Raw genomic sequence first — 55834 nt, 5'->3', positions numbered from 1 at the left:
CTGCGGGCCCGGTGGCGCAGCGCCGGTCCCCCCGACTGGTCGGCCCAGTTGCAGGTGTCACCGGTCGACGCCGGTGGAGCCACCGTACGACTCGAACTGGAGGCCGATCCGCCGGAGCGGCGGCTGCACGAGATCGCAGACCAGTCACTGGCCAGCCTGGCCCGGGAGGTCGACGACAACCTCACCCCGGGGTGAGCGTGCCGGTGCCCCGGGACGGACGGCAGGCGGCTACAGCGGACGGCATGCGGCGGCGGCGGACGGCAGGCGGAATGCGGAACGAGGCGGGATGAACGTACGGAACAGGGTGGCACGACTCCGGCAGGCGTACGCGCCCGACGAGCACCGGCCGCTCGGCGGCTACCTGGCGGCGATGGGTACCTACGCCGGGGCGGCGCTGGCGCTGGCCGCCGCGGCGAAGACGACCGGGCGGCGGGCTCCGGACCGGCCGAGCACCTTCGACGTCGTACTGCTGTCGGTGGCCACCCACAAGCTCAGCCGGCTGCTCTCCAAGGACGCCGTGACCAGCCCGCTGCGCGCGCCGTTCACCCGGTACGACCGGCCGATCGGCAGCGGCGAAGTGATGGAGCAGGTACGCGACCAGGGCAGTTCGACCAAGCACGCCGTCGGCGAACTGCTCAGTTGTCCGTTCTGCCTGGCTGTCTGGGTCGCCACCGGGCTGACCGGCGGCCTGGTGCTCGCACCCCGGCTGACCCGACTGGTGGCGACGGCCCTCACCGCCGTCGCCGCCTCCGACTTCCTCCAGATGGGCTACGCCGTCGCGCAGCGCGCCGCCTCCCGGCCGTAAGCTGCGTGCGCCTCCACCCAGGCTCAGCGCTGCATGCCGGACCAGCCCCGGGGCGACTCCGGCTCCCGTTCGGTGTCGGTACCGGTGATGATCTCCTCGTCCACCGCCGTCTTGTCGTGTTCGGCGGTGAAGTCGGGGTCGTCCTGCGGCTCGGTGTCGCCGGGTGCCTGGCCGAGCGGAGCCAGGCGGGCCCGCTGCGGCCGGTCATCTTCGGTCATGATTTTCTCTCCTCGCCGTCCGGGGATCAGCCGGCCGTACCGCCGAGCAGGTCGGCGACCTCGTCGACCGCGTACTCGCCCTGCGGGAGCGCGGTGATCCTGGTCAGCAGTTCGGCAGACACCTCGGCGGCGACCGCCCGTCGCTGGATCTCCGACTGGGTGAGCCGCTCCTGACCGGCGTACAGGTCGTCGAGCAGTGCGTCGAGTTCCGGACTGGCCGAGTCGTCCCGGGTCGGTTGGTCGGTCACGGAGATCAGCTACCCGGTGCCGAATCGGCCAAACCCGCCCGAATGGCGGCCGGCCGTCCGATTCGCCGTACGCCCCCGACCGCCGCGGGGCGGTGACCCGTGCTCGGGACAGCCGGGTGACGTGCGTCACGGCAAAGGACGGAACACCGGACCCGGATCCGAGGTTGACTACGACTGTCGGTGTGTCCAGTGTCCCCGGGCCTCACCCAATTGCCTTCGCGGAATACCGTCCGGCTGGAGCCGCGTCGTGCCACTCGCCGAGAGGCGACCTGCACACCGACACCCGCGCCGCCCATGGCCTCGCCATGGGCGGCGTATCCTTTTCGCCCGCCGCCGGTGTCAGCCGCGCCGGCCGCCCGGGACGCCCCCGGAGGTACCGCCCTCGGTCGAGGTCTGACCGCCGCCGGGACCGCCCCGGCCGGGACCGTTCGCCGAGGACTGCCCGTTGCTGACCCGGAGCACCACCACACCGCCGGAAACGGTCCGGCCGTCCGGATCGGTGCCGGCGACCGTACCGTCCGGGCAGTTCGAGGCCACCCGGTTCGGGTCGACCTCCACCGTGAACCCGGCGTCGCGCAGCGCGGCGGTGGCGTCGTCGACCGAGCGGCAGGTGACCGACGGCACCGACTTCTGGTCTCCGTACACCAGCTTCTCGTCCGGCTTGGGGAAGTCCTTCTTCGGCTTCCCCTTCATCGCGTCGGCCAGCGTCTCGTAGACGGCCGGGTTCACGATGTCGTGGTCCATGTTGGTGGTGGTCTCCGGCCAGTCCGGGTTGGCCATGATGCCGGCGACCGAGAGCGTCGTGGTCATGGTCACCAGGGAGGCGGTCCGCTCGCTGTCCGTGGTACCGGTCTTGCCCGCCACCGGGTGGTCCACCACCCGGTACGCGTCCGCCTCCGTCGCGCCACGGCACCTGCCGTACGCGGACTGGTCGCCGACCGGGCACCGCGCCGCGTCGATGGCCGCCCGGGCCACCCCGGGGTCCACCGCCTGGTCACAGCGCGGCGAGGCGATGTCGAGCGCCTTGCCGGCGCGGTCCTTGACCTCCTGCACCGGGATCGGCTCGCAGTGCTTGCCGTCGGCGGCCAGCGTGGCGTACGAGTTGGCCAGGTCCAGCGGGGTGGTCGCCGAGACACCGAGGGTGAACGATCCCCAGCCGTCGGCCTGGGCCGGGTCGTTGGCCACCGCCGCCTCGCCCGGCTGCCGGAACCGGATCCCCATCCGCTGCGCCGCGTCGACGACCTTGGCCGCCCCGACCCGCTCCTCCAGCGGTACGAAGTAGGTGTTGACGGAGCGGCCGAACGCGCTCCACATGTCGTGCATGCCGGCCATGCTCTCGTTGTCGTTGCCCGGGCACCACCGCTCGGTGCCGGCGCAGGCCGAGTCGGTGCCGCGCTCCGCGGAGTACTTCGACGGGTAGCGCTGCGGCGCGTTGTAGGTGTGGCTGAGCGGGTAGCCCTGCTCCAGCGCGGCCACCATGGTGAACATCTTGAACGTCGATCCGGCCTGGTACCCGGCGACGTCACCGCCACCGGTCAGCAGCGGGTTGGTGGTACGCGGATAGGTGGCCCGCATCCCGGCGTCCGCCTGCTTCGGGTTGCTGGAGACCGGGTTCTTCGGCTTCGCCGGGTCGTCCAGCCCGAACGTCCGGTTGGTGGCCAGCGCGCGCACCCGGCCGGTGCCCGGCTCGACGGCCGCCACCATCAGGGCGTCCTTCCGTCCCGTGGGCAGGTACTGCTGCACGTTGGCGTAGGCGGCCTTCTGCACGGCCGGGTCGAGGGTGGTGACGATCCGGTAACCGCCGCCCTTGAGCCGCCGCTCCCGGTCGTACGAGGTGCGGCCGAACGCCTCCTGATCCATCCACCACCGGTAGAAAGAGTCGCAGAAGAAGCCCCAGTCGTTGTGTACCGAGCTGGTGCAGCCGTTGGCCGGCCGCTGCCCCTTGACCTTGAGCGGGGTGGCCAGCGCCGCCGCCTTCTCCTGCTCGGTGATCGCGCCGATCTCCTTCATCTGCCCGATCACCCAGTCGCGGCGGTCCACCGTCCGGTCGTGGCCGGGCCCCGCGCTGTCCAGCGCGTCGTAGTAGCTCGGCGACTTGACCAGGCCGGCGATCATCGCCGCCTCCGGCACGGTCAGGTTCTTCGGCTCCTTGCCGAAGTAGAACCGGCTCGCCGCCGCCACCCCGTACGTCCCGTGGCCGAACGGCGCCATGTTCAGGTAGCGCTCCAGGATCTGGTCCTTGGTCAGCTTGTTCTCCAGCGCCGCCGCCTGGCGCATCTCGCGTACCTTCCGGACGTTGGTGTCCTCGCTGGCCGCCACCACGTCGTTCGGGTCGGTCGCACCGTAGGTGATCGACATCCGGACGAGCTGCATGGTCAGCGTCGAGGCGCCCTGCCGGGAGTTGCCGGTGAAGTTCGAGATCAGGGCCCGCATGAAGCCCTTCACGTCGACCCCGTTGTGCCGGTAGAACGCGTGGTCCTCGGCGGCGATCATCGCGTCCCGCATCGCCGGGGAGATCTCGGCCAACGGGACGTCCTGGCGGTTCTCGTCGTAGAAGGTCGCCATCAGCGTCTTGTTGTCGGCGGCGAAGACCTGGCTCGCCTCCGGCACCTGCGGCACGGTCAGCTCGGTGGGCAGGTCCTGGAACGAGTCGGCGCCGGCCTTCGCCGCGAGCCCGGACATGGCCACCGCCGGGAACGCCGCACCGGCGACCACCACCCCGGCGAGCAGGGCGCAGATGAGCAGCGTGGCAGCCTTCGTCAGGCTACGTCGGCGGAGTTTCGGCATGATCGCGTGAACCTCTGGGTCTGGCGGGCAGGTCGCGGGCGGGCGGCCGGCGCGAGCACAACCGTACGCGCGCTTTTCGCCCTATTGATCCAGACGCCGCACCGAACCGCACGGTTGCGTCGCGGTGGATCTCCCAACTGACTGCTACGTCACACCCGCCAGTCTCGGCGGCGGCCCCGACCGGCCGCCGCCGATCCGGACAGGTCAGCCCAGCGTGGTACCCGCCGGTGCCGCCACCCGCCGGGCCCGGACCGCCGTCGCCAGCTCCGCCAGCACCTCCTCGGTCTCCGGCCAGCCGAGGCAGGCGTCGGTGATCGACTGCCCGTACTCCAGTGGCCGGGTCGGGTCCAGGTCCTGCCGGCCGGGTACCAGGAACGACTCCAGCATCACCCCGACGATGCCGCGCTCGCCGTCGGCCATCTGCCGGGCCACGTCGGCGGCGACCACCGGCTGCCGGCGGTGGTCCTTGCCGCTGTTGTCGTGGCTCGCGTCGATCACCAGCCGCTCGGGCAGCCCGGCCGCCCGGAGCAGCGAGAGCGACGCCGCCACCGACTCGGCGTCGTAGTTGGGCTCGCCCCGGCCGCCGCGCAGCACCAGGTGGCAGTCCGCGTTCCCCCGGGTGTGCATGATCGCCGGGGCCCCGGAGACGTCGATGCCGGGGAAGACGTGCGGCACCCCGGCGGCCCGGATCGCGTCGACCGCCGTACCGACGCTGCCGTCCGGGCGGTTCTTCATCCCGATCGGCATGGAGAGGCCGGACGAGAGCTGGCGGTGCACCTGGCTCTCGACCGTACGGGCTCCGATGGCGCCCCAGGCCACCGTGTCGGCGATGTACTGCGGAGTGATCGGGTCCAGGAACTCGCAGCCGACCGGCAGCCCCAGCCGGAGTACGTCCAGCAGCAGCGCGCGGGCGGCCCGCAGCCCGGCGTTCACGTCGCCGGAACCGTCCAGCCCGGGGTCGTTGATCAGGCCCTTCCAGCCGACGGTGGAGCGGGGTTTCTCGAAGTAGACCCGCATCACCACCAGCAGGTCGTCGGCGTGCTCGGCCGCCGCCACCCGTAGCCGTTGCGCGTAGTCCAGGGCCGCCGCGGGATCGTGCACCGAGCACGGGCCGACGACGACCAGTAGCCGATCGTCCTCCCGGTCGAGCACCCGGGCGACCGATCGTCGGCCGTCGAGTACGGCGCTGGCCAACGGCTCGTCCAGGGGCAGTTCGTGGTGCAGCAGCGCCGGGGTGGTCAGCGGCACGATCCGGTCGATGCGCTGGTCGCTGACCCGACCCATCCCAGTGGTGGTCATCGTCGAGGCTCCCTCTCTGCCGACCGCCACCCCGGGGCCGGCGCCCGGGAGCCGAGCCGGCTGTTTCCACGAAAAAAGCAGGGACGATGTCCCTGCTTCAGCCGGCTCTTGCTGGATGGTGACGTCAGGTCATGGCTGAGTCACCGGCTCCGGAGCCGGCTGACTAAACCATCGATAGGAACGCGCCACGGAGAGAACCATACCCGACGACGGTCCGCGCCGGACCGGGTGTCCAACTCCTGGTACGCGCGGAATTACTGGGTGGCGTGCTGAAGCGGACAGGCAGGGGCAAGACGGTCAGTGAGGGCTTTGCCGGAGTCAGGCGGTCGGTGCCTGCTTCGCGAAGTCGACGAAGGCTCGCCAGGGGGCGGGAGCGAACGTCAGCGTGCCGCCTTCGCGGTCCTTGGTGTCACGGACGAGGACTACGCCGGACAGATTGTCGGCGACCTCCACACACGCGCCACCCGACCCGTTGCTGCGGCTTGACTTGCGCCACTCGGCAGCGGTCTGGTCACTCATCGCGCATCTCCTTGGCGATCATCGCTATCAGGTCGGTCGACCGGGACAGATCGAGTGCCACCTCTTCGAGCGACCTCCATGCCTTAGCGTACGCCGCAACCTCTGTCGGTTTGTCGAGGTAGAGGGCGCCCGTCAGTAGCTCGCTGTAGACCGTGGTGGGCTCGGGAGTCCTGATCCCGAGCGGGGGAAATTCCAGGATGATGAACTGCCCGCCGGTCAGGGCAAAGGTCGGTGCTGCGGATCGCGGCACGACCTGAATGCTCGCCACTCCGTTCGTCACCTGGTTGTGGAGGTGAGCGAGCTGCCGACCCATGCCTGGAGCCTCTCGGCGTAGCACCCCCTCGTCCACGATTACCTCCAGGCGTGGTGGCTCCGGCTTCTTGCGCGTCAGGACTTTCTGGCGCTCCATCCGGACCTCGACCAGCCGTCCGACCTCGCGCGGTGGAAGGTCTGGATGCGACCGCAGCAGGTGTTCGGCGTACTCACGGGTCTGGAGCAGGCCGGGCAGTACGGCGGGTTCCCAGTGCCGGAGGCGGGAGGCTGCGGCTTCCAGGCCGACGTACAGCTCGAACCAGGCCGGCAGGGTGTCGCCATAGGCGTGCCACCATCCCTTCGCCTTGGTCTGGGCGGCGAGCTTCTTCAGCGCCTCGGTCATCTCGCCGGAGATGCCGTAGAGCCGGCACATCGCCTCGACATCACGTGCCTTGACGGCGGCCTGGCCGCCCTCGATCCGGTACATCGTGGAGCGCGACCATTCGAGGTCGGCGCCGGCGGCCTCCAGGGACAGCCCGGCCTGTTCGCGAGCCTGCCTCAGGAACCGGCCCAGTTGCCTGCGCGGTATGGACGATCCCACGTCCGTCATCGCCGGACCCCCTGTCTCAGATTGAAGCAATCAGTCGATCGATTCTGGGACTGTTTCCGGTGGATTGTGAAGAAGGAACGACTAGCGAGCGATGCGTCAGCTTAGACCGTTGCATGTCCCTTGTGGGGGCACCGAGAGTGGCAGCAGCAGGACCGCTCGGTGACCGCAAAGCGCCCGGGTGGAACTCGCACCGGGAGCCGGTCTCAGCTCTCCCACTGAGATCGGCTCCCGCCGACTCCCCGAGGAGGTACGTGATGAGGAAACTCCACCGGTTGCTGACCGACGTCCTGGTCGGCCCTCGGTTGCGGCATCGGCGGGACTGGCGTCGCCTCTGGCGCTACTGCCGGTGCGGCTTCCGCTGGCGGTGCCCGGACTCGATCGGATCGGTCCCGATGCCGTACGCGCCGAAGGTGCCGCCGCTCACTCCGGCCCCGTACCGGGCGGCCGTCCGGGCGGCGGCACCCATGGCCGTCGCGGCGGACAGCCGGTCGGCGTCCGTTCGGCCTCGGACCCGGAATGTCCGCGATTCACACTGGAACTCGCCGTCGAGGGAGCACGAGGGCGGCCGGGTTGGTGCGCTGACGCCCGGACAGGCCAGGCGGGCGCGCCGAGCCGAGGAAGTCCGACCGGCGGCGCCATGATCGGCCGCGAGGAGCGTTGGCGGCGGCACGTGCCGGTGCATCCCTCCTATCGGTGCCGAGCCTGCGGCGCCGACTGGCCGTGTCAGGACGCGCGGCTGGCGCTGCTGATCGGCTTCCGGGGTAACCGGGTGGGCCTGATGGTGTATCTCGGTAGCCACCTCGCCCGCGCACTGCGGGAACTGCCCGACGTACACCCCGCGCCGCTCGCCGACCGGTTCCTCCACTGGGTACCGCGCCGCCGCTGACCGACCCTGGCGTACGCCCGGCCCTGCCGTGGCAGACGCCGTGCCTCGACCTGGACAACAGAGGCGCTACAACTCTCCGGTAGCGCATCTGTTGTCCAGGTCAGTGCTCAGCGGTCTCGCGACGACCGGCCGGCGACACCGCCCTACCGCAGGTAGGCGATGAGTTCCTCACGCCACTGCGCAAATCGTTCGCGCATCCCATGGATGTGAGCGGAGTCGGCGCCGTAGGCGGCGAAACGCCGGTCCGGATAGCGTTCCAACATTCCGAACAGGTCCGCCAGGACGCGTCGGTCGAACCCTGCGTCGGACTGTTCGGCCAACTCGCACAGCCGCATCCGGCTGTAGCGCCCGGTGGTGACGGCCGCGTCGATGTCCAGAAAGTCCCGAGGTTCGGCCCGTGTGTACAGGGCGGACATCTTGCCCGCGACGACATCGTCGGCGTGCAGGACTGGCCCTACATCCATCATCACCGGCGGCAACGCACGCCAGTTGGCTGCCAGTTCGACCTTGTACGGCTGCTCCGGGTGAGCGGGATGCGTTACTGCGAGCCGGGCGAACGTGTCGAACCGCTGCGTCACCTCGACTGAATACCCGCCGTCGCGATAACCGTCGATGACGGCGTCCACGGCAGCGGCGAATTCATCCCGTCGCTCCCACGCCGTGAACAGGTCGATGTCTTCGCTGGGGCGGTCCAGGATGCCGTGGGCTTGTACGGCGAATCCGCCGGCCAACGCAAATCCGTAACGGGCAGCGACCCGCAGCCCGATCTCCGCCAGTCGGAGTTGTGCAGGGTCCACCCCTACCCGGCCATCGACTGGGGCGGCGTGGTCAGTTCGGGAAAGCGTGCCTGCCACAGCGCTCGCAGTCGAGCAGGGAGCCAGAGGCTCGGCCACAGCCGCCGCAACGTCGGACCGTCCAGCCACCGGCACAGGTCCGTGACGGAATTGGCCTGGTTCAGCACCGTCTGGTACATCAGTTGGAGGTCGCCGGGGTCGTCCAGGTCGTACGTGCGGTCGCCAGACCAGTCGAGCGACCGGTCGAGGGTCACCACCGAGCCGACGGGACCGCGCAGGTCGGTGAGGTTCGTGGCGACGACGAAGTGCCGCTGGTCCACGTACCGCGACCCCGGCGGCGCACCATCACCTCGGGCCATTCCTCCACCTCCTGACCTCGATCGTACGTCTGAACCGACGCTGTCATCGACGGACAGGGTTTGCCGCGCCGCGGACGAGGCACGGGTGTGTGCGGGGCCCTTCCTATCCAGAAGATCCGATAGGAAGGGCCCCGCACACCTCGTCAGAGGACCAGCAGCGCCCCGCTGGTCAGGTTGATCTCCTGGGTGGCCAGGCCGGTCCAGTCGGAGGAGAGGAGCAGCCGGTCGCCCTCGGTCAGGGTGACCGCGACGCTGTCCCTACCGCCGAGCGGGCCACGGTCGGTGCCGGTGAGCCGGAGGGTGAGTCCGGTGGCCACCGTGACCGGGCGGCGGGAGTCGGTGACGTCGTACAGGCCGGCTCGGGTGCGCAGGTCGAGGCGGTCGGTACCGCCGCTGGACCGTACGCCGAACGAGTCGAGCCCGACGCCCCGGATCTCGTATTTCCGACCCTCGGAGCGGAAGGAGACGATGGTCGTACCGGTGCCGCCGAGCCGGGTCTGCGCGACCAGGACGGTGAGGTCGACCCGGGACTTCGGATCCACCGGGTACGCCCCGGCCGACCTGGACGGGGTCACCGAGCCGCCGCCGAGCACCACCCGGGTGTCGGACCGGGCCACCTCGACCCGCCCCTTCGTGCTGCCCGCGTAGTTGCCGCCGAGCGTGACGGTCACCTCGTGACCGCCGGTCGGCAGGCTCGCCCGGCAACTCGCCACCGAGCCGAAGCCGTCGGTGCCGAGCGGTGCCGGTACGTCCGCGCAGAGCGTCCGGCCACCGGCGGCGAAGGTCACCGTGGCAGTTGAGACGTCACCCGGCCACGGCTCGGCCCCGGGGTACGGCGAGATCTCCCGCAGGGTGGCCTGGAGCAGCACCTCCGCGTTCGGACCCGAGCCGGACACCAGGGTGTCCCCGGTGTACGCCAGCTCCGCCGACTCCGGCAGCACCCGGATCAGGAACGAGACGGTCCCGGTCAGCCCGTGCTGGTCGGTGACGGTCACCGTCACCGGGTAGTCGCCCGGGGCCGCCCGGTTGTTGCCGACGACGCCCCAGACGGCGGGCTCGCCGTTGCCGTCCGGTTCCTCCGGCGTCTTGGCGCCGAGCAGCAGGCCGGCGGGGAGCCCGGTGGCGGTCGCGGTGAGCTGCCCCGGACCGCCGTCCGGGTCGGTGGCGGTGACCCGCACCTCCGGCAGGATCGGGTCGCTGTACTGGACCGTCACCACCTCACCCGGCCCGCTGAGGGTCACCTTCGGGGTGGCCCGGAGCGCGAAGTCGGCGTCGTTCAGGTCGAAGAAGACGTTGCCGACCGCCTCGATCCTGATCCGGGCCGCCTTGGCGCCGACGTTCGGCAGGGTCACCGTCTCGGCGCCATCGTTGGCGGTCCGCTCCGCGAGGACGTACCCGAAGGTCCTGCCGCCGTCGACGGAGAGCGAGATCTTCACCTCGCTGACCCCGATCGGCGCGGCGTCGGTGCCGGCCACGTCCCAACTCACCGGCAGGGCCGTGCCGCCGGCCAGGGTGTCGGCGGTGGCCTGCGAGGTGACCAGGAACGGCCCGGCGGCCGGGGCCAGGGTCAGCGCGGTGTCGGCGCTGCCGATCCCGCCCGCCCCCGGGTGCCCGTCCCGGGCGGTGAGCCGGAAGTGCAGGGTGCGGTCACCGGTGAAGCCGACCCAGTCGGCGGTGGGCAGGAACTCCGAGTAGCAGTCGACGATCTCCGGCGGCACGTTGCTCGCCCCGCCGCTGACCGGTGGCGGCGGCGCGGCCGGGCAGGTGCCGGTCCTGGCGTTGGTGTTGTTCGCGGCGATCTGCGCCAGGTCCGGGAAGACCCGGGTCGGGTCGGTGGTGACGGCGTTCAGCCCGGGGGAGTGGTATTCCAGGGTGTCGGTCGGGCTGACGATCGCCGCCGTGCCGAACTGCCGGAACAGCGGACCGTTGGTCTTGGTGTTGCTGACCAGCGCGGTCCCGGCGGTGCTGCCGCCGCTGACGCCGCCCCGGTCGTTCTGCTCCCAGAGGTACGTCACCGTGTCGCCGTCCGCGTCGGTGGCGCTGCCGGTCAGCGCGAACGGGGTACGGACCGGAATCGTGTACGCGGCCGGCGCGGTGACCACCGGGGCGGAGTTGCCGGTCTGCTCCACCTGCCAGCCGCCGTTGTCGATCGGGCCACCCTTGACCGTCTCGCCGACGAACCCCTCCGCGCCGGTGGCGTTGGTGACGGCGAGCGCACCGACGTTGACGGCCGCCACCGGGCCACCGGCGAAGGTGACCTGGAACCCGCTGTCGTCCAGCAGGCCGGTGCCGCCGAACGGTGCGACGGCGACGATCGCGCCGGCCGGCCAGCCGGGGATCGCCTCGATCGCCGCCTTGATCCCGGCCGCGCTGTAGTTGCCGCCCCGGACGATCGGCGCCGACTCGGCACCGCCGTAGCGCAGCGTGAACGAGTCGCCGTCGGTGTCGAACTCGCGCAGCGAGACGTTCTGCACCTCGTTGACGGCCGGGCGGGCCGAGCTGACGTACGTGGTGATCTCGGTGTAGCTGCGCTGCGACCAGTACGGGTCGCTGTGCGGTTGCAGGTTGTCCTGCTGGCAGATGCCGGCGTACGCCATGATCGACGAACCGCTGCCCGGCTCGTACGAGTTGGCCGCGCTGCGGTTGCCGCCGGAGCAGTTCCACTGGGTGCCGTTGAAGGTGTGGTTGCCGGCGAACTGGTGGCCGATCTCGTGCGCGACGTAGTCGACCGCGAAGTAGTCGCCGACCGGGGTCGGCAGGCCGGTGCAGCCGCGCGCCTTGTTCGCCCCGCCGACCACGCCCAGGCCGGCGACGCCGCCGCCGTTCACGCCCAGCCCGATGTGCCCGACGTCGTAGTTGGACGCCCCGACGAGCTGGCCGAGCACGATGGTGTTGCGGCTCAGCGTGCCACTGCCGCAGGAGGAGAGCTGTGCCGCCGTGTAACAGGGCGCCGCCCCGCACGGCCCGTTCGGCCCGGTCGCCTCGGCCGGTGTGTTCAGGTTGGTCTTGTCGGTCTCGTCGACCAGCACCAGCCGGATCGCGGTCTCGTCGGAGTAGATCTGGGTCACCCGGTTCACCAGCGTCACCTTGGCGGCCGTCACGTTCGCGGCACCGAAGTAGCTGGCGTAGGACGGGTCGGTGACCAGGGCCAGCCGGTACGTCCGCAGTGTCACGTCGCCGCCGGCCGCGCCCGGGGCCGCCCCGACGTCGTCGGCGAGCGCCTCGGCGGCGTGCGCCACGTCCTCCCGCTCGACGAACGGCCCGTCGGGGTTCGTGGCGTCCTGCACGTAGTAGCTGGCGTACCGGCCCTGGTCCTGCCGGCTGTACGGGTCGACGTACCAGACGCCGCGCTCGGACCGGACGGAGGCGTGGAAGCCCAGCGGGGTGAGGTCGGCCCGGACGGTCGCGGTCGGATCGTCCAGCCCTCTGCCGGCGTACGTGCGGATCTCCGGGTGCCGGGCGGCCAGGCCGGGCGCCATCACCGGCGAGTCGACCAGCGCGAACCGCTGGAACGTGCCGTCCGGCGCGGGCAGCGTCACCACCAGGGACCGGGCCGGGGCGGTGCCGCCGCGCTCCTCGGGCGCCCGGTCCAGTGTGGCCGCGAGGCTCGCCCGGTCCAGGGCGTACCCGGTGAACCGGCTGGCCCGGATGTCGGTGGGCCCGGCGGCCCGGGCGGCGCTGGAGCCGTCGGCGAGCCGGGTCCACGGGTTGGCCGGCTGGTCCGGCGCGGAGCTGGCCGGGGTGGGGGTGGCCAGCATCGGCAGTACCCCGGCGGCGAGGGCGGCCACCGTGAGGGTGGCCAGGCGTCGACGGGGTGCCGCCCGGCCGCGGGTGGCGGTGGGTAACGAGGAGGTCGTCAACTCTGTCTCCTTGGGACTACTCCGGGCGCCGGTCGGTCGCGCGGGCGTTCCTGCCACCCGGCCAGGTCCATCGACCAGTTGCGGGTGATCGCACGATAGGCGCCCGGACCGGCGGTGAACAGCCTCCGGCGGGGTTGTCCGCGCCGGGGCGGGTCGATCGGATAGCGTCGTGCCATGCCCGAGACCGGTTATCCCTGGCCGATCGAGACCACCCGGCTGGACAACGGCCTGCGCGTGGTGGTCAGCGAGGATCGCAGCGCGCCTGTCGTCGCGGTCAACCTCTGGTACGACGTCGGCTCACGGCACGAGCCCGACGGCCAGACCGGCTTCGCCCACCTGTTCGAACACCTGATGTTCGAGGGCTCGGTCAACGTGGCCAAGACCGAGCACATGCAGTTGGTGCAGGGCTCCGGCGGCTCGCTGAACGCGACCACCAACCCGGACCGGACCAACTATTTCGAGACGCTCCCCTCCGAGCACCTGGAACTCGCGCTCTGGCTGGAGGCGGACCGGATGGGCGGCCTGGTGCCGGCGTTGACCCAGGAGACCCTGGACAACCAGCGTGAGGTGGTGAAGAACGAGCGGCGGCAGCGCTACGAGAACGTCCCGTACGGCGACGCCTGGCTGCGCCTGCTGCCGCTGCTCTATCCGCCCGGCCACCCGTACCACCACGCCACCATCGGCTCGATGGCCGACCTGAACGCCGCCGACCTGGCCACCTTCCAGGCGTTCCACACCACCTACTACGCACCGAACAACGCGGTGCTCACGGTGGCCGGGGACGCCTCGGCCGCGGAGGTCTTCGCGCTGGCCGAGCGCTACTTCGGCAAGCTGGTGCCGCAGTCGGACATCCCGCCGGCCCCGGACGGCAGCGTGGTGCCGACCACCGGAGTCCCGGCCCGGGAGACCGTCACCGCGGACGTGCCCGCGCCGCGGGTCTATCTGGCGCACCGGACCCACCCGTTCGGCGGCCCCGGCTACGACACGGTGACCGTGCTGGCCACGCTGCTCGGCAGCGGCCGGGGCAGCCGGCTCTACCAGCGGCTCGCCGACGGGGCCCGGCTCGCCCAGCCGGACAGCGTCGGCGCGTTCGGCGTCGACCTGGCGTACGCGCCGGCTCCGCTGCTCGTCACCGCCACCGCCCGGGACGGGGTGACCGCCGAGGAGTTGGAGGCCGGGCTCGTCGAGGTGCTGGACGGGCTGGCCGACGGGGTGACCGGGGCCGAACTCGACCGGGCCAAGGCGCTGCTCACCACCGGCTGGTGGCGGCAGCTCGCCAGCGTGGACGGCCGGGCCGACATCCTCGGCCGGCATGCCACCCAGCTCGGCGACCCGGCCCGGGCGGCCGACCGGCTGCCGGGCTGGCTCTCGGTCACCGCGGAGCAGGTGAGCGGGCTCGCCGCCGAGCTGCTCCGGCCCGAGGACCGGGCGACCCTGACCTACCTGCCGGAGACCCAGGAAGAGGCGTGATGACCGAGCCGGGACCGATCCTGATCACCGAACGGCCGCCGACCGGCGCCGCCCGGCCGTACGCCTTTCCCCGGGTGGTCCGCAAGGCGGTGGCTGGCGGCAAGGTCGTCGCCGCCCACCTGCCGGGGCACCACCTCGCCGTCGCGGTGCTGCTGCTCGACGGCGGCGCCGGGCGCGAGCCGCTCGGCCGGGAGGGGCTCTCCGGAGTACTCGCGAAGGCGCTGGAGGAGGGGACCACCCGGCGCGACTCCACGGCGTACGCGCTCGCGCTGGAGGGGCTCGGCACCGAGCTGACGATCAGCACCGACTGGGACGCGTTCCAGGTCAGCGTGCAGGTCCCGGTCGAGCGGCTGCCGGCCGCGGTGGAGCTGCTGGCCGAGGCCGTCCGGACGCCGCGGCTCGACCCGGCGGACATCACCCGGGTACGCGACGACGAGGTCACCGCGCTGCGGATGTACTGGGCGAACCCGGGGCCACGGGCCGACGCCGCGCTCCGCGCCGACCTGTTCGGGGCCGACCAGCGGCCCGGCCGCCCGATGGACGGTGACCCCGACTCGGTCGCCGCGGTCACCGTCGACGACGTCACGTCGTTCCACGCCGCCTGGCTGACCCGGTTCGGCACCCTGCTGGTCGTCGGCGACCTCGACCGGATCGACCTCGACGTGCTCGGCACCACCGCGTTCGCCGGTGCGGACGGTGCGGTGCAGCCGGCCGGCCCGCCGCTGGAGGTGCCGGTACGCGACGAGCGGCGGATCATCCTGGTCGACCGGCCCGGCTCGGTCCAGTCCACGCTGCGGCTCGGGCACCCCGCACCGCACCGGGCACACCCGGACTACGTGCCGATGACGCTGGCCGCCACGGTGCTCGGCGGTGCGTTCACCTCCCGGCTGAACCACCTGATCCGGGAGGTACGCGGCTACACGTACGGGATCCGGGCCGAGTTCGGCCACTCGCGGCGGTTCGGGCGGTTCGTGGTCAGCTCCGGGGTGCAGACCGCGGTGACCGGTCCGGCCCTGGTGGACGCGGTGGGCGAGATCACCCGTACCCGGGACTCCGGGGTGACCGAGCCGGAGCTGGCGGTCGCCCGGGCCTGGCGGGCCGGACAGCTCTCGGTGGAGTTGCAGACTCCCCGGGCCATCGCCAGCGCGCTCGCCACCCTGGTCGTGCACGGCCTGCCGGACGACTACCACGCGACGCTGCGCGAGCAGTTGCTGTCGACCGCCGAGCCGGCGGTGTCGGCGGCGGCCGCGACGCACCTGCACCCGCAGGGGCTGACCCTGGTGATCGAGGGTGACGCGGCGCTGATCCGGGACGAGCTGGTCGCCAGCGGGCTCGGCGAGGTGGTCGACGCCGCCGGCTGACGCCCTGTGCCGGACCGCCCTGTGCCGGACCGCCCTGTGCCGGGCGGCTTACGTCACCCGCCGCTGGTGACTCGCCGATGCCCTACCGGCTGGTCGGCCGCACCCGGCCGACCGGATGCTGGGCGGTGCGGTAATCGGCTTGCCGGGCCACCCGAGCGGCTGGGTAGCCTCGCGGTATGAGGATCGGCATTGTGGGGGCCACCGGGCAGGTCGGTGGCGTGATGCGGCGGATACTCGCCGACCGCCAGTTTCCGGTGGACGAGCTGCGGCTGTTCGCCTCGGCCCGGTCGGCGGGGCGCAGCCTGCCCTGGCGGGACGGTGAGGTCACCGTCGAGGACGCGGAGACCGCTGACTACGCGGGGCTGGACATCGCGCTCTTTTCGGCCGGAAAGGGTACGAGCAAGGCGCTCGCCCCCCGGGTCGCCGAGGCCGGCGCGGTGGTGATCGACAACTCGTCGGCCTGGCGGATGGATCCCGAAGTGCCGCTGGTGGTCGCCGAGGTCAACCCGCACGCCGTCGCCGTACGCCCCCGGGGCATCATCGCCAACCCCAACTGCACCACCATGGCGGCGATGCCGGTGCTGCGCCCCCTGCACGCCGAGGCCGGACTGCTCAGCCTGGTGGTGGCGACCTACCAGGCGGTCTCCGGCTCCGGGCTGGCCGGGGTCGCCGAGCTGGACGAGCAGGTCCGCAAGGTCGCCGACGGCGCCGCCGCGCTCGCCTTCGACGGCCGGGCCGTCGAGTTCCCGGCCCCCCGGCAGTACGCCCAGCCGATCGCCTTCAACGTGCTGCCGCTGGCCGGCTCGATCGTCGACGACGGGTCGGCGGAGACCGACGAGGAGCAGAAGCTCCGCAACGAGAGCCGCAAGATCCTGGAAATCCCCGAGCTGAAGGTCTCCGGCACCTGCGTCCGGGTGCCGGTCTTCACCGGGCACTCGTTGCAGGTCAACGCCAGGTTCGCCCGGCCGCTCCGCCCAGAGCGGGCCCGCGAGCTGCTGGCCGGGGCGCCCGGGGTGGCGCTGGCGGACGTACCCACTCCGCTGCTGGCGGCCGGGCAGGACCCGACGTACGTCGGCCGGTTCCGGGTCGACGAGACTGTCGAGCACGGGCTGTCGTTCTTCTGCTCCAACGACAACCTGCGCAAGGGTGCGGCGCTGAACGCCGTACAGATCGCCGAACTGGTGGCCGGCGAGTCACGGTGACGTCCGGCTCCGCCGGCCGAGTAGGGTTGGAGCGATCTTGCTCGGGAGGTGGGCGTGATGGACGGCCGGACGGAACAGGCGCTGCTCGGCATCATCCGGGACGGGTCGCTCGGCGTGCTGGCGACGCTCAAGCGGGACGGCCGGCCGCAACTGTCCAACGTCAACTACACCTTCGACCCGGAACGCCGGCTGATCCGGGTCTCCGTCACCGACGACCGGGCCAAGACCGCCAACCTGCGGCGTGATCCCCGGGCGAGCTTCCAGGTCAGCACCCCGGACGGCTGGGCGTACGCGGTCGCCGAGGGCACCGCCGTGCTGACCCCGGTGGCGGCCGAGCCAACCGACCCGACGGTCGAGGAACTCGTCGACGTCTACCGGGCGGTCCAGGGCGAGCACCCGGACTGGGACGACTACCGCCGGGCGATGGTCGCGGACCGCCGACTGGTGTTGCGACTCCCGGTCGAGCGCGTGTACGGCGCACCGCCGCGCGGCTAGCCGAGCCTGTCCGGCACCGGCCCCGGCACGGCACCGGCGCCCGGGGTCGGCGCTGTCGTCGATCGCACGCTGAGGTCCGGGCCCGGCACGTCGAGGGGAAGTTCGATGAGAGTCTGCGTCACCGGAGCCAGTGGCAAGGCCGGTCGGGCCACCGTGGCACACCTGCTGGCGTACGGCCACCAGGTGGTCGCCACCGACGTCGAGCCGGCGCCGGCCGACCTCGGGGTGCCGCTGCTCCGGGCCGACCTGACCGCCTACGGGCAGGCGGTCGAGGTGCTGCACGGCACCGAGGCGGTGGTGCACCTGGCGAACATCCCCGCCCCGGGGCTGCGGACTCCGGCGCTGACGCTGAGCGCCAACACCACGATGAACTCAAACGTCTTTCTCGGCGCGGCCCAGCTCGGCCTCACCCGGGTGGTCTGGGCGTCCAGCGAGACCACGCTCGGGCTGCCGTTCGACACCCCGCCCCGGTACGCGCCGGTGGACGAGGCGCACTTCCCGGTGCCGACCACGACGTACGCGCTCTCCAAGGTGGTCAGCGAGAGCCTGGCCGAGCACATCGCCGCCTGGTCCGGCATCCCGTTCGTCGGGCTGCGGCTCTCCAACATCTTCCTGCCGGAGGACTACCGGCGGGTGCCGTCGTTCTGGGCCGACCCGCACAGCCGGAAGTGGAACCTCTGGGGCTACATCGACGTACGCGACGTAGCCGAGGCGTGCCGGCTCGGCCTCGAAGCGCCGGTCGCCGGGGCCCGGAACGTGATCATCGCAGCGGCCGACACCATCATGGACCGGCCCTCGGTCGAGCTGCTCGCCGAAGTCTTCCCGGAGGTGCGGCTGAGCCGGGAGGTCGGCGAGTTCGAAACCCTGCTCGCCATCGACGGGGCCCGGGACCTGCTCGGCTTCGCACCGCAGTACTCGTGGCGCGACCACGTCACCGGAGCCGACCGAGCCTGACCGGCATTGCCTCGGTACGGACAAATCGCCTAGACGCGTATCAGGGTCATCCGCCGTACCGATCGGTGTCGGAGATACCTGCCAGGTCCCCCTCTGCGGTGTTACGTCGAGGTCTGCCCGGGTAGACCGGGGCGGCCGACATTGAGAGGGGAGCAGGATGACGACCGTCGGAGAGTTCATGACGACCCGCTTGGTGACCATGGACGGCGGCGACACGCTCACCGCTGCCGCTCAGGAGATGCGGGACAGCGCCATCGGCGACGTGATCGTGACCAACGGGGACAACGTGATAGGTATCGTCACCGACCGCGACATCACGGTGCGTGGGGTGGCCGAACAGTTGAACCCGTCGAGCGCCACGCTGAGCCAGATCCTTACCCAGGACGTGGTGACCGTGACGCAGTACGACGACGCGGTCGCCGCCGCCGACCTGATGCGGACGTACGGCGTACGGCGATTGCCGGTGGTCGAGGACGGCCGACTGATCGGCTTGGTCTCCCTCGGCGACCTCGCGGTCGAGCGGGAGCCGCAGTCCGTGCTCGCCGACATCAGCGCCGATGAACCGAACAACTGAGACTGGCCCGACGGGCCCGGGCGACAACGGCGTCCCCGGGCTCGTCGGGCTACGCCACGCTGTCGAACCGTACCCGGACGGCGCCGGGCCCGGGTGACGGCGCCGGCTACGGCAGCCGATCGGGCCACCGGAAGGCGTCGGACGGGCAGGCGAGGAAGGGCAGGGCGATGGATCCGACCACGGAGTTCTTCGAAGGGCTCAACCACCGGCCCCCGGACCCGTTGTTGGGCCGGATCCGGGGAACCGTCCGCTTCGAGCTCGAGTCGGGCGCGGAGGTCGACACCTGGCTGCTGGTGCTCAGCGCCGGCAGCGTGAGTGCCACCCAGACGGACCGTACGGCGGACTGCACGGTCCGGACCGACCGGGAGTTCTTCAACCGGATCGCCGCCGGCGAGGCGAACCCGCTCGCCGCGCTGCTGCGTAACCGGGTCACCGTGGAGGGGAAGCTGGCCCTGTACGGCTACCTGAACCACCTGGTGCCCGGGCCGCCGGGCGCGCACGAACCTCAGGAATGGGTACGGCAGCGGGGGCAGCGGCGATGAAACCACTGGTCAGCATCCTCGACGGGAACACCTTCGTGGTCAGCGACAACCGGGGCGACATCGACCCGTCGCCGAGCTTTCCCACCGGACTGTTCTCGTTCGACACCCGGTTCCTGTCGAAGTGGGAGTTGACCGTCGACGGAAACCGGCTCAACGTGCTCTCCGTCGACGACCTCCAGTACTTCGAGTCGCAGTTCTTCCTGGTCCCGGGCGAGCCGACGCACTACGTGGACGCCAATTTGTCGATCATTCGGCATCGGACGATCGGCGGCAGCTTCGTCGAGGAGCTGACCGTGCTCAACCACCAGGACCAGGCGGTCGAACTGACGGTCCGGATCAACGTGGCGAGCGACTTCGCCGACCTGTTCGAGATCAAGGACGTCAGGGAGAAGGTCGGCGGCACCACCGTGCTGGTGGAGCAGGACCGGCTGCGACTCTGCTACCAGCGAGAGACGTTCCGGCGCGAGGCGGTCATCACCTCGACCGCGCCGGCCGAGTTCGACCACGACGGGCTGACCTTCGCGCTGCGGATCGGGGCGCACCAGCAGTGGCAGACCCGGTTGCGGGTGGAGACCCTGGTGGAGGGGGCCGGCGGCCGGGACATCCGGCTCAGCATCCAGCGGCACCACAGCCGCTCCCCGCAGGAGCTGCGCCAGGACCTGGACGCCTGGTTGGACCGGGCGCCGAAGCTCACCAGCGACAGCGAGGCGCTGACCGAGACGTACCGGCGCAGCCTGGTCGACCTGGCCGCGCTGCGGTACACGCCACTGGTCGCCGGGCCGCCGTTGCCGGCCGCCGGCCTGCCCTGGTTCATGACCATGTTCGGCCGGGACAGTCTGATCACCTGCCTCCAGTCCCTGCCGTTCACCCCGGAACTCACCGCACCGACGCTGCGCTACCTGGCACTGTCCCAGGGGGTCAGCCTGGACGACTTCCGGGAGCGCGAGCCCGGGAAGATGCTGCACGAGATCCGGTACGGCGAGTCGACGGCGTTCGAGGAGCAGCCGCACTCGCCCTACTACGGCTCGGCCGACTCGACCCCGCTCTTCGTGATCCTGCTGGACGAGTACGAGCGGTGGACCGGGGACACCGAGCTGGTCGAGACGCTGGAGCACGAGGCCCGGGCGGCGCTGAACTGGATCGACCGGTACGGCGACCTGATGGGCAACGGCTACATCTGGTTCGAGCGGCGCAACCTGCGCAACGGGCTGGAGAACCAGTGCTGGAAGGACTCCTGGGACGCCATCTCGTACTCCGACGGGCGGCTGCCGGCGTATCCGCGGGCCACCTGCGAGCTACAGGGCTACGCGTACGACGCCAAGATGCGCGGCGCCCGGCTCGCCCGGCTCTGCTGGCGCGACCCGGTCTACGCCGACCAGTTGGAGCGGGAGGCGGCGGAGCTGAAGCAGCGGTTCAACCGGGACTTCTGGGTCTCCGACGGCGAATACTACGCGTTGGCCCTGGACACCGAGGGCGGCCAGGTGGACGCGCTCTCGTCGAACATGGGGCATCTGCTGTGGAGCGGGATCGTCGACGACGACCGGGCCGCAAAGGTGGCCGAGCATCTGCTCGGGCCCCGGCTCTTCTCCGGGTGGGGGGTGCGGACCCTGGCCGAGGGGGAGGGCCGGTACAACCCGATCGGCTACCACGTCGGCACGGTCTGGCCGTTCGACAACTCGCTGATCGCCTGGGGTCTGCGCAGGTACGGCTTTCGGCACGAGGCGGGCCAGATCGCCGAGGCGATGATCGACGCGGGGCGGTACTTCGACGGCCGCCTCCCGGAGGCGTTCGCCGGCTACGACCGGGCGCTGACGAAGTATCCGGTGCAGTACCCGACGGCGTGTAGCCCGCAGGCCTGGTCGACCGGTACGCCGATGCTGCTGATCCGGACCCTGCTGGGCCTGGATCCGCACGGCGAGCACCTGGTCGTCGACCCGGCCCTGCCGGCGGGGATGGGCCGGATGGAGCTGCTGGACATCCCGGGCCGATGGGGCCTGATCGACGCTTTCGGCCGGGGCCGGGCGGAGCACAGCCGGACACCACCGGGGCTGATGGAGTGACCGGGATGCCCACGGCAGTGTGGGATGCCGGACGAGTCCGGGAGGGAGGCGTCATCCGATGGCGGATCCGACCGCCGAGTTCTTCAGCCGGATCGAGGAGCGCGGGCCGGACCTGCTGCCGGCCAAGGCCAGGGGAACGCTCCGGTTCGACCTCGACCGGGACGGCCAGGTCGGTCACTGGTTCGTCGCGATCAACCGGGGCAACGTGCTGGTGTCGCACGAGGAGCGGGAGGCGGACTGTGTGGTCGCCACCGACAAGGAGTTGTTCGACAAGCTCGCCACCGGTGAGGTGCAGGTGCTCGCCGCGTACAACCGGAACGACCTGACGGTGCGGGGTAGCCTGCCGCTGCTGCTGGTCTTCCGCCGTGCCTTTCCCTCGCCGCCGGGCACCCGGGACCCCCGGGAGCGGATCCGGGAGCGGTTCGCCGGCCGCGCCGGCGCCGGCCACCGGGAGCGCCGACCGTGAAGGACCTGGTCAGCATCCTGGACGGCAACACGTTCATGCTCAGCGACTCCCGGGGCGACGTCGACCCGTCCCCGGAGGTTCCGTCCGGGCTCTTCGCCTGGGACACCCGCTTCCTCTCCAAGTGGGTGCTCACCCTCGACGGCGAGCGGCTGCACGAACTCTCCATCGACGACCTCCAGTACTTCGAGTGCCGGTTCTTTCTGGTGCCGGGCGAGCCGACCCACTACGTGGACGCGAAGACCTCGGTGATCCGGCAGCGGTCGCTCGGCGGGGCGTTCGAGGAACAGTTGACCGTGCTCAACCACCGGGACGAGGCGGTGGTGCTGACGCTGCGAATGGAGATCGACTCCGACTTCGCCGACGTCTTCGACGCCCGGGAGGCCCGGTCCCTGCTCGGCCGGTCGGCGAAGGTGGTCGAGCAGGACCGGTTACGGCTGCACCACCAGCGGGACCGGCACGTCGCCGAGACGATCGTCACCAGCAGCGAGCCGGCCGAGATCGACACCGAGGGCCTGACCTTCCGGATCGAACTCGACGCGCACGGGCAGTGGTCCACGACCATTCGGGCGATCGGCACCATCCGGGGTGCGGGCGGCCGGGACGTCCGGGAGAACCTGCGCGGTTACCAGCAGGTCCGGCCGGAGAAGCGGCGCGAGCTGCGGGAGTGGCTGGACCAGGCGCCGAAGCTCACCTGTGACTCCGAGACGCTGGAGGACGCGTACCAGCGGAGCCTGATCGACCTTGCCGCGTTGCAGTACACCGGGCTGACCGGCCAGATGAAGCTGATGGCGACCGGGCTGCCCTGGTACATGTCGCTGTTCGGCCGGCACAGCCTGATCACCGGCTTCCAGACGCTGCCGTTCAAACCGCAGATCGCCCGCAGCGCGCTGTGGGTGCTCGGCCTGCTCCAGGGCGGCCGGGTGGACGACTTCCGGGACGAGGAACCGGGCAAGATCATGCACGAGATCCGGTACGGCGAGCCGGGCGGCTTCGAGGACAGCCCGTACACCACCTACTACGGCTCGGCGGACTGCACGCCGCTGTTCGTGGTCCTGCTCGACGAGTACGAGCGGTGGACCGGGGATGCCGAGACGGTGCGGCTGCTGGAGTACGAGGCCCGCTCGGCGCTCGCCTGGATCGACACGTACGGCGACCTGATGGAGGACGGCTACGTCTGGTACGAGTGCCGCAGTCCCGGCGGGCTGGAGAACCAGAGCTGGAAGGACTCCCGGAACTCCATCATGTACGCCGACGGTCGGCTGCCCGGCAGCCCCCGGGCGACCTGTGAGCTACAGGGCTACGCGTACGACGCCAAGGTCCGGGGCGCCCGGCTGGCCCGCACCTTCTGGAACGACCCGGCGTACGCGGACCGGCTGGAGCGGGAGGCGGCCGACCTGCGCAGCCGGTTCAACCGGGACTTCTGGATCGCCGACCGGGGCTACTACGCGCTCGCCCTCGACGCCGAGGGCGGCCAGGTCGACGCCCTCGCCTCGAACATGGGCCACCTGCTCTGGAGCGGCATCGTGGACGACTCCCGGGCCGAGCAGGTGGCCGAGCAACTGCTCAGCCGGCCGCTCTTCTCCGGCTGGGGGGTCCGGACGCTCGCCTACGACCAGGCCGGGTACAACCCGGTCGGCTACCACACCGGCGCGGTCTGGCCGTCGGACAACTCGCTGATCGCGCTGGGGCTGCGCCGGTACGGCTTCGCCAACCAGGCGGCCCGGCTGGCGGTGACGATGGTCGAGGCGTCCCGGTATTTCGGCGGCCGGATGCCGGAGGCGTTCGCCGGTTACGACCGCCGGCTCACCAGGTATCCGGTGCAGTACCCCCGGGCGTGCAGCCCGCACAGTTCGTCGGCGGGCACGATACTGGTGCTGTTGCGTACCCTGCTCGGCCTGCGGCCGCACCAGGAACACCTGACGATCGACCCGGCGATTCCGGAGCGGCTCGGCCGGATCGAGCTGATCGGCATTCCGGGGCGGTGGGGCCGGACCGACGCGTTCGGCCGGGGCCGGGTGCGGTTGGCACCCGAGTAACCTTTTTTCAACCTCCCTTGCGGTCCGCCATGGGCGCAAGTGACGTCGGGGCGTACGCGTCGCGCTGTTCAGGTTGAAAAAGGTTCAGTGGCTGGCGACCGGCGGAATGGGCATGCGGGTGGTGGAAGGCGATCCGCCGTGATAGCGATATGCGATGGCGGATCCTGACACGGTGGAGGGGGCCGCGCTGGCCCGGGTGCTGCGCCAGGCCGGCGGCGCCGAGATTCTGAACACTCTGGGCGTACGGCTGTCCGGCTCGGATCTGGTCACCCTGCTGCTGGCCGCGTTCCGGACCCGGGCAGGCTTCCTGACCCCGGCCGACGTACTGCGCCGGTACACCGAGGACCGCTTCGTCGCACCGGCGCAGGCCGGGTTCCGCAGGCTGCGCCAAGCCGAGGACCTGCTGCTCTCCGCCGTCCCGGACCGGTACGAGCTGCTCACCCTCGCCCCGGTGGCACCGCTGGGCACCCATTCCGTGGTCGCCGGGGTCAACCAGAACAACGTGCTCGCCACGGTCCGGGGCAGTGAGGTGGCGGCCGACCCGACCAACGGGCTGGCGCTGGAGGCGGCGGTCCGGCGCCGGGAACTGCTCGCCCGGGACGGCCGGTCGGCCCCGGCGGTGCGGCTGGCGACCCTGCAACGGGTGATCCGGGCCCAGCGGTTCGCCGGGGCCGGCCGGTTTGCCCACTTCAGCCTCCTCGCCCTGGTCACCGCCGGTCGGGACACCGGCAGCCTGGCGTTCGAGCGGCGTAGCTGCGGTGAGCAGTTGCGGATCCTCTGCGCGGCGCTGGAGGCGGCCGGGGTGGAGACGATCGAGATCGCCCTCACCGTGCTCGACCCGGCGGCGGCGCCGATCGCGGAGGCGGCCCGGGCCGCCCTGGCCGACCACCCCACGATCCTGGTACGCGACGACCCGGACCGCTCCGGTGGCCGGCGCTACTACAGCGGTTGGTGCTTCAAGATCGGAGCGGTGCTCGACGGTGAGCGGGTCGAACTCGGCGACGGCGGTTTCGTCGACTGGACCCGCCGGTTGCTCGGCAACCACAAGGAGCGGCTGCTGATCAGCGCGGTCAGCGTCGACCGGCTGGCCCTGTTCCTCGACCCGCCCGCCCCGCGCTCCGAGGACTGAGCGGTCGGCGCCGCGCCTCAGGGGTTCGGAACGGCGCCCCGCTCACGTTCCGGCGCCGGGCGGCCCGGCTCACGCCCCGGCCGGAGTGGCCGCCGGTCGTCGGGCGGTCAGGGCGAGGACCAGCCAGGCGAGTCCGATCGTCAGCGGGGCGATGGCGAATCCGGCGGTGGCACTGCCGGTGCCGTCCAGCAGCGGACCGGTCACCGCCGCGCCGAGCGCGCTGCCCACCGAGAAGGCGGTGGCGGCCCAGGCGAACGCCTCGGCGGCGGTGCCGGCCGGCGCGATCCCGTCGATCCCGACGAAGGTGATGGTGAGCAGCGGCGGCAGGGCCAGCCCGCTGACCGCCATCAGCGCCAGCATGGCCGGCGGGTCGGGGGTGAGCAGTAGCGGCAGGTAGCCGAGCGCCAGCGCCGCCGCCGCGCGGGGCAGCGTGCCGTACCGGCGGGCGGTGCCGGACCGGACGTAGAGCAGACCGCCGGTCAGCGCCCCGAGCGCCTGGGCGGCGAGCAGCCAGCCGGCCCAGGACCGTCCCCCGGACGCCTCGGCGTAACCGGTCGCCGCCACCGCCACACTGCCGACGCCGGCACCGATCAGCACCAGCGCGCCGAGGATCACCCGCAGCGGGCCGGAGCGGAGCGGGCCGGCCCAGTGCCGTACCGCCGGTACCCCCCGCCAGCGGCGGACCGCCGGGGCGGTGCCGAACCAGACGGTGCCGGCGGCCTGGCAGAGCGCGGCGGTGGCCAATCCGCCGGCCGGGCCGAACGCGGCGACCGCGCCGAGGGTGAGCACCGGCCCGACCACGAAGATCAGCTCCTGGGTCGCGGTGTCCAGGGTGTACGCGGTGTGGATCCGCTCCTGCGGCAGCAGGTCCCGCCACAGCACCCGCAGGCACGCCTCGAACGGCGGCGCCCCGAGCCCGGCCAGCACGGCGGCGCCGACCGTGAGCGGACCGGCCAGCGGCGCCGCGACCAGCGCGAAGCCGGCGGTGGAGACGGCGACCGCCAGCCAGAGCACCGGCGGCTGCCGCCAGCGGTCGGCGAGCCGGGCCAGCATCGGCTGCCCGACCGCCATCCCGGCGGTGTACGCCCCGACCAGCAACCCGGCCAGGGTCAGCGTCATCGTCTCCCGGGCGAAGACCAGCAGGGCCAGCGGTGCCGCGCCGAGCGGGATCCGGCCGAGCAGGCTGGCCGCGAGTACCCGGGCGGTCTGCGGGGTTCTCAGGACGGTGAGTGCGGAGGTGTCGACGGTCGAGGACACGATGGATCGCTCCCGGAGGGGGTGGAGGTGACGGGCCGGTGGACGGGGCGGAACCGGCCGGTCAGGGAGCGAAGTCGGCGCGCTCGTGGTCGTTGCCGTAGAGCGGCAGGTCAGGAGTGATCCAGGTCGCGTACGCGGCAGCGGCCGCCTCCAGCGGGATCACCCGGACAACTCTACGGGGCCAGCGGGCTCATTCGAACCTCAGGTGCCGGCGCTGGCGCAGCCGGATTCCGGAGGCGGTCGCCACCACGGCGGTGAGCGCCAGGGTCAGGGCCACGCCGTGCACCAGGCCGCGGGCCAGGTAGCCGCTGTCGGTGTGGTCGATCGCGTACGTGCCGATCTCGCGGCTGAACCAGAACGGCAGCGCCCGGGCGGCGGTGTCGGCCGGGTCCATCACCATCTGGAGCCCGACCACGATCAGCAGTACCAGGGTGCCCTCCAGCTCGCGGGGGAGGACCGCGCTCAGCGCCAGCCCGAAGGGGACGGCGGTGGCCACCGTCAACGCCATGATCAGCGCGATGGCGCCGTACCGGACGTCGTCCTGGTCGAAGCGGACCAGCAGGAAGTACGGCACCGACAGCACGGCGCCGACCGTCCAGAGCGCCAGCAGCCGGCCCAGGTGCAGGTGGTGCGCCCGATAGCCGGAGAGTCGCAGCCGGGGCTCGATGCCCCGGGCCGCGCTGCCGGCGAAGAGCGCGGCGGTGCTCAGCGCCCAGCTCAGCCCGAGGCAGACGAACCGGATCGACTGGCCGGCGTGGTCGTCCCGGCGGCTCAGGTAGAAGGCCAGCGGAAACACCAGCAGGATCAGCAGTACGCCCCGGCGGCGGACCACCTCGCGCAGGGCCAGCTCCGCCACCGTCCAGATCTTGGTCATTTCGACATCTCCCGCGCCGGGGTCAGGTCGAGCACGGTGTCGACCCGGTCGAGTTGGTTGAGCAGGTGGGTCACCACGACGATGGCCCGGCCGTCCGCGCGCCAGCGCCAGAGCTGCTGCCAGAAGTCCAGATAGGTGCCGCGGTCGAAGCCCTGGTAGGGCTCGTCGAGCAGCAGCACGTCCGGCTCGCCGAGCGCGGCCATCACCAGGTTGAGCTTCTGCCGGGTACCGCCGGAGAGGTGCCGGGCCTGGGTCTGGCCGGCCGGCTCCCAGTCCAGCGCGGCGGCGTGCGCCCGACCGGCCGCCCGCGCCTCGGCCCGGCGCAGCCCGCGCCCGGCACCGACCAGCACGAAGTGCTCCTCCGGATGGAGGAAGTCGGCGGTACCGCCGGACTGCGGGCAGAAGCCGAGGGTGCCGTGCACCCGGACCTGGCCGGAGTCGGGGCTGAGCAGGCCGGCGCAGATCCGCAGGAAGGTGCTCTTGCCGGCGCCGTTCGCCCCCACCACGGCGGCGATCTCGCCGGCCCGTACGGTCAGGTCCACGCCGGTCAGCACCGGGCGCCGGCGGTAGCGCTTGGTGATGCCGCGTACCTCCAACCGGACCGGTCCGGGAGCCTGCGGGGGCCGGCCCGGCGTGCCCACCCGGGCCACCCCGACGCCGCCGGTGGGCCGCGGTGCGCCGACGCTCTCCGCGACGGCCGTCGCGTACGTCGCGGGCGGGCCGAAGACCTGCAACGGCGGCTCGCCGCTGTCCCGCAGGTGCGTGGCGGCCTCGGCGACGACGTGCCGGGCGAGGTCCGGGTCGAGGCCGTGCCGATGCAGCTCACCGGCGAGCGCCTGAAGCCATCCGTCGGAGTTCACCGTGTCTGCACCTCCCGCAGGACCGTCCCCACCCCGCGGGCGAAGGCGTCCCAGTCGACGGCGGTCCGGCGTAGCGTGTCGGCGCCGGCCGGAGTGATCCGGTAGTACTTGCGGGCCGGGCCGGCGGCGCCCTCCCGCCACTGCGCGCTCACCAGGCCGGTCCGTTGCAGCCGGAGCAGCACCGGATAGAGGGTGCCGCCCTGGATCGGGCCGATGCCGCTCGCGTCCAGCGACTGGGCCAACTCGTATCCGTAGGACTCCCGACGGTGCAGCAGGGCGAGAACACACAGGTCGAGCACCCCGCGCAGCCACTGGCCACGGCGCTCCTGATCCACGGCGAAGAAGGTAGCACAGTCAGCTAGCTGGCACAGCAACCTAGTGCCCGACGGTACGCTGCCCGAGGTTCACGGGTGCGGGAAACGGGGGGAAAAGATGATCCTGCGGACCGAGGAACTGGACGTCGGGTACCGCGACCGGGTGCTGCTCCGGGGACTGCGGCTCGGCGTCGACGCCGGAGACGTGCTCGCGGTCACCGGACCGAACGGCGCCGGCAAGTCCACCCTGCTGCGCTGCCTCGCCGGGCTGCTCCGCCCGCTCGCCGGTCGGGTGCTGGTCGAGGGCGCACCGGCCGATGAACGTTCCCCGGCGTTCCGGCGTACCGTGGCGAGCCTGCTGGAGAACGTCGCCTGGTATCCGAACCTGACCGCCGGCGAGCACCTCGAACTGGTCCGGCTCGCCAACCGGCCGGTACCGCCCGGCTGGTTTCCGGCCGACGAACTCGCCGCCCGGCTCGGCGTCACCCGCTTCGCCTCGGTGCTGCCGGGACGGCTCTCCACCGGCCAGCGCCAACGGCTGGCCCTCGCCCTGGTGCTGGCCCGACCCAGCCGACTGCTCCTGCTCGACGAGCCCGAACGGCACCTCGACGAGGCGGGCCGGACGGCCCTCGGCGGCCTGCTGCGGGAGTACGCCCGCCGGGCCGGAGCCGTCGTGCTGGCCAGCCACGACCCGGTGCTGATCGCGGCGGCCGGAGCCGAGCCGCTGACCGTACCGGCCCGGCATGCCTGACCCGGTGACCGCGCTCCCCGCCGCCCCGGTCCGGGCCTGGCTGCGCGCCCGGGCCCGGGCCGGGACGCGTCCCGGCGGGTACGCCGAGCGGGCGTACCTCTGGCTGCTCGCCGTGCTGATCGGCGGCGCCGTACTGGCCGGCAACGCACCCCGGCTCGTCGCCCTGCTCACCCAGGGCCGGCCGGTCACCCCGGCGCCGGGCATCCTGCTCGCCGTCGGCCTGCTCTGGTACGCCGCCGTCCTGCTCGGGGCGGCCCGGCTCGGACCGCTGGCCGCCGCACCGGCCCGACTCGGCTGGCTGCTGCCCAGCCCGACCAGCCGGCGCGGCCTGCTCCGGCCGACCGCGTTCGCGGTGCTCGCCCTGGCCACCGTCGCCGGGCTGCTGCACGGCGGGTTCGTGGCCTGGGCGTCGGTGACCCCGACGGAGTTGCCGGTGCTGCTGGCCGGCGGGATCGCCGGCCTGGCCCTCGGCGGGCTCGCCATCCTCGCCCAGACCTTCACCGACGGGGCGTCCGTGCTGCTGGAACGCTCCGCACTGGTGCTCGGCGCCGTCGCGGCCGCGCTGACCGTGCTCGCCCCGTCGGGGCGGTTCACCGCCGCCGCGGCCCTCGGCCCGTGGGCCTGGCCGCAGGCGGCGGCCGACGGCATGTCACCCGGCGCGCTGGCCGCCGTCGGCGTCGCGGCCGTCGGCGTCGCCGCCCTCGCGCTGCTCCGCCTCGATCGGGTACGCCTGGCCAGTCTCGCCGCCGGTGGCACCCTCGCGCAGACCGTCTCCACCGGTGTCGTCACGCTCGACCTCGGTACCGCCGCCCGGGCCGTCGAGGAGCGCCGATGGGCCGGCCGGTCGCCCCGGCGTACCGGCCTGCCCCGGTTGCCGGGCCGGTTCGCCGTACTCGCGCACGACGTCACGGCACTGCGCAGATCGCCGGGGCGGCTGGCGCTGGCCGCCGCCGCGCTGCTGCCGCCGGCACTGCTCGCCGGGATCGCCGGCCCCGGTCCGGTACTCGCCGGCACCTGGCTGCTCTGCGGGTTCGTCGCGCTCGGCACGGTGACCGGCAACGCCCGCCGCGACCGGGACCTGCCCGCCCTGGGCCGGCTGCTCGGCCTCTCCGGCCGGGCGCTGCTGACCGGCCGGCTGGTGCTGCCGGTCGCCGTCGGCGCGGGCTGGGCCGCCGGGTCGCTGGCGCTGCTCGCCGGGGACCTGCCCGGTGCCGGTCCGGCCTGGCTGCTGCTCGGTGCGGTGGCCGGTCCCGGGCTCGCCGTCGGCGCGCTCCGGGCCGCCCGCCGTGGCGCGGTCCGGCACGACCTGCCGCCACTGGTCACCCCGATGGGCATGGTGCCGACCGGCCCGCTGCACCGGCTGGTCACCGGGGTCGACCTCGGGCTGCTGTGCACCCTGCCCGTGCTGCTGGCCCTCGGCACCGGCGATCCGGCCGGTGCTCTGCCGGCGCAGGCGCTCGCCTCGCTGCTCGGCGTCGCCGGCTTCGGCACGGTGGCCGGTGCGGAACGGCGGCGCGGCGCTCGCTGACGATTGTCAACTCTCCACCTGGACGGCGCGGCGGCGCTCCGGTTCCACCTGGTGACGGCGGACCGGGTGGGGAGGTTGAGGAGGGTTCACTAGGCTGACGGCATGCGGGTGCTCTTCGCGTCGGCGCCGTTGCTCGGACATGTGTTCCCGATGGTGCCGCTCGCCGAGGCGTTCCGGGACGCCGGGCACGAGGTGCTGCTCGCCACCGGTGGTGACGGGCTCGCCGTACGCCGGACCGGGCTGCCGGTCGAGGACATCGCCCCCGGGTTTCGGTTCGACCGGATCGCCCGGCACACCATGCTGCGCCATCCGTTGGTCGCGCGCGCCGAGCTCGCCGGCCGGGCCGGCACCCGGGGTGTGGGGCTGCTCTTCGGCGCGGCCAACGAGCAGATGGTCGACGGCCTGGTCACCCTGGCCGATCGCTGGCAGCCGGATCTCGTCGTGCACGAACCGCTGGCCGTGGCCGGGGCGCTCGCCGCCGCCCGCCGGGCGGTGCCGGCGGTACTGCACGAGAACTCGCTCTTCGACGGCGCCGAGCTGGTCCGGGTGACCGCCGCCCGGCTGGTCCGGGCCCAGCAGCGCAGCGGCATCGGCAGCCTGCGTCCGAGCGCCGCCACCCTGACCATCGCCCCGCCCAGCGTGGTCGGCGAACGGGCCGGCTGGGCGCTGCGCGGCGTACCCGCCACCGGGGTCGGCGAGCTGCCGGAGTGGCTCCGGGAGCCGGGTGGGCGGCCGAGGATCCTGGTCAGCCGCAGCACGGTGGCCGGCCCGGGTGGGGGAGCGCTGATGACCGCCGTGGTCCGGGCCGCTGCCGGGGTGGACGCGGAGTTCGTGCTGGTCCGCCCGGACCGGCGGGTGCTGCGGCACGGGCCACTGCCGGACAACGTCCGTACCGTCGACTGGATCCCGATCAACGCGGCGCTGCCGCACTGCGCCGGGGCGGTGCACCACGGCGGGGCGGGTTCGGTGCTCGGCGCGTTCGCCGCGGGCGTACCGCAGCTCGTGGTGCCCGGCCCGGGCGACCGCCGGCACAACGCCGAGCTGGTGGCGGCCCGGGGTGCCGGACTGGCCGTACCCGAACGGGCGATCACCGGAGCCGAGCTGGCCCGACTGGTCGGCGACCCGCGGCTCGGCTCGGCCGCCGACGAGGTACGCCGGGAGATGGCCGCGATGCCGGCACCGGCGGAACTGGTACCCCGGCTCGAAGCCCTGCTCGGCTGAGCGCCGGCCCCGGCCCGGCAGCGCCGCGCCCGTTGCCGGGTCGGACGGTCAGCCGGGCAGGTTGGCGTCGAGGAAGGCCGCGATCACGGCGCGGATGTCGGGCCGGTCGAGCGGCAGCGCGTGTCCGCCGTGCGTGACCAGCGAGTGCACCGGGTGGCCGGCCTGGAGCAGTGCCGAGGTCAGCGCGACCGCCTGGCCGACCGGTACGGAGGCGTCCGCGACACCGTGCGCCAGCAGCACCGGTACCCGGTTGCCGACGTGGCTGCGCGGAATCGCGTCCACGGTCGCCGGGTCGCCGGCCGTGGGCTGGTGGCCCAGCAGCGCCTCCCACGGGTTGTCCCCGCGACGTGCCTGGAGGAACTCCTCGTCCAGCGGATCGATCGGTGCCCAGAAGGCGAGTACGCCGTCGACGTCGTCCGGCTCGGCCATGCCCCGCAACCCGAGGTGCAGTGCGAGGTGGCCACCGGCCGAGTCGCCGGCCACCAGGAACGGCAGCCCGGCCGCCCGGGCCCGGGCCAGCGGCTCCCGCGCCGCCGCCCGTACGTCGGCGAGCTGGGCCGGCCACCTGGCCTCGGAACTCAACCGGTAGCGGCCCTGCACCACCGTCAGCCCGTGCCCGGCCAGCGCCGCGCCGTCCTCGTCCGACCAGCCGCGCCAGCCGCCGCCCGGCAGCCACAACACGACGCCCCGCTCCGTCATCGGCCAAGCATGGTCGCCGACGCCCCGGTCGGGCCAGCCGAAGATGCCGACTCCGCTGACGGCGTAACGCCGTCGGCCCCAGTCCCCGGCCGCCAGCGGCCTGGACAGCGGGAAGCCGGCGTGACCAGGGCCGCTCCGGCTCGGCGAGCGGTTCCGGGCGACCCGAGGTAGTTTGGGGTTCGTGCTATCCGTCGCGCTGGTCCGCCCCGTGTGGTGGATTGCGTGCCGGTCGGTGCGGTTCGTGACCGCCCTGGTGTTGATGGGCCTGTTACTGGGTGCCGGTGGCACCCGGACCGGGCTTTCCGACCCCGCCTACTCGGCGGGCGGGGCACGACCCGCCGCAGAGTCGACTGTGGAGGATGTCCGGGCCACCGGGGCCGAGGCACCGGTGACCGCCCCGGCCGTGTGGATCGGGCAACATCCCGAGGCCGACGGCGGGCAACGTGCCGAGGCCGACGGGGCGTCCGGTGCCGCCGACGAGCCGCCCGTCGCGGTGGCCGAGCAGCCCTCGGAGACGCTCAAGGCTGCCGTGGCGGCCGACGAGCGGTCCGTCGCGACCGGCTCGGTGGTGTCGACGGTACTGGTCCGGGCCGACGTGCTCGGTGGGCAGCCCGACCGGCCGGTGGTCGGTCCGGCGGCCGGGGTGTGGCCGGCCGGCAACGCGTACGCCCGGGTGGTCGGGCCGCGCGCACCGCCGCTCGACTGAGGACCGGTCGCGCCCGACCGCTTCCGGTCCGGTCCCGTCGACTCCTCGTCCGCATCGTCCACCCCGTGAGGTGCCGTAATGGAAAATTTGCTGTTCGACTTCCTGATCGAGGTGACCCGGTCCACCACCCTCTGGCTCGTCCTGCTCGGGCTCGCGCTCGCCGCTGGCATCTGGCTGGTCGTGCGTCCGCAGGCGGCCACGACCGACCGACGGGACGAATCCGGCTACGACGTGGCGGTCCGGGACGCCGAGGGACGCCGGCAACGGTTGGTGGCCCGGGCGACGGAGCTGCACCGGTACGCCGAGGAGGTGGCGGTCGCCGCCGAGCGGTCGGCCGTGACCGCCCAGCGGCGCCGGGACGAGTGGCTGGCGGCGCAGGAGGCGGTCGAGGCGGCCTGGCAGGCGTACGAGGCGGCGGACGCCGCAGCCCGCCGGGTCACGGCCGCCGCCGTACTGCCCGAGCCGCGCACCCCGCGCACCCCGGCCGAGTACGCCGACCGGGAGCGCTTCCTGCACCGTGCCGCGATGGCGGCCTGCACCCGGCAGGAGCTGACGGTACTGCAGCTGAGCGACGCGCTGGCCAACCGGAACGGCTGGGACCCGCGCCGGCATCCGGTTGAGCAGGAGATCGTGCTCCGGCGGGCGGCCCGGGACAGCCTGCTCGCCGCGCACCGGGCGGCGGAGGAACGGGAACGGGCCGCCTGGCGGGACGCCGAGGTCGCCGCCGCGGCGGCCCGCAGCCTCCGCGAGGAGGCGTTCGCCGCCGCCAGCCGTGCGGCTCAGCTCCGGCGCTGGTTGCCGTCGCCGGCCGGGCAGCCGCGCGGGTCGGCGAGCGAGCGGGCCCGGCAGCAGGGAACGGCCCGGCGGTGGCGCGCGGCCCGGGCCGGCTGACCTCCGGCGGGCGGCCGGAGGGTCGGCCCGGGATCAGGCCCGGACTGACGTCGAAGGAGCCCCCGGTGACCACATTGGAGCCTGTCGCCGTCGGGATCGGACGGTCGCCCGCCGTGCTTCGGGCGGTCGGGTACGGCATCGTTCCACCGCACCGGCCGCCGCACTCGCCGGCTGCAAGGTTTGCCCGTAGAAACCATCGGCCGTCGTCATGGCCGGGCTTTGATCACCCCGGTTAGGGTGACGGTATGCCGTTGGTGCCGCGGGGATATGTGCCCGGCCGGAGCGCGCTCATCTGGTCAGGCACCGATCACGGGTGGCGCCAGCCGAACCTGTCCTCCAACAGATTCGGCCGGCTGGTACTGCGCGTTCTGGCGGCGCCGCTACTGCTTGCCGGGACACTCGGCGAACTGATCTCAGGTCCGATGTCGGACCTGACACCGATCCGACATCGGACCTGAGACTCCGGCACGGGCCATGAGCCCCCCACAGGTGGCCACGGGGGAGTCGGCCGTCAGGTGGACGGCTTGGTCGGCGCGACGTTGCGGAACCGTTCGTGCGCCGACTGCCGGCTGATGCCGAGCGCGTTGCCGATCTCGGCCCAGGAGAGCCCGCCCTCCCGGGCCGCCGCCACGGCCCGTTCGATCAGCGGCCGTTGCCAGCGTTCCACCTCGGCGAGGATGCCCAGCGCCTGCAACGGCCAGGTGGTGGCCAACTCGGCGACGTTGTCCCGGAGGGTGTCGGAGCGGTTCAGCAGCCAGTCGGGCGGGGTGGCGGCCAGGATCGGCCTGACGTGTCCGCTCCACTCGGAGGTCGCCATCCAGCGTCCCTCGTCGGCGGCCGGATAGTCGCCGGCGCCGACCCAGCCGCAGGAGCAGCGGGCCCGGTAACCGACCGTGCCGGCGGGCTCGGTGGCGGCGGTACTCACCGTCCCGTCCGGCAACCGGAACCCGACCAGGTTCGCGTGCCCCGGCACCATTTCCTCCGCCATCCCGTAAGCATATGTCTGTCAGGGTTCCCTGACTGGGGATGTCAGGATACCCTGACACAATTGCCCGGGCGGGTCGCCGTCCGGGCTCGACCACTGAAGGGAAGAGTGCGATGTCCGTGGTCAGCGGCACCGTGGCAGCGGGTTACGAGCCGGTCCGGGAGGCGTTCCTGGCGAACTTCGAGACCCGGTCGGAGATCGGCGCGGCCGTCAGCGTCTACCGGCACGGCCGGGAGGTGGTCCGGCTCTGGGGTGGGACCGCCGATCCGACCACCGGCCGACCCTGGCGGGCGGAGACTCTCCAGGTGGTCTACTCCACCACCAAGAGCGTGCCGGCGGCCTGCGCGCACCTGCTGGTCCAACGGGGACAGCTCGACCTCGCCGCCCCGGTCGCCGAATACTGGCCGGAGTTCGCGGCGGCCGGCAAGGGTGGCATCCCGGTCCGCTGGCTGCTCTCCCACCAGGCAGGGCTGCCCGTGCTCGACCGTCCGGTCCCCCGGGCGGAGGCGCTGGCCTGGCAACCGGTCGTCGAGGCGCTGGCCGCCCAGGCGCCGGCCTGGGAGCCGGGCACGGCGCACGGCTACCACTCGCTGACCTACGGCTGGCTGGTCGGTGAGGTGGTGCGCCGGGTCTCCGGCCGGAGCCTGGGCACGTACTTCGCCGACGAGATCGGCAAGCCGCTCGGCCTGGACTTCTGGATCGGTCTGCCCGCCTCGGAGACACACCGGGTCAGCCGGCTGGTCGAGCAGCCGGCCACCGCTCCGGCCCCCGAGACGGTGCCCGAGCAGATGCGCGAGGTCCTCGCCACGTACACCGATCCGGCCTCGCTGCTGGTCCGGTCGGTGTCGGTGACCGACCCGCCGCTCGACCTCGCCGACCCGGCGACCTGGGCGGCCGAGATACCCGCCGTCAACGGCATCTGCACCGCGTCGTCACTGGCCCGGTTCTACGCCGGTCTGATCGGCGAGGTCGACGGGATCCGGATCCTCGACGCGGCCACCCTGGCCGCCGCCACCGCCGAGCAGGCCAGCGGCGTCGACCGGGTGCTGATGGTGCCGACCCGACCCGCGCTCGGCTTCGGCCTGCCCCTGCCGGACCAGTCCTGGTGGTCGCCCACCGCCTTCGGCTTTCCCGGTCACGGTGGCTCGCTCGGCTACGCCGACCCGGCCAGTGGCATCGCCTTCGGGTACGTGACGAACGGCCTGCGCGTCACGATGACCCCGGACCCCCGGACGGCCAGCCTGGTCGAGGCGGTCCGGGCGGTGGCGTCCCGCCAACCGGACTGAGCACGGCCGGCGGAGCGGGCACGGCCGGCGGTACCCGATCCGGACCTGGCGCGGCGCGGACCCGGCGGCTCAGTCCCGGGTCCGTCGCCGCCAGCCGGTGCCGGGGTGCCACGACTCGATCACGAGATGGTCGGCGGGCGTGCCGACGTACGTCAGCACCAGTTCGGTGATGTCGATCCGGAAGAATCCGGCGCCGGCGTGCGGGGTGTCGGCCGGTGGCGGGATCGCGACGACCCGGCCGGCCAGCTTGGCGTCGCCCGGCCAGCTCTCCGGAGCGTCCGCGGGCGGCTCGATGGTCGGGCTGTGTACGGCGATCCGCGGATCCCGCCGCACGTCGAGCAGCTTCATCGAGCCGCCCATCATGCCGAGCGTGACCTCGCCGTCGCCGAACTCGAGTTCGGAGGCGCTGATCCGGGGCGAGCCGTCCCGGCGAAGCGTGGCAATGGTCTTGTTGGTGCCGGCCGAGAAGCGTTCCCGGACCCGTGCCGCGAAGTCCGGTGCGTCCTGTTCGATCTCCCGCCAGCGCGCCACGTGATCCTCCGGGGTCCGGGCCGGCCCGTTCTCCGCCCGGGCCGGAGGTCCGACCGAGGTACGCCTCGGCCACGGCCTCCAACCTACCGCCGACCGGCCGATCCGCCGCCGGCCATTCCCGGCCGATCCGCCGCCGACCGTTCACGGCCCGGTCCGCCGCCGACCGTCTCGCGGGCGGTCGTGTCGATCACGGCGAGGACCCTGGGGATGATCACCCGGATCGGCGTGGCGGATAATCGGAACTCCCGGAAGATCGTAAAGGCAGATCATGACCACCGAGAACGACTGGCTGACCCGGCGGACCGGTGTGCTGCCGACCGCCCCGCCGACCGAGCGGCTCAGCCCGAAAAGCGTGCTGGACGAGACAACCCGGCCGACCGCGCCCGAGCCGCCACCCGAGGTCACCTTCACCCATCAGGGCCGGTACGCCGGCCGGCACCTGGTCGACGTGCACGACCACTACCGGGCGGAACTGCGCCAGGTACGCGACATCCTCCGGCAGGTCAGGGAGGGCACCTCCCAGATCGGCGACGCCCGGGACCAGCTCAACGTGATGACGATCCGGGCCAACGACTGGACCCTGGGCGGGGTCTGCCAGGCGCAGTGCCGTGCGGTGGCGACCCACCACACCATGGAGAGCCAGGGCATCTTCCCGCACCTGCGGCGCAGCCAGCCGGACCTGGCGGCCGTACTCGACCGGTTGCACGAGGAGCACCTGGCGATCCACGAGGTGCTGGAGGGGGTCGACGCGGCGCTGGTGCACCTGGCCCGCAACCCCACCGACTACGGCCCGATCACCGAGGCGATCGACCTGCTCACCGACACCCTGCTGTCGCACTTCGCGTACGAGGAGTCGCAGTTGATCGGCCCGCTCGCCCGGCACGGCTTCTATCCGGGCCAGGTGTGAGCCGCCCGGCCAGGGCTGACCAGGCGTCCGGCGGTCAGCTCCGGCCGGTGAGATAGGCCAGCACCGCGAGCACCCGGCGGTTGGTGTCCTCGGTCGGCGGCAGGTCGAGCTTGGCCAGGATGTTGCCGACGTGCTTGCCGACGGCCGCCTCGGAGACCACCAGCACCCGGGCGATCGCGGCGTTGGAACGCCCCTCGGCGACCAGCGCCAGCACCTCCCGCTCCCGGGCGGAGAGCCGGGCCAGCGGGTCCCGCCGCCGGCGCAGGAGTTGGCGTACCACCTCGGGGTCGACGACCGTGCCGCCGGCCACCACCTGGCGGAGCGCGCCGACGAACTCCGCCACGTCGACCACCCGGTCCTTGAGCAGGTAGCCGACCCCACGGCCGCCGTCGGAGTCGAGCAGGTCGGCGGCGTAGCTCTGCTCGACGTACTGACTCAGCGCCACCACGGCCAGTCCCGGGTGGGCGCGGCGCAGCCGTACGGCCGCCCGCAGCCCCTCGTCGGTGAAGTCCGGCGGCATCCGGATGTCGGTCAGCACCAGCCCCGGGGCGTACGTCTCGACCGCCGCGCCGAGCGCCTCCGCGTCACCGACGGCGGCGACCACCTCGAAGCCGAACCGGTCGAGCAGTCCGGCCAGCCCCTCCCGGAGCAGTACGCCGTCCTCGGCGAGGACCACCCGGATCAGGTCTGGTTCGGGTCGCACGGCAACTCCACACGTAACAGGGTCGGCCCGCCGGGCGGGCTGGACAGCAGCATTCTTCCGTCGACTCCCGCCACCCGGTCGGCCAACCCGGTCAGCCCGCTGCCCAGTTCCGGATCGGCGCCACCCCGGCCGTCGTCCCGGACCTCGATCGTCAACCGCCGGCTGGTGGCCGCCCGGGCCGTCGCCGGAGAGTCGTCCCGCATCCGCAGCGAGACGGTCGCCGCCGTCGCCCCGCTGTGCTTGGCGACGTTGGTCAGCGCCTCGGCGACGACGAAGTACGCCGTCCCCTCCACCGGATTCGGCAGCCGACCCGGCAGCGCCACCTCGACGGTCACCGGGACCGCCGACTGGTCGGCCAGGTCGCGTACCGCAGCCGGCAGGCCACGATCGGTGAGCACCTTGGGGTGGATGTTGCGGATCAGTTCCCGCAGCTCGGTCATGAAGAGCTTGGCCTGCTCGTGCGCGTCGGCCACCGCCGCCGCCCCCGGGGTGCCGGGCGGGATCTCCAGCCGGGCCAGCCCGAGTTGCAGGGTCAGGCTGACCAGCCGCTGCTGGGCCCCGTCGTGCAGGTCGCGTTCGATCCGGCGCCGCTCGGCCTCGAAGGCATCCACCAGCCGGGCGCGGGACCGGGCCACCTCGACCAGTTCGGTACGCAGCCGCTCCTGCGTGCCCGCGCCGAGCAGTGTCCGGGTCAGCGCGCCCTGCCCGGCGGCCAGCAACGCCAGCGGGTACGGCGAGACGGCCAGCAGCACCAGCCCGAGCAGCGCGTGCGGTACCGCCTGCGGGACGGTCTCGACCTTGGCCCAGCCGATCGAGATCGGGCCGTCGCCGGTCTGCACCAGCAGCGGGCTGGCGATCAGCACCACGACCAGGAGCAGCAGCGCCAGGGCGGCGGCGGAGAGCAGCAGCCCGACCGTGCCGAGCAGGCCGGCGTGCAGCAGCGCCAGCCAGGTGGCCGGCTCGGCGTACCGGGTCCGCAGCCAGGACCACGGGTCGGGCGCCGGGGGAGGGCGGTGCCCGGAGCGGACCGGCCGGGGGTCGACCAGGCGCAGCCGGAATCGCTCGACCTCGGCCAGCGGCAGTGCGGCCAGCGGCCCGAGCCCGGCGATCAGCACCGCCCCGAGCGGCAGCAGCAACGCCAGCGTGCCGAGTGGCAGTTCGGTGAGCCGGGTGCCCCGGGCCAGCAGATAGAACCAGGGCAGGCCGAGCAGCCCGAGCGCCACCCCGGCGGCGAGCGCCACCGGCGGGGTGCTGACCAGGTACGCCAGCGCCCGCCACGGCCAGCCGGTCAGCGGAAACCGGCGCCGGGTCACCGATTCCAGCAGCGTACGAGGGCTCGGCGGGGACACGTCACCACGCTAGTGCGCCGGCCCGGGTCCGCCGATGCCGCTGGCGATAGTCCCCGGGTATACCCAGCCCTACCTCGGATCCGGTGCCTGCTGCCCGTGTCGGCGACCCCGCCCCGGTGATCTGCTCGACGGGTCGGCGCCGCGTACCCGCCGACGCCCGAACCCGACCCTTCGGAGGCCCCCTGTGCACGCCCATCCGACCTCACCACCCGGCATCCGGCGGCCGGCCCGGCACAGTCCGGGCCTCGCCGCGCTGCTCGGTGCCGCCGTCCTGGCCGGCGTCGCCGGCTGCGCCGACCTGCGGGCGGTCGACTCGGCCCGGACCGACCAGCGGACCTTTCCGCTCGACGGCTCGGCCCTCGGCATCGACGGTCGCGGCACCGACCTGCGGCTGGTGGTCGGCACCGGCCCCGGGGTCGAGGTGCGCCGGTCGCTGACCGGCAAGGCGACCCTGCCGGGAAACGCCGACTGGGAACTGACCGGCGACACCCTGCGGCTGGCCGTCACGTGCAGCGGATTCGTGCCGGACTGCGGCGGCAGCCACGTCGTCGGAGTACCGGCCGGCACGAGCGTCCGGGTGGAGAGCCAGGACGGTTCGGTCCGGGCCGTCGGGCTGACCGGCGACCTGACGGCCCGGGTCCGGCACGGCTGGCTGCGGGTCGAACGGCCGGCCGGGGTACTCCGGCTGACGGCGGAACTCGCCGTGGAGGTCAGCGAGGCGCGTTCCACCGACGTCACGGCCAGCTCCTCCGGCCGGGACGTACGGCTCTCCTTCGCGGTCGCACCCCGCCGGGTGAGCGCCACCGCCGAAGGCGGGTCGGTGGACGTGGCGCTGCCGGCGGGGCCGGAAACCTACCGGATCAGAGCCGAGGGCCGGGACCGGGTGGCCGGCTCCGAACTGACCAGCGACCCGGCCAGCGAGCGCGTCGTGGAAGCCGTTGCCGACAACGGCCGGGCCCGGGTCCGGACCGGGAAGTAGGGGCCGGACGTGTTTGAACTGCGCGACATCGTGAAGGTCTACCGGGGCGGGCACCGGGCGGTCGACGGCGTGACGCTGCGACTCGGCGCCGGGGTGCTGGGCCTGCTCGGGCCGAACGGGGCCGGCAAGTCCTCGCTGATCCGGATCGCCGCCACGGTCACCCGGCCGACCAGCGGGCAGGTCCGCTTCGACGGTGCCGACGTGCTGGCCCGGCCGGACCTGCTGCGCCGGGTGCTCGGCTATCTTCCGCAGGACTTCGGGGTCTATCCGCACCTGACCGCCCGGGAGTTCCTGGGCTGCCTCGCCGCGGCCAAGGGGCTGCCGGCCCGGACGGCCCGGGCCCGGATCGACGAACTGCTGGAACTGGTCAACCTGACCGGAGCCGGCAAACGCCCGCTCGGCGGGTTCTCCGGCGGGATGCTGCGCCGGGTCGGCATCGCGCAGACCCTGCTGGCGGATCCCCGGGTACTGGTGGTGGACGAGCCGACCGCCGGGCTGGACCCGGAGGAGCGGGTCCGGTTCCGCAACCTGCTCGGCGAACTGGCCACCGACCGGGTGGTGGTGCTCTCCACCCACATCGTCTCGGACGTCGAGTCGGTGGCCGGGGAGATCGCCGTGGTCGCGCAGGGGCGGATCCGCCGCCGAGGTACCCCGGAGGAGTTGCTCCGGGCGGCCGACGGCCGGGTGTGGGAGCTGCTGGCCGATCCGGCCGAGGTACCCGGGTTCCAGGCCGGATACCTGGTCAGCCGGCTCGTCCGCACCCCGGCCGGGGTACGGGTCCGGCTGCTGTCGGCGCGGCAGCCCGGCCCGGCCGCCAGCCCGGTCCCACCGGACCTGGAGGACGCCTACCTGGACGCGATCCACCAGCCGACCGAACCGACCGAGTCGACCCAGTCGACCTGGCCGACCGGGCCTGGATCCTGGCCGGTGTCCCGATGACCGCTCCCGGCGCGACCGCGCTTCGCGTCCCCACCGCGATCGCCGTCGCCGACTTGCGGGAACGGGTACGCCGCCCGGCGTACGCGGTGGTGCTGGCCGCCGCGGTCGGCCTGGGCTACCTGGCGCTGCCGGACCTGGATGACCGCTGGGTGGTCGTCAACGCCGGGATGTACCGGGGCGTCTACAACAGTGCCTACGTCGGCACCGTGACCGCGCTCGCCGGAGCGCTCTGGTTGTCCGTCGCCGGCTTCTACGTGATCCGTGGCGCCGTCGTCCGGGACGAGCGCACCGGGGTCGGGGAGTTGCTCGCCGCCACCCCGCTGTCCCGGTCGGGCTATCTGACCGGAAAGTTCCTGAGCAACCTGCTGGTGTTGGGTTCGATGCTCGGCGTCCTGGCCGGTACCGCCGTGCTGATTCAGCTCGCCCGGGGCGAGGACCGGGCGGTGGACCCGCTGGCACTGCTGCTGCCGTTCGGTCTGCTCGCCCTGCCGGTGCTGGCGGTGACCGCCGCGGTGGCGGTGCTCTTCGAGACCGTCCGGCCGCTGCGGGCCGGGTTCGGCAACATCGTCTGGTTCTTCCTGGCGATGGTCGGGACGATCGTCGGGCAGGGGCCGGACGCTCCGCTGGGTGGGCTCGGGGTGTCCCAGGTGGCCCGGTCGGTGCGGGCCGGGCTGGGCGACGCGGGACTGCGACCGGACGGCGAGTTCAGCCTGGGCCTGATGTACCTTGATGCTCCACTTCGGACGTTCGAGTGGTCCGGGCTCGCCCCGGACGCCGGGTTCGTCGGCCAGCGGCTGCTGCTGACCCTGCTCGCGGTCGGGATTGCGGTGCTGCCGGCGCTCTGGTTCGGCCGGTTCGATCCGGCCCGCGCCGGGCGCCGCCGGCAACCCGTTCCGCCCGGCCCGGCGCCGTTTCCCGCCGGCCCGGCGCCGCTTCCGGTCGGGTCGTGGCCGCCGGTCGCGGGCATGCCGGTTCCGTCGGTGGTCGGGGCGGGCCCGTCGACGCCGGCCCGGCCGAGGTTCGTCGACGCCGCGCCCTCCTGGTTGCGGTCCGCCGACCGGTCCGGAAGCCTGCCGGTACGCCCCGCCGGGCTCCGCGCGGTCGACGGCCTCGGCCGGCTGCTCGGTGGCGAGCTGCGGGTACTGGCTCGTTCCGCATCGCGCTGGTGGTGGCTCGGGGTGGGGCTGCTTGCGGTGGCCGGTGCGGTGGCGCCGCTGTCGGCCGTACCGTCGGCGGTCCTGCCGCTGGCCTGGATCTGGCCGGTGCTGCTCTGGGCCCGGCTGGGCACGCAGAGCCACGAGTACGGCCTGACGGGGCTGCTCGGCGCCTATCCGGGGCTCCGTCGCCGGATGCTGGCCGAGTGGCTCGCCGGGGTGGCCCTGGCCGGGCTGACCGGACTGGTGCCGATGCTTCGGATGCTGCTGGCCCAGGACACGCCGGGGCTGGCCGCCTGGACCGCCGGTGCCCTCTTCGTCCCGTCGTTCGCGCTCGCGGCCGGGGTACTGAGCCGGACGCACCGGCTCTTCCAGGCCGGCTACCTCGCCCTCTGGTACGCGGCGCTGAACGGCGTCGCCGCGCTCGACGTCATGGGCGCGGTACGGGTCGACGGTCGTCCGGTCGGCCCGGGCCCGCTGCTGGTGGGCGGCTGCGCGCTCGCGCTGCTCGGCCTCGCCTTCCTGGTCGGCGCCCTCCGGCACGCCCGCCGGTAGCACCAGCACGCCACGATGGATCTGTCCCTCGTCAAGGCTGGCTTGACGATATGACTCTGTCAAGGATAGCTTGACAGCATGGACAGATTCGTGGAGACCGCGCTCGCCGTCGATGTAGCCCCCGCCGCCGTTGCGGCCGCCAACGCCGCCGTCAACGAGGCGAGCCGGCAGGCCGACCTGTTGATCGGTGGCCGTCCGGCACCCGGCAGTCCGGAGTGGGCGGCGGAGCAGGAGGGGCCGGCCGGGCGGCAGCGCGAGGTCGCGTCCCAACTGCTGCATTTCCGGATCGTCCTGGCCTCGGGCGTCGACCCGTTCGCCAGCGTCGTCGGCCTGCGTCGGTGGGGAGTGACCTGGGAATTGATCGCCCGGGCGGCGGGGGTCACCCGGCAGGCGGCACACGAGCGCTGGGGGCGGCGGGTACTGGAGGTCCTGGATCCGTACGGGACCGGCGAGCTCGGTGGGCCGGTCGCCGACGACGAGGCAGATCTGCGGGGTACCGGCGGGGGCACCTCATAACCCCATAGGGGTTATAGTGGGGTCGGCCCACGGTGCCGACGAAGAGGAGCCCGGCGATGCCGAAGATCAACGTCTATCTCCCCGACGAGCTGGCCGAGGCGGTGCGGGTCGCCGGGATTCCCGTCTCGGCGGTCTGCCAGCGCGCCCTCGAACAGGCCGTACGCCGGGTCACCGCGATCCGGGAGACCGCCCTCGGCGATCTCGACGACGCCGACCTGGCCGCCCGGCTGCCGAACTTCACCCCCCGGGCCCGTGCGGCGGTGCTGCTCGCGGTCGACCGGTCCCGGGGGGACGGTGCGGCGGCGGTCGGCACCGCGCATCTGCTCGGCGGGATGCTGGCCGAGGGGACCAACCTGGCCCTGCACGTGCTGCGGGCCGAGGAGATCGAGCCGGACCGGCTACTCCAGGAGCTCACCGGCCGGCCCGTCGCCGAGCCGGGCGGTGACCCCGACGACGCGCTGCACTTCAGCGGGCCGGCGGCGAACGCCCTGGAACTGGCCGTGACCGAGGCGACCGCGCTCGGCCACAACTACGTCGGCTGCGAGCACCTGCTGCTCGGGCTGATCGCCGAGCCCGACGGCGTCGGTGGGCAACTGCTCCGGTCGCTCGGCGCCGAGCTGCGGCTGACCCGCCGGGCCGTGGTGGCGGCCCTGGCCGGCTACGTCCACCTGCGGGCCCAGACCCCGCCGCAGGCGGACCCGGCCGGCGCCGTCGGACCGTCACCCGAGGTCGCCGCGCTGCTGGCCGCCGCGGTACGCCGGGAACTCCAGCCGATCGTCGCCCGGCTCGAACGGCTGGAGGAGCGGGCCGGCGGGACCGACGCCGACTGATCGGCCGCCGAGATGCGCAGGATCGTGCCGGCGGTCGTCGCGATGCTGACGTTCCTGCTGGTGCTCGCGTTGCCGTTGCTGACCGACCTGCCCTAGCGAGGGCCCGGACCGGAGGGATCGGAGATGACCAGGCGGGTGCTGCTGCTCGCGACCAAGGACACCATCGCCTACTCGACCAGCCCGGGACAGGAGCGCGTCGCGTCCGGGGCGGAACTGCTCGACGCGATTCCGCCGGACCGGCTCGCCGCCGACGTGGTGGTCGAGGACGTGCTCGCCGAGCCGAGCTGGGACACCAGCCCGGGCACCATGCTCGGGCTGGCCCGCCGGGCCCGGTCCGCCATCCTGGCGGACGGATTCGACGGCGTGGTGGTCAGCCACGGCACGGACACCCTGGAGGAGACCGCCTACCTCGCCGACCTACTGGCCGGCGCGGCCGCCCAGCGTGGCGCGATCGTGTTCACCGGCGCGCAGCGGCAGCTCGACGAGCTCTCCGCCGACGGCCCGCGCAACCTGGCGTCGTCCATCGCCGCCGCGGCCGATCCGCTGCTGCGCGGGGCGGGCGCGGTGGTCTGCGTGGACGACGAACTGCATGCGGCCCGCTGGGTGAGCATGGTCGACGCCACCACGGTCCGGGCGTTCTCCTCGACCCCGTTCGCGCCGCTCGGCCGGGTCGTCGGGGAGCGGGTCGAGGTGATCGGCCCGGCACCGCCCCGGCCCGCCGAGGCGTACGGTGAGCCGGAGTCGGACGTGGCGCTGCTGAAGACGTACCCGGGAATGGACTCTGGGCTGCTCACCGCGGTGGTGGACGCGGGCGCCCGGGGTGTCGTACTGGAGGGGACCGGGCTGGGCAACGTCCCGGCCGGCCTGTTCGCCGCGATCGCCGAGTTGACCGAGTGGGACGTCCCGGTGGTGGTCGCCTCCCGGTGCCGTACCCGGACGGTCGGCCTGGCGGAGTTGCCGCCACCCGTCGGGATGGCCGCCCGGGTCGGCGCGATCGGGGCCCGGGGCCTGCCCGCCGGCAAGGCGCGGGTCGCGCTGATGGTGGCCCTCGGCGACGGCGGTGGGGTGGCGGCGGCGCGGGACTGGTTCGACCGGCTGGTCCCGCCGCCCGGTGGGTGAACCGGCGGCCGCCCGGGTCACTCCCATCGGGCCGGACGACGAGGCCGAACCGGCCCGATGCCGGGACGGTGCCACCGGTCGATGTTCGCGTAGGCTGCGGCGATGACCGGCACCAATCCGCAGGCGGCCCGGAGCGGGCGTGGCAGGGTGCTCACCGTTGCCAAGATCGCCCGGTTGGCCGGGGTCTCCGCGCCGACGGTGTCCCGGGTCATCAACGGGCAGACCGGGGTGGCGCTGGAGACCAGGAAGCGGGTCGAGGCGATCCTGCGGGAGCACGGCTACCGCCGGCCGGGTGGGTCGACCTCGGTGGCCATCGTGGAGCTGGTCTTCCACGCACTGGAGAGCCTCTGGGCGCTGGAGATCATCCGGGGGGTCGAGAAGGTGGCCCGGGAGCACGACCTGGCCGTCGTACTCACCGAGATGCAGGGCCGGCTGACCCCGGGGCGGGCCTGGACCGAGCAGGTGCTGACCCGGCGGCCGATCGGGGTGATCGCGGTCTTCTCCGAGCTGACCGTCGCGCAGCAGTCACAGCTCGCCACCCGGTCGATCCCGCTCGTCGTGCTGGATCCGACGGGGGAGCCGCTGCACCAGACCCCGTCGGTCGGTGCGACGAACTGGAACGGCGGGCTGGCCGCCACCCGGCACCTGCTGGACCTCGGGCACCGGCGGATCGCCATGTTGAGCGGGCCGCCGGAGTGGCCGTGCTGCCGGGCCCGGCTCGACGGTTACCGGGCGGCGATGGACGCGGCGGGCGCACCGGTCGACCCCGACCTGGTGCGGATCAGCACCCTGTACGTCGAGGGCGGCCTGGCCGACGGCCGGGAGTTGCTGGCGCTGCCCGATCCGCCCACCGCGATCTTCACCGCCAACGACCTCCAGGCACTCGGGGTCTACGAGGCGGCCCGCCGGGCCGGGGTACGCATCCCGGACGAGCTGAGTGTGGTCGGCTTCGACGACCTCTCGTTCACCCGCTGGTCCGGGCCGCCGATGACGACGATCCGCCAGCCGCTGGAGCAGATGGGGGTGACCGCCGCCCGCATGATCATCGACCTCGCGGCGGGTCAGTCCCTGGACCAGCACCGGGTCGAGCTGGCCACCGAACTCGTCGTACGGGAGAGCACCGCCCCGCCGGCACGCGGCTGAACCCGCGCGGCTCCACTCCGGGGTTCGGGTTCGCCGGCCCCACACCGTCGTCATGAACTCATGTCAGTCTATGTCTTGTGCGGTGAAACATTCCCATCGATACTTTGGGATGTTTCAACTGGCAGGACGCCCCGGATCGCCGTCCGTGATCGCGCCTCGCCGGGTCGAGAGAGGATCAGGATGGGACGACTCGTACGCGCACTCGCCGTCGCGGGCAGTGCGGTGGTGCTGGCCGCCGGCCTGGTGAGCCTGACGGTGGCCACGCCGGCCTCGGCGGCGTCGCTGACCGAGGTGACCAACTTCGGCACCAACCCCAGCAACCTGCGGATGCACCTCTACGTTCCGGACCGGTTGGCGACGCGTCCCGCGATCCTGGTCGCGGTGCACTACTGCACCGGTACCGGCCCCGCGTTCTACTCCGGCACCCAGTTCGCCTCGCTGGCGGACCGGTACGGCTACATCGTCATCTACCCCTCGGCGACCCGCAGCGGCCAGTGCTTCGACGTCTACTCGCCGCAGGCGCTGCGTCGCGACGGCGGCAGCGATCCCGTCTCGATCATGTCGATGGTGCGGTACGTCCAACAGCGCTACAGCACCGGACAGGTTTTCGCCACCGGGGTCTCCTCCGGCGCCATGATGACCAACGTGCTGCTCGGCAACTATCCGGACGTCTTCACCGCCGGGGCCGCGTTCGCCGGTGTGCCGCACAGTTGCTTCGCCACCACCGGCGGCTCCACCTGGAACAGCGAGTGCGCCAACGGTCAGGTCATCCGCACCGCCCAGCAGTGGGGCGACCTGGTCCGGGCCGCGTACCCCGGCTACACCGGCGCCCGGCCCCGGATGCAGTTGTGGCACGGCACCAACGACGAGACGCTGCGCTATCCGAACTTCGGTGAAGAGATCAAGCAGTGGACCAACGTGCACGGGCTGAGCCAGACGCCGACCTTCACCGACACGCCGCAGTCCGGCCACACCCGTACCCGCTACGGCGGCAGCGGCCCGATGGCGCCGGTCGAGGCGATCAGCATGCAGGGGGTACCGCACAACCTGCCGGTGAACGCGGCCGAGGCGATCCGGTTCTTCGGGCTGGACAGCACCACTCCGCCCACCGGGACCCCGACGGCCGTACCGACCACCACGCCGCCGCCGACCCAACCGCCTACCGAGCCGCCGGCCGGTGGCTGCGCGGTCAGCTACACGGTGAACGCCTGGAACGCCGGGCTGACCGCCGCGATCAGCATCACCAACCGGGGCACCTCGGCCATCAACGGCTGGACGCTCTCCTTCACCCTGCCGGCCGGGCAGACCATCACCTCGGGGTGGAACGCGTCCTACAGTCCGGCCAGCGGTGCGGTGACCGCCCGCAACGCCAGCTACAACGGCACCATCGCGCCGAACGCGTCGGTCGGGATCGGCTTCCAGGCCAGCCACACCGGCAACACCGGTAGGCCGGCGTCGGTCAGTCTCAACGGGACGGCCTGCACACTGAGCTGACCCGGTTCCGTACCCGGTCGACCCCTGGTCGTTATCGAAGCGCGACGGGCCGCGCGAGGGAGAGGCGGGTTGCCGGCGGAGGATCCCCCGCCGGCAACCCGCCGCCCCGTCTTCTCCGGTCCGGTCAGGCCGATGTCGTCGGGGTGCCTGGCGCCGGCAGCCGGCCTGACACCGCACCGGAGCCCGCCGCACCGCCACCCGGACGGCGATCGACGCGCCGCGTGGACGGCGACGCGTCGATCGCCGGGTTCACCGTCCCGCCCCGGATGTCGCCCGGTGACACGCTCTGCCAGAGTGTCGCGCCATGGGCGGACTACTCGACGACGAGACGCTGGCATCGTCGGCCGTGGTGGCGAACTCGGCGATGAACCGGGAGCGCCAACTCGACGGCGTCAACAGCTACACCCGGGAACTCGGATTCCACCCGCTGGACTGGCTCGTCGCCCGGGTCCACCCCGGTGACCCGGCCGAGCCGGGCGGCCCGCCGGTGGGCTGGCTCGACCTGTGCTGTGGCAGCGGCCGGGCACTCGGCCAGGCCGCGCGGCGGCTGCACCGGGCCGGCCTGGCCGACCGGGTGGCGATCACCGGGGTCGACCTGGTCGACTTCTTCGACGCCGCCGCCCCGGACCCCGGTCCCGGGCGGGACGACCGGAGCCCGGTCGGCGTCGGCGCACCCCACCTGGTCTGCGCCCCGATCGGCACCTGGACGCCGCCGCGCCGCTACGACCTGATCACCTGCGTGCACGGGCTGCACTACGTCGGCGACAAGCTCGGCATGCTGACCCGGATCGCCGGCTGGCTCGTCGACGACGGCCGGTTCGTCGCCGACCTCGACCTGAGCAGCGTGCGGCTGGCCGACGGGAGGGCCGCCGGTCGCCGGCTGAGCAGCCTGCTGCGGTCGGCCGGGTTCACCGTCGACCCGAGACGGCGGCGGATCAGTCGGACCGGGCCGGTGGCGCTCTCGTTGCCGTACCGCTATCTCGGTGCCGACGACCGTGCCGGCCCCAACTACACCGGCCAGCCCGCCGTCGTCTCCTACTACGCGCCGGCCTGATCGATCGGCGCGGGGCGTGCTCGGCCCGCCTCGACGGCGCGGGCCCTGCTCGGCCGGCCTCGGGGGCGCGGGTCCTGCTCAGTCGCCCTCGGCGGCGCGGCGGGCGCGGGCCCGGCGCTTGCCCTCGTGCATCGCCTGCACCCGGGCGATCGGGATGGTGTGCCCCTCGGCGACCAGGTCGGCGGGGAGCCGCTGCGGTTCCGGCATCCGCTCGGTCCACGGGTCGTGCCCATCGAGCAGGCGCGGCACCGTACGCAGGGTGAAGTCGGCCGGGGTGACCCGGTCCAGTTCCTCCCACGGCACCGGAAACGACACCGGCACCCCCGGCCGGAGCCGAGGACTGTACGCCGAGACCACCGTCGCGCCGCCGGACCGGGTCGAGTCGACGAAGACCCGGCCGCCCCGGTCCTCCCGAATGAAGGCGGTGGTCGCCAGCGCGGGATCCAGCCGTTCCGCCCGGGCCGCCAGTGCCCGGGTCGCGGCGGCCACGTCCTCGATCGGCGCTTCCGGGTCGACCGGTACGAAGATGTGCACCCCCTTCGCCCCGCTGGTCTTCACCACGCCGGACAACCCCGCCTCGGCCAGTACCTGCCGGACCAGCTGGGCGGCGCCCACGACCAGCGGAAAGGTGTCCGGGGCCGGTGGATCGAGGTCCAGCACCAGATGGGTGGGGCGGTCCCGCCGCTGCGCCGTGACCAGGGTGGGGTGGTATTCGACGGCCCGCTGGTTGCCGAACCACAGCAGGGTGCGCCGGTCGTTGCAGAGGGCGTACGACACCTCGCGGCGGGACGCCTCCGCCCACAGCGTCACCGTCGAGATCCACGACGGGGTGTAGCGCGGCACGTTCTTCTGCATGAACGGCGGCTGGCCCCGGAGCACCCGGATCACCGAGAGCGGCCGGTCCCGCAACTGGCGGATCAGCGGGTCGCGGACCTCGTCGAGGTAGTCCACCAGGTCCCGCTTGGTCGCGTCCGCCCCGTCGAACAGGGGCTGGTCGAGGTTGGTCAGGGAGACCCCGTCCCGTACCTCGTCGGCTCTGCCCGTCATCGAACCACTCTCCCGGGGTGCCGCCGTACGGTCAACTCCGCCGGGCCGGGCGCCGCGCGCGAGCCGGACAGGATGGTCGTGGCGTGGGGCGCGGACGGCACCCGCTGTCAGCCGAGCACCAGCCGGACGCTGTGTCCGGACTCGTCGCGCCGGTAGGTGATCGTCCCGAGCAGGCCGGTCAGCTCGCCGGTCCCGGTCCCCGGCACGATGTGTCCGAAGGTACGCGGAGTCTCGGCGTCCAGCCCGCCGTGCTGGAAGACCACCGTCCCGTTCCGCCCGCCGATGCTGCCGGTGAAGCGCTCCGACGCCACGTATCCCCGGTTCGCGGCGGTCAGCAACTCGGCGACGCTGGTCCCCTCGATCACGCCCCGGAAGGTCTTCCGCACGGTCACCCGGGCCAGGGTGCCGCCCTCGGCGGGCTCGTCGTAGGGCTGCTCGTCCCATCCGGTCACCTCGAACTCGGCGGTGAACTCGGTGCCGGGGGCGAGGGCGGTGTCCGTCTGTCGCATCATGCCGGAATCGTAGGTCGGGCCCCGGACAGCGGATTGGATATTCGCGTCACGGCTTCCGGGCCCGCGGCGACTCCGGGCCGACCTCGGCGACCGTGCCGGCGCCCGGGCGGTCGTACCCTGGGTCGGGTGGAGCGCGATCTCGACGACCGGCGGGGAGTGCTGCGTACCGCGCCGGCCGGTGTCGAGCCGCTGCGGCGGCGTGCGCCCGCCCCGGAACTGCTCCCGTACGTCGCCTGGTACTGGTCGGTCTGCTGGGACCTGCGCGGCCGGCCCGCCCACCGGCAGTCGACCCTGCCGCACCCCTCGGCACACCTGACCGTCGAGGAGGGCCGGGCCTGGCTGTACGGGCCGCCCCGCCGCCGGTTCGATCGGGTCCTCGCCGGGCAGGGGCGGGTGGTCGGCGTCCGCTTCACCGCCGGTGGTCTCACCGCGTTCCTGGGCCGCCCGGCTGCCGAGGGGCCGGTTCCGGCTTCGCTGCTTCCGGGTCTCGACGCCGCACGTCTGGCCGCCGCCGTCACCGCCGCCGTAGACCTCGACGCGGCCGGCCCGCTGCTGGACCGGGCGCTGACGGCGATCATGCCGGACCGGCCGGACCCGGCGGTGTTGACCGTGGAAGAGGCGGTCCGGCTCGCCGGGGAGGACCGGTCCATCCTCCGGGTGACCGACCTGGCCGAGCGCCTCGGCCTGCGGGTCCGCGCTTTGCAGCGCCTCTTTGCCGACCAGGTCGGAGTCAGCCCCGGCTGGGTCATCCGGCGCTGCCGCCTCCAGGAGGCGGCGCTGCGGGCCACCGACGGCGGCCCGGTCGACTGGGCGGGTCTCGCCGCCGATCTCGGCTACTACGACCAGGCCCACCTGATCCGGGAGTTCACGGCCGCCGTCGGAACACCACCCGCCCGGTACGCCGAGGGCGCGGACAGCGGGACCGACCCGCACCCTTCCCACTAGCCGGAGGCCGCTCCGGACCGCCCCGACAGCCTGACCATCCGCACCGCGGCGGGTCTGGAGAACTCGTGGTACATGACGTGCAGGCCGACCCGGCCCAGGGTCGGATGGGCGAAGGCGCCCGGCACCGTACCCACCACGGCGAACCCGTGCCGCCGGTACAGCGCGACGGCCCGCTCGTTGGACTCGGCGACGGCGTTGAACTGCATGCCGGCGTACCCGCGCCGCTTCGCCCAGTCCAGGGCGTACCGGCACAGCGCCGTACCCACGCCCCGGCCCCGGGCGTCGGCGTCGACCATGAAGCTGGCGGTCGAGACGTGGCCGCCCGGACCGGGCCGGTTCGGGCCCATCTTCGCCGTACCGAGCAGCCGGTCCTCCTCGACGGCCACCACGGTCAGCCCGGGCGCCGACTCGACCCAGATGTGGTACGCCTGCTCCGCGGTCATCCGGGGGTCGTAGGTGAACGTCTCCTCGGCCCGTACGACCTCTCGGACGATCGGCCACACCCGGGGCCAGTCGGAATCGGTGAACTCGCGGATCTGCACGCCGCGACGCTAACCGGGCGGTCCGGGGCGGACAACCGAGATACGAACCCGGTCGGTGCGGCCCGGCTGGCCGGGATCCCGCCGACCCGCCTGGGTCAACCGGGCGTACCGGCGGACTCGGAGACCCGGCCGGTGCCGCTGACCACCCGGTCGATGAAGCCGTACTCCCTGGCCTCGGTCGCGGTGAACCAGCGGTCCCGGTCGGCGTCCCGGACGATCTGGTCGTACGTCTGCCCGGTGTGCTGGGCGATCATCTCCAGCAGCATCCGCTTGGTGTGCAGCATCTGCTCGGCCTGGATCGCGATGTCGGCCGCCGTACCGCCCATCCCGCCGGACGGCTGGTGCATGATGATCCGCGCGTGCGGCAGCGCGTACCGCTTGCCGGGCGTACCCGCGCAGAGCAGGAACTGCCCCATCGACCCGGCCATGCCCATCGCCACGGTCGAGACGTCGTTGTCGATGAACTGCATGGTGTCGTATATCGCCATTCCGGCGTAGACCGAGCCACCCGGCGAGTTGATCCAGAGGTTGATGTCCCGCTCTGGGTCCTCGGCCGCGAGCAGCAGCAGTTGCGCGCAGATCCGGTTGGCCACCTCGTCGGTGACCTCACTGCCGAGGAAGATGATGCGCTCCTTCAACAGTCGGCTGTAGACCGAGTCGTCGAGGGTGCCGTGTGGCTGTTCTCCGCCGCGAGCCTGAGGGGTGTGCAGGTCAGTCATGCCAGCAACCTAGTGACGGCCACCAGGAAGAATCGACGGCTTACGCTGTCAGCGCACGGCTTCAGCCGTCGGCGGAATTCGCTGCCGTCCCGTGTCGAGGTGGCCGGGCGGGCGCCACTCTGCTCGGTCCACTCTCTCCTGGTCCAGCCCGGCGGCGGACATTGCGCATGAGAGCCGCAGCCGTCGCCGATTTGTCAAGATGCTGATCGGGCATCGGCGGTGTTCCGTGATCTGTCGCGGGTCAGGTCGGCGTAAACCATGATCTGCTGGGCCAGGAAAAGCACCATGATAATCTCCACGGTCGCTACGGCCGCGGATAAGATCGAAAGGTCGCCGGCAATGCAGCGAATGATGATGGCGATCATTCCGGGTAGACAGAACGTCGTCAGGTCGGTGGCTAGTTGGAATATCTTCCGACTGCGACGACGCCGATCGGAGCGGTGGCTGCCCTCCCACTGGAAGATCGGTTGGCCGGCACCGACCAGGGCTCCCAGGCGTGGCCCGAGATCGGCGCGGATGTACCGCCCGATCGCCGAGACCTTCTCGTCATTGACCAGGTACGTCCAACCCAGCACCACGCAGACCGGAGGCAGTAGCAGGAGGAGGTCCACACTTTCGGCCTGGTACGTCCCGACGACCACGCCCGCGATCGAGACAAGAGTCGCGTACATGAGATTGTCGCGGGTGCCGATCCGGTGGTTCTGCTCCTCCTTGAGTCGGTCGTACTCCTGCGCCAGTAGTACGCCGAGACTGACCTCGTCCCGCCTCAACCCGTTCAGCTCCGACCTGGCAGAGATCAACACGAGCGCCTCCGAACAACGGCGGGATCCCAGTATCCCGTAGCGGCCGGCTCGCGTACAGCGACGAAATTTCGGTAGAAGTTGCAACTTCGGCATCGACTCGCGGCGATCCCGAAGAACTACGCGCTCGCCGGGCCGCCCTACCCGCCGGGCCGGTCGTACACACCCACTGAGTTCATCCCCATCCGCACGTTCTTCACGCCGGAGGGCGAGCGGCTCGAACTTGTCGCGCGCCTATTCCGGCGCGTCGACCGCCAGACTGACGGGTCGAAGGCATCCGAAGCTCAAGGTCAGGCTCCCGGCGTGGCGCCGAGCAGGTACCACTCGCGGACGGACCCCGGGAGTACTCCTCCGATCCATCCGTCAAGTAGGGCAAGCTCGTCACGTGCTTCCGCTGGCTCGTCGGAACCGCCAAGAATTTCATACGCCGCCTCGTTCCACCCCACGAGGCGATAACACCATACGAGCCCATCACGACCTCACACGGCGACCGCTCATCGCGGCGAACGCGCACCTGACCTCGGTTGCACGGGACCGGTGACGACTCCAGCGTCCAGGCCGGACGGGCGCGAGAGCGTCTAGGGTTGGCGCCGTGATGCGAGCGGAGTTCCTGGTGCGGCAGGGTGAGGACTTCGTCGTGGACGACACCACGGAGACGCGGTATCAGCTGGCCTCGGTGAGCAAGCAGTTCACCGCGGCTGCCGCGCTCCTGCTCGTCGAGGACGGCAAGTTGGCCCTCGACGATCCCGTGGACCGTTGGATCGACGGCTGCCCGGAGGAGTGGCGAGACATCACGGTGCACCACCTGCTCACCCACACCTCCGGCCTCGGTCACTGGGACGACTATCCCATGATCGACCTAGCTCAGCGGGTTGAGCCCGGCGAACTACTGAAGATCTTCCATCGCGTACCACTCCAATACCCGCCGGGCGAGGGCTGGAGCTACAGCAGCCCCGCGTACGTGCTGGTGGCGCACGTCGTCGAACGGGCCGCCGATACGCCCTACCGAGTCTTTCTGGCAGACCGCATCTTTGATCACCTTGGTTTGACCAGGACGTTCGTGGGAGCGCCCGGCGCGCGGCCGAACCTGGCGCTCGGCCACGACGCTGAGGGCCAGCCGTTGCCGACCTGGGAACTGGACGTGGTGGGCATGGGGGCCGGAGACGTGTGGTCGACGGCCAAGGATGTGTTGACCTGGCTCGATGCCCTCCAGGGCGGCCGGCTGCTGAGCGAACCGTACCGCACGCTGATGTTGACCGAGCGGGCGCGGACCGGCAAGGGTCCGGATGAGAGCGGCTACGGCTACGGCGTCTTCGTTGGTGAGCTCAAAGGCCGGCGGTGGTGGCAGCACAGCGGCCACAACGCGGGCTACAAGGCGTTCGCCGGCAACATTCCGGAACTGGGTCGCCGCATCGTGGTCCTCAGCAATACCGAGGCGACGGACGCCCGCACCCTGGAGCCTCTGCTCGCATAGATCAGGCACTTCGGATCAGGGCGGTCCGGTTCGACACGAAGCAGCAGCGCAGCCGCCGCATGTCCGCCCAACTCGCCGCCGCCACCACGCACCATCACCCACTGGCTGGCCTGGTACCGCTGGCGCCGCCTCACCAAGCCCGCGCCAAAACCAGCCACTATCGACGCCGCGACAACCCGCTGATCGACCAGCACCTACATGACGAACCCCGGCTGGAGTGATCG

General features: G+C 72.7%; 55 protein-coding genes (1 of these 55 cut by a window edge). 32 read left to right on the top strand and 23 right to left on the bottom strand.

Annotated features, from left to right (window positions below):
* On the top strand, positions 1–195 hold the 3' portion of the coding sequence (locus AAH979_RS24565; RefSeq protein WP_346260558.1) for a hypothetical protein. It extends 144 nt beyond the left edge of the window; 195 of the gene's 339 nt are visible here — the last part of the coding sequence; its start codon lies beyond the left edge, outside the window; it ends in the stop codon at positions 193–195.
* Between the two features lie 91 nt (positions 196–286).
* Complete coding sequence (locus AAH979_RS24560; protein ID WP_346260482.1) at positions 287–805, top strand: DUF1360 domain-containing protein; 519 nt, start codon at positions 287–289, stop codon at positions 803–805.
* Between the two features lie 23 nt (positions 806–828).
* Here the strand turns inward: AAH979_RS24560 and AAH979_RS24555 are convergent, their stop codons facing one another.
* The 6 genes from AAH979_RS24555 to AAH979_RS24530 form a co-directional block, all read right to left on the bottom strand.
* Positions 829–1023, bottom strand: coding sequence for a hypothetical protein (locus AAH979_RS24555; RefSeq protein ID WP_346260481.1), 195 nt, complete (start codon positions 1021–1023; stop codon positions 829–831).
* A 26-nt stretch (positions 1024–1049) separates the two neighbouring features.
* The gene (locus AAH979_RS24550) at positions 1050–1271 is read right to left on the bottom strand and encodes a hypothetical protein (protein WP_346260480.1); all 222 of its coding nucleotides are present in this window, start codon (positions 1269–1271) and stop codon (positions 1050–1052) included.
* A gap of 339 nt (positions 1272–1610) precedes the next feature.
* Positions 1611–4058: a penicillin-binding protein gene (locus AAH979_RS24545; protein ID WP_346260479.1), complete on the bottom strand. Its 2448-nt coding sequence runs from the start codon at positions 4056–4058 to the stop codon at positions 1611–1613.
* Between the two features lie 204 nt (positions 4059–4262).
* Positions 4263–5357, bottom strand: coding sequence for a 3-deoxy-7-phosphoheptulonate synthase (locus tag AAH979_RS24540; protein ID WP_346260478.1), 1095 nt, complete (start codon positions 5355–5357; stop codon positions 4263–4265).
* Positions 5358–5675: 318 nt separating this feature from the next.
* Entirely contained in the window at positions 5676–5876 is a 201-nt protein-coding gene (locus tag AAH979_RS24535; protein ID WP_346260477.1) for a DUF397 domain-containing protein, read from the bottom strand.
* Positions 5869–6738, bottom strand: coding sequence for a helix-turn-helix transcriptional regulator (locus AAH979_RS24530; RefSeq protein WP_346260476.1), 870 nt, complete (start codon positions 6736–6738; stop codon positions 5869–5871). The genes AAH979_RS24535 and AAH979_RS24530 overlap by 8 nt, the downstream gene beginning before the upstream one ends.
* A gap of 637 nt (positions 6739–7375) precedes the next feature.
* On the opposite strand from AAH979_RS24530, the gene AAH979_RS24525 reads away from it, so the two are divergent.
* Positions 7376–7624: a hypothetical protein gene (locus AAH979_RS24525; RefSeq protein WP_346260475.1), complete on the top strand. Its 249-nt coding sequence runs from the start codon at positions 7376–7378 to the stop codon at positions 7622–7624.
* Positions 7625–7767: 143 nt separating this feature from the next.
* On the opposite strand, the gene AAH979_RS24520 is transcribed toward AAH979_RS24525, so the two are convergent.
* From AAH979_RS24520 to AAH979_RS24510, 3 genes are all read right to left on the bottom strand, one after another.
* Positions 7768–8421, bottom strand: coding sequence for a nucleotidyl transferase AbiEii/AbiGii toxin family protein (locus AAH979_RS24520; protein WP_346260474.1), 654 nt, complete (start codon positions 8419–8421; stop codon positions 7768–7770).
* A 2-nt stretch (positions 8422–8423) separates the two neighbouring features.
* Entirely contained in the window at positions 8424–8777 is a 354-nt protein-coding gene (locus AAH979_RS24515) for a hypothetical protein (protein WP_346260473.1), read from the bottom strand.
* Between the two features lie 143 nt (positions 8778–8920).
* Positions 8921–12637, bottom strand: coding sequence for a M12 family metallo-peptidase (locus AAH979_RS24510; protein WP_346260472.1), 3717 nt, complete (start codon positions 12635–12637; stop codon positions 8921–8923).
* Positions 12638–12811: 174 nt separating this feature from the next.
* On the opposite strand from AAH979_RS24510, the gene AAH979_RS24505 reads away from it, so the two are divergent.
* The 11 genes from AAH979_RS24505 to AAH979_RS24455 all read left to right on the top strand — a co-directional run bounded on the left by AAH979_RS24505 (position 12812) and on the right by AAH979_RS24455 (position 24926).
* Entirely contained in the window at positions 12812–14107 is a 1296-nt protein-coding gene (locus AAH979_RS24505; protein WP_346260471.1) for a pitrilysin family protein, read from the top strand.
* Positions 14107–15468, top strand: a complete 1362-nt coding sequence (locus AAH979_RS24500; protein ID WP_346260470.1) for a pitrilysin family protein — start codon at positions 14107–14109, stop codon at positions 15466–15468. Before AAH979_RS24505 ends, AAH979_RS24500 begins: the two co-directional genes overlap by 1 nt.
* A 176-nt stretch (positions 15469–15644) precedes the next feature.
* Complete coding sequence (locus tag AAH979_RS24495) at positions 15645–16670, top strand: aspartate-semialdehyde dehydrogenase (RefSeq protein ID WP_346260469.1); 1026 nt, start codon at positions 15645–15647, stop codon at positions 16668–16670.
* A 57-nt stretch (positions 16671–16727) separates the two neighbouring features.
* A complete protein-coding gene (locus AAH979_RS24490; protein ID WP_346260468.1) occupies positions 16728–17165 on the top strand; it encodes a PPOX class F420-dependent oxidoreductase in 438 nt (145 codons plus the stop codon).
* A gap of 105 nt (positions 17166–17270) precedes the next feature.
* On the top strand, positions 17271–18119 hold the full coding sequence (locus tag AAH979_RS24485; RefSeq protein ID WP_346260467.1) for an NAD(P)-dependent oxidoreductase: 849 nt from the start codon (positions 17271–17273) through the stop codon (positions 18117–18119).
* Between the two features lie 157 nt (positions 18120–18276).
* Positions 18277–18693 (top strand): CBS domain-containing protein, encoded by a 417-nt coding sequence (locus tag AAH979_RS24480; RefSeq protein ID WP_346260466.1) that lies wholly within the window; start codon positions 18277–18279, stop codon positions 18691–18693.
* 167 nt (positions 18694–18860) lie between these two features.
* Complete coding sequence (locus tag AAH979_RS24475; RefSeq protein WP_346260465.1) at positions 18861–19235, top strand: SCP2 sterol-binding domain-containing protein; 375 nt, start codon at positions 18861–18863, stop codon at positions 19233–19235.
* Positions 19232–21295 (top strand): glycogen debranching N-terminal domain-containing protein, encoded by a 2064-nt coding sequence (locus AAH979_RS24470; RefSeq protein ID WP_346260464.1) that lies wholly within the window; start codon positions 19232–19234, stop codon positions 21293–21295. The genes AAH979_RS24475 and AAH979_RS24470 overlap by 4 nt, the downstream gene beginning before the upstream one ends.
* Before the next feature lie 58 nt (positions 21296–21353).
* On the top strand, positions 21354–21761 hold the full coding sequence (locus AAH979_RS24465; RefSeq protein WP_346260463.1) for an SCP2 sterol-binding domain-containing protein: 408 nt from the start codon (positions 21354–21356) through the stop codon (positions 21759–21761).
* Entirely contained in the window at positions 21758–23797 is a 2040-nt protein-coding gene (locus tag AAH979_RS24460; protein WP_346260462.1) for a glycogen debranching N-terminal domain-containing protein, read from the top strand. The genes AAH979_RS24465 and AAH979_RS24460 overlap by 4 nt, the downstream gene beginning before the upstream one ends.
* A gap of 154 nt (positions 23798–23951) precedes the next feature.
* Positions 23952–24926: a hypothetical protein gene (locus AAH979_RS24455; RefSeq protein ID WP_346260461.1), complete on the top strand. Its 975-nt coding sequence runs from the start codon at positions 23952–23954 to the stop codon at positions 24924–24926.
* 69 nt (positions 24927–24995) lie between these two features.
* On the opposite strand, the gene AAH979_RS24450 is transcribed toward AAH979_RS24455, so the two are convergent.
* The 4 genes from AAH979_RS24450 to AAH979_RS24435 form a co-directional block, all read right to left on the bottom strand.
* The gene (locus AAH979_RS24450; protein WP_346260460.1) at positions 24996–26183 is read right to left on the bottom strand and encodes an MFS transporter; all 1188 of its coding nucleotides are present in this window, start codon (positions 26181–26183) and stop codon (positions 24996–24998) included.
* A gap of 190 nt (positions 26184–26373) precedes the next feature.
* Positions 26374–27057, bottom strand: a complete 684-nt coding sequence (locus AAH979_RS24445; protein ID WP_346260459.1) for an ABC transporter permease — start codon at positions 27055–27057, stop codon at positions 26374–26376.
* Positions 27054–27917, bottom strand: coding sequence for an ATP-binding cassette domain-containing protein (locus AAH979_RS24440; RefSeq protein WP_346260458.1), 864 nt, complete (start codon positions 27915–27917; stop codon positions 27054–27056). Before AAH979_RS24440 ends, AAH979_RS24445 begins: the two co-directional genes overlap by 4 nt.
* On the bottom strand, positions 27914–28252 hold the full coding sequence (locus tag AAH979_RS24435) for a PadR family transcriptional regulator (RefSeq protein WP_346260457.1): 339 nt from the start codon (positions 28250–28252) through the stop codon (positions 27914–27916). Before AAH979_RS24435 ends, AAH979_RS24440 begins: the two co-directional genes overlap by 4 nt.
* A 97-nt stretch (positions 28253–28349) precedes the next feature.
* Between AAH979_RS24435 and AAH979_RS24430 the strand changes: the two genes are divergently transcribed.
* From AAH979_RS24430 to AAH979_RS24420, 3 genes are all read left to right on the top strand, one after another.
* Positions 28350–28982 (top strand): ABC transporter ATP-binding protein, encoded by a 633-nt coding sequence (locus AAH979_RS24430; RefSeq protein WP_346260456.1) that lies wholly within the window; start codon positions 28350–28352, stop codon positions 28980–28982.
* Positions 28975–30510: a DUF6297 family protein gene (locus AAH979_RS24425; RefSeq protein ID WP_346260455.1), complete on the top strand. Its 1536-nt coding sequence runs from the start codon at positions 28975–28977 to the stop codon at positions 30508–30510. Before AAH979_RS24430 ends, AAH979_RS24425 begins: the two co-directional genes overlap by 8 nt.
* Positions 30511–30612: 102 nt before the next feature.
* Positions 30613–31731 carry a nucleotide disphospho-sugar-binding domain-containing protein gene (locus AAH979_RS24420; RefSeq protein ID WP_346260454.1) on the top strand — a complete coding sequence of 373 codons (1119 nt, stop codon included), beginning with the start codon at positions 30613–30615 and terminating at the stop codon, positions 31729–31731.
* Between the two features lie 48 nt (positions 31732–31779).
* On the opposite strand, the gene AAH979_RS24415 is transcribed toward AAH979_RS24420, so the two are convergent.
* A complete protein-coding gene (locus AAH979_RS24415) occupies positions 31780–32430 on the bottom strand; it encodes an alpha/beta hydrolase (RefSeq protein WP_346260453.1) in 651 nt (216 codons plus the stop codon).
* Positions 32431–32662: 232 nt separating this feature from the next.
* Between AAH979_RS24415 and AAH979_RS24410 the strand changes: the two genes are divergently transcribed.
* Together AAH979_RS24410 and AAH979_RS24405 are read left to right on the top strand one after the other, a co-directional pair.
* On the top strand, positions 32663–33136 hold the full coding sequence (locus AAH979_RS24410) for a hypothetical protein (protein WP_346260452.1): 474 nt from the start codon (positions 32663–32665) through the stop codon (positions 33134–33136).
* 78 nt (positions 33137–33214) lie between these two features.
* A complete protein-coding gene (locus AAH979_RS24405) occupies positions 33215–34027 on the top strand; it encodes a hypothetical protein (RefSeq protein WP_346260451.1) in 813 nt (270 codons plus the stop codon).
* Between the two features lie 511 nt (positions 34028–34538).
* On the opposite strand, the gene AAH979_RS24400 is transcribed toward AAH979_RS24405, so the two are convergent.
* Positions 34539–35015, bottom strand: a complete 477-nt coding sequence (locus AAH979_RS24400) for a hypothetical protein (RefSeq protein ID WP_346260450.1) — start codon at positions 35013–35015, stop codon at positions 34539–34541.
* Positions 35016–35125: 110 nt separating this feature from the next.
* On the opposite strand from AAH979_RS24400, the gene AAH979_RS24395 reads away from it, so the two are divergent.
* Positions 35126–36298 carry a serine hydrolase domain-containing protein gene (locus AAH979_RS24395; protein ID WP_346260449.1) on the top strand — a complete coding sequence of 391 codons (1173 nt, stop codon included), beginning with the start codon at positions 35126–35128 and terminating at the stop codon, positions 36296–36298.
* Positions 36299–36367: 69 nt separating this feature from the next.
* On the opposite strand, the gene AAH979_RS24390 is transcribed toward AAH979_RS24395, so the two are convergent.
* A complete protein-coding gene (locus tag AAH979_RS24390) occupies positions 36368–36829 on the bottom strand; it encodes a pyridoxamine 5-phosphate oxidase (protein ID WP_346260448.1) in 462 nt (153 codons plus the stop codon).
* Between the two features lie 268 nt (positions 36830–37097).
* Here AAH979_RS24390 and AAH979_RS24385 point away from each other — a divergent pair, with 268 nt between their 5' ends.
* Positions 37098–37736, top strand: a complete 639-nt coding sequence (locus tag AAH979_RS24385; protein ID WP_346260447.1) for a hemerythrin domain-containing protein — start codon at positions 37098–37100, stop codon at positions 37734–37736.
* A gap of 34 nt (positions 37737–37770) precedes the next feature.
* Here the strand turns inward: AAH979_RS24385 and AAH979_RS24380 are convergent, their stop codons facing one another.
* Both AAH979_RS24380 and AAH979_RS24375 read right to left on the bottom strand, forming a co-directional pair.
* Positions 37771–38418 carry a response regulator transcription factor gene (locus AAH979_RS24380; protein WP_346260557.1) on the bottom strand — a complete coding sequence of 216 codons (648 nt, stop codon included), beginning with the start codon at positions 38416–38418 and terminating at the stop codon, positions 37771–37773.
* Positions 38418–39788 (bottom strand): sensor domain-containing protein, encoded by a 1371-nt coding sequence (locus AAH979_RS24375; RefSeq protein WP_346260446.1) that lies wholly within the window; start codon positions 39786–39788, stop codon positions 38418–38420. The genes AAH979_RS24380 and AAH979_RS24375 overlap by 1 nt, the downstream gene beginning before the upstream one ends.
* A gap of 184 nt (positions 39789–39972) precedes the next feature.
* Here AAH979_RS24375 and AAH979_RS24370 point away from each other — a divergent pair, with 184 nt between their 5' ends.
* From AAH979_RS24370 to AAH979_RS24330, 9 genes are all read left to right on the top strand, one after another.
* Positions 39973–40767 carry a hypothetical protein gene (locus AAH979_RS24370; protein WP_346260445.1) on the top strand — a complete coding sequence of 265 codons (795 nt, stop codon included), beginning with the start codon at positions 39973–39975 and terminating at the stop codon, positions 40765–40767.
* A 9-nt stretch (positions 40768–40776) separates the two neighbouring features.
* Entirely contained in the window at positions 40777–41706 is a 930-nt protein-coding gene (locus AAH979_RS24365; RefSeq protein WP_346260444.1) for an ABC transporter ATP-binding protein, read from the top strand.
* Entirely contained in the window at positions 41703–43415 is a 1713-nt protein-coding gene (locus AAH979_RS24360) for a hypothetical protein (RefSeq protein WP_346260443.1), read from the top strand. The genes AAH979_RS24365 and AAH979_RS24360 overlap by 4 nt, the downstream gene beginning before the upstream one ends.
* A 78-nt stretch (positions 43416–43493) precedes the next feature.
* Entirely contained in the window at positions 43494–43931 is a 438-nt protein-coding gene (locus AAH979_RS24355) for a hypothetical protein (RefSeq protein ID WP_346260442.1), read from the top strand.
* A gap of 56 nt (positions 43932–43987) precedes the next feature.
* Entirely contained in the window at positions 43988–44761 is a 774-nt protein-coding gene (locus AAH979_RS24350; RefSeq protein WP_346260441.1) for a Clp protease N-terminal domain-containing protein, read from the top strand.
* A gap of 123 nt (positions 44762–44884) precedes the next feature.
* A complete protein-coding gene (locus AAH979_RS24345) occupies positions 44885–45880 on the top strand; it encodes an asparaginase (RefSeq protein WP_346260440.1) in 996 nt (331 codons plus the stop codon).
* Positions 45881–45982: 102 nt separating this feature from the next.
* On the top strand, positions 45983–47023 hold the full coding sequence (locus tag AAH979_RS24340; RefSeq protein WP_346260439.1) for a LacI family DNA-binding transcriptional regulator: 1041 nt from the start codon (positions 45983–45985) through the stop codon (positions 47021–47023).
* A gap of 180 nt (positions 47024–47203) precedes the next feature.
* Positions 47204–48517 carry a PHB depolymerase family esterase gene (locus tag AAH979_RS24335; RefSeq protein WP_346260438.1) on the top strand — a complete coding sequence of 438 codons (1314 nt, stop codon included), beginning with the start codon at positions 47204–47206 and terminating at the stop codon, positions 48515–48517.
* 304 nt (positions 48518–48821) lie between these two features.
* Positions 48822–49571, top strand: a complete 750-nt coding sequence (locus tag AAH979_RS24330; protein WP_346260437.1) for a methyltransferase domain-containing protein — start codon at positions 48822–48824, stop codon at positions 49569–49571.
* Between the two features lie 78 nt (positions 49572–49649).
* On the opposite strand, the gene AAH979_RS24325 is transcribed toward AAH979_RS24330, so the two are convergent.
* On the bottom strand, positions 49650–50618 hold the full coding sequence (locus tag AAH979_RS24325) for an ATP-dependent DNA ligase (RefSeq protein ID WP_346260436.1): 969 nt from the start codon (positions 50616–50618) through the stop codon (positions 49650–49652).
* A 107-nt stretch (positions 50619–50725) separates the two neighbouring features.
* Positions 50726–51130 carry a DUF3224 domain-containing protein gene (locus AAH979_RS24320; protein ID WP_346260435.1) on the bottom strand — a complete coding sequence of 135 codons (405 nt, stop codon included), beginning with the start codon at positions 51128–51130 and terminating at the stop codon, positions 50726–50728.
* A 126-nt stretch (positions 51131–51256) separates the two neighbouring features.
* Between AAH979_RS24320 and AAH979_RS24315 the strand changes: the two genes are divergently transcribed.
* Positions 51257–52075: a helix-turn-helix transcriptional regulator gene (locus tag AAH979_RS24315; protein WP_346260434.1), complete on the top strand. Its 819-nt coding sequence runs from the start codon at positions 51257–51259 to the stop codon at positions 52073–52075.
* Here the strand turns inward: AAH979_RS24315 and AAH979_RS24310 are convergent.
* From AAH979_RS24310 to AAH979_RS24300, 3 genes are all read right to left on the bottom strand, one after another.
* Complete coding sequence (locus AAH979_RS24310; protein WP_346260433.1) at positions 52072–52617, bottom strand: GNAT family N-acetyltransferase; 546 nt, start codon at positions 52615–52617, stop codon at positions 52072–52074. The two genes, AAH979_RS24315 and AAH979_RS24310, sit on opposite strands and share 4 nt — an antisense overlap.
* 95 nt (positions 52618–52712) lie before the next feature.
* Positions 52713–53336 carry an ATP-dependent Clp protease proteolytic subunit gene (locus AAH979_RS24305; protein ID WP_346260432.1) on the bottom strand — a complete coding sequence of 208 codons (624 nt, stop codon included), beginning with the start codon at positions 53334–53336 and terminating at the stop codon, positions 52713–52715.
* A 194-nt stretch (positions 53337–53530) separates the two neighbouring features.
* Complete coding sequence (locus AAH979_RS24300; RefSeq protein WP_346260431.1) at positions 53531–54139, bottom strand: hypothetical protein; 609 nt, start codon at positions 54137–54139, stop codon at positions 53531–53533.
* A 634-nt stretch (positions 54140–54773) separates the two neighbouring features.
* Between AAH979_RS24300 and AAH979_RS24295 the strand changes: the two genes are divergently transcribed.
* On the top strand, positions 54774–55610 hold the full coding sequence (locus AAH979_RS24295; RefSeq protein ID WP_346260556.1) for a serine hydrolase domain-containing protein: 837 nt from the start codon (positions 54774–54776) through the stop codon (positions 55608–55610).
* The last annotated feature ends 224 nt before the right edge of the window (positions 55611–55834 follow it).

This window comes from Plantactinospora sp. ZYX-F-223 (assembly GCF_039649625.1).
GTDB lineage: Bacteria > Actinomycetota > Actinomycetes > Mycobacteriales > Micromonosporaceae > Plantactinospora.
The sequence above is the reverse complement of the archived record's forward strand: the minus strand, read 5'-3'. Positions and strand labels throughout refer to the sequence as shown.

Coding starts and splice junctions, on each gene's coding strand:
- AAH979_RS24480 (WP_346260466.1), top strand. CDS start 18,277: ATGACGACCGTCGGAGAGTTCATGACGACCCGCTTGGTGACCATGGAC.
- AAH979_RS24495 (WP_346260469.1), top strand. CDS start 15,645: ATGAGGATCGGCATTGTGGGGGCCACCGGGCAGGTCGGTGGCGTGATG.
- AAH979_RS24515 (WP_346260473.1), bottom strand. CDS start 8,777: ATGGCCCGAGGTGATGGTGCGCCGCCGGGGTCGCGGTACGTGGACCAG.
- AAH979_RS24340 (WP_346260439.1), top strand. CDS start 45,983: ATGACCGGCACCAATCCGCAGGCGGCCCGGAGCGGGCGTGGCAGGGTG.
- AAH979_RS24330 (WP_346260437.1), top strand. CDS start 48,822: ATGGGCGGACTACTCGACGACGAGACGCTGGCATCGTCGGCCGTGGTG.
- AAH979_RS24415 (WP_346260453.1), bottom strand. CDS start 32,430: ATGACGGAGCGGGGCGTCGTGTTGTGGCTGCCGGGCGGCGGCTGGCGC.
- AAH979_RS24540 (WP_346260478.1), bottom strand. CDS start 5,357: ATGACCACCACTGGGATGGGTCGGGTCAGCGACCAGCGCATCGACCGG.
- AAH979_RS24485 (WP_346260467.1), top strand. CDS start 17,271: ATGAGAGTCTGCGTCACCGGAGCCAGTGGCAAGGCCGGTCGGGCCACC.
- AAH979_RS24305 (WP_346260432.1), bottom strand. CDS start 53,336: ATGACTGACCTGCACACCCCTCAGGCTCGCGGCGGAGAACAGCCACAC.
- AAH979_RS24395 (WP_346260449.1), top strand. CDS start 35,126: ATGTCCGTGGTCAGCGGCACCGTGGCAGCGGGTTACGAGCCGGTCCGG.
- AAH979_RS24475 (WP_346260465.1), top strand. CDS start 18,861: ATGGATCCGACCACGGAGTTCTTCGAAGGGCTCAACCACCGGCCCCCG.
- AAH979_RS24555 (WP_346260481.1), bottom strand. CDS start 1,023: ATGACCGAAGATGACCGGCCGCAGCGGGCCCGCCTGGCTCCGCTCGGC.
- AAH979_RS24465 (WP_346260463.1), top strand. CDS start 21,354: ATGGCGGATCCGACCGCCGAGTTCTTCAGCCGGATCGAGGAGCGCGGG.
- AAH979_RS24425 (WP_346260455.1), top strand. CDS start 28,975: ATGCCTGACCCGGTGACCGCGCTCCCCGCCGCCCCGGTCCGGGCCTGG.
- AAH979_RS24560 (WP_346260482.1), top strand. CDS start 287: ATGAACGTACGGAACAGGGTGGCACGACTCCGGCAGGCGTACGCGCCC.
- AAH979_RS24530 (WP_346260476.1), bottom strand. CDS start 6,738: ATGACGGACGTGGGATCGTCCATACCGCGCAGGCAACTGGGCCGGTTC.
- AAH979_RS24325 (WP_346260436.1), bottom strand. CDS start 50,618: ATGACGGGCAGAGCCGACGAGGTACGGGACGGGGTCTCCCTGACCAAC.
- AAH979_RS24360 (WP_346260443.1), top strand. CDS start 41,703: ATGACCGCTCCCGGCGCGACCGCGCTTCGCGTCCCCACCGCGATCGCC.
- AAH979_RS24335 (WP_346260438.1), top strand. CDS start 47,204: ATGGGACGACTCGTACGCGCACTCGCCGTCGCGGGCAGTGCGGTGGTG.
- AAH979_RS24345 (WP_346260440.1), top strand. CDS start 44,885: ATGACCAGGCGGGTGCTGCTGCTCGCGACCAAGGACACCATCGCCTAC.
- AAH979_RS24525 (WP_346260475.1), top strand. CDS start 7,376: ATGATCGGCCGCGAGGAGCGTTGGCGGCGGCACGTGCCGGTGCATCCC.
- AAH979_RS24535 (WP_346260477.1), bottom strand. CDS start 5,876: ATGAGTGACCAGACCGCTGCCGAGTGGCGCAAGTCAAGCCGCAGCAAC.
- AAH979_RS24405 (WP_346260451.1), top strand. CDS start 33,215: ATGGAAAATTTGCTGTTCGACTTCCTGATCGAGGTGACCCGGTCCACC.
- AAH979_RS24445 (WP_346260459.1), bottom strand. CDS start 27,057: ATGACCAAGATCTGGACGGTGGCGGAGCTGGCCCTGCGCGAGGTGGTC.
- AAH979_RS24430 (WP_346260456.1), top strand. CDS start 28,350: ATGATCCTGCGGACCGAGGAACTGGACGTCGGGTACCGCGACCGGGTG.
- AAH979_RS24470 (WP_346260464.1), top strand. CDS start 19,232: ATGAAACCACTGGTCAGCATCCTCGACGGGAACACCTTCGTGGTCAGC.
- AAH979_RS24505 (WP_346260471.1), top strand. CDS start 12,812: ATGCCCGAGACCGGTTATCCCTGGCCGATCGAGACCACCCGGCTGGAC.
- AAH979_RS24350 (WP_346260441.1), top strand. CDS start 43,988: ATGCCGAAGATCAACGTCTATCTCCCCGACGAGCTGGCCGAGGCGGTG.
- AAH979_RS24500 (WP_346260470.1), top strand. CDS start 14,107: ATGACCGAGCCGGGACCGATCCTGATCACCGAACGGCCGCCGACCGGC.
- AAH979_RS24455 (WP_346260461.1), top strand. CDS start 23,952: ATGGCGGATCCTGACACGGTGGAGGGGGCCGCGCTGGCCCGGGTGCTG.
- AAH979_RS24355 (WP_346260442.1), top strand. CDS start 43,494: ATGGACAGATTCGTGGAGACCGCGCTCGCCGTCGATGTAGCCCCCGCC.
- AAH979_RS24545 (WP_346260479.1), bottom strand. CDS start 4,058: ATGCCGAAACTCCGCCGACGTAGCCTGACGAAGGCTGCCACGCTGCTC.
- AAH979_RS24385 (WP_346260447.1), top strand. CDS start 37,098: ATGACCACCGAGAACGACTGGCTGACCCGGCGGACCGGTGTGCTGCCG.
- AAH979_RS24420 (WP_346260454.1), top strand. CDS start 30,613: ATGCGGGTGCTCTTCGCGTCGGCGCCGTTGCTCGGACATGTGTTCCCG.
- AAH979_RS24400 (WP_346260450.1), bottom strand. CDS start 35,015: ATGGCGGAGGAAATGGTGCCGGGGCACGCGAACCTGGTCGGGTTCCGG.
- AAH979_RS24490 (WP_346260468.1), top strand. CDS start 16,728: ATGGACGGCCGGACGGAACAGGCGCTGCTCGGCATCATCCGGGACGGG.
- AAH979_RS24320 (WP_346260435.1), bottom strand. CDS start 51,130: ATGATGCGACAGACGGACACCGCCCTCGCCCCCGGCACCGAGTTCACC.